General features: G+C 69.4%; 42 protein-coding genes. 21 read left to right on the top strand and 21 right to left on the bottom strand.

Translation table 11 applies throughout. From position 1 onward, the window contains the following. Positions 1-37 precede the first annotated feature (37 nt). Positions 38-1,075, bottom strand: a complete 1,038-nt coding sequence (locus AC3EO7_RS02215; RefSeq protein ID WP_435590311.1) for an LLM class F420-dependent oxidoreductase — start codon at positions 1,073-1,075, stop codon at positions 38-40. A gap of 131 nt (positions 1,076-1,206) precedes the next feature. Here AC3EO7_RS02215 and AC3EO7_RS02210 point away from each other — a divergent pair, with 131 nt between their 5' ends. The 4 genes from AC3EO7_RS02210 (at position 1,207) to AC3EO7_RS02195 (ending at position 4,764) form a co-directional block, all read left to right on the top strand. After that, positions 1,207-1,866 (top strand): cyclodeaminase/cyclohydrolase family protein, encoded by a 660-nt coding sequence (locus AC3EO7_RS02210; RefSeq protein ID WP_431968806.1) that lies wholly within the window; start codon positions 1,207-1,209, stop codon positions 1,864-1,866. A 148-nt stretch (positions 1,867-2,014) separates the two neighbouring features. Further along, positions 2,015-2,926 carry a GNAT family N-acetyltransferase gene (locus AC3EO7_RS02205; RefSeq protein ID WP_435590310.1) on the top strand — a complete coding sequence of 304 codons (912 nt, stop codon included), beginning with the start codon at positions 2,015-2,017 and terminating at the stop codon, positions 2,924-2,926. Between the two features lie 174 nt (positions 2,927-3,100). Then, entirely contained in the window at positions 3,101-3,853 is a 753-nt protein-coding gene (locus tag AC3EO7_RS02200) for a L,D-transpeptidase (RefSeq protein WP_435590309.1), read from the top strand. A gap of 152 nt (positions 3,854-4,005) precedes the next feature. After that, positions 4,006-4,764, top strand: coding sequence for a DUF8176 domain-containing protein (locus AC3EO7_RS02195; RefSeq protein WP_435590308.1), 759 nt, complete (start codon positions 4,006-4,008; stop codon positions 4,762-4,764). A gap of 104 nt (positions 4,765-4,868) precedes the next feature. Here the strand turns inward: AC3EO7_RS02195 and AC3EO7_RS02190 are convergent, their stop codons facing one another. Then, on the bottom strand, positions 4,869-5,720 hold the full coding sequence (locus AC3EO7_RS02190; RefSeq protein ID WP_435590307.1) for a bifunctional 5,10-methylenetetrahydrofolate dehydrogenase/5,10-methenyltetrahydrofolate cyclohydrolase: 852 nt from the start codon (positions 5,718-5,720) through the stop codon (positions 4,869-4,871). 250 nt (positions 5,721-5,970) lie between these two features. Here AC3EO7_RS02190 and AC3EO7_RS02185 point away from each other — a divergent pair, with 250 nt between their 5' ends. Continuing rightward, positions 5,971-6,843: a YdcF family protein gene (locus tag AC3EO7_RS02185; RefSeq protein WP_431968816.1), complete on the top strand. Its 873-nt coding sequence runs from the start codon at positions 5,971-5,973 to the stop codon at positions 6,841-6,843. A gap of 193 nt (positions 6,844-7,036) precedes the next feature. Next, positions 7,037-7,837, top strand: coding sequence for a putative protein N(5)-glutamine methyltransferase (locus tag AC3EO7_RS02180; RefSeq protein ID WP_431968818.1), 801 nt, complete (start codon positions 7,037-7,039; stop codon positions 7,835-7,837). Positions 7,838-7,882: 45 nt separating this feature from the next. Here AC3EO7_RS02180 and AC3EO7_RS02175 read toward each other — a convergent pair whose 3' ends face one another. Together AC3EO7_RS02175 and AC3EO7_RS02170 are read right to left on the bottom strand one after the other, a co-directional pair. Beyond that, a complete protein-coding gene (locus AC3EO7_RS02175; protein ID WP_431968820.1) occupies positions 7,883-8,713 on the bottom strand; it encodes an SDR family oxidoreductase in 831 nt (276 codons plus the stop codon). A gap of 27 nt (positions 8,714-8,740) precedes the next feature. Beyond that, entirely contained in the window at positions 8,741-10,315 is a 1,575-nt protein-coding gene (locus tag AC3EO7_RS02170; RefSeq protein ID WP_435590306.1) for a succinic semialdehyde dehydrogenase, read from the bottom strand. 147 nt (positions 10,316-10,462) lie between these two features. On the opposite strand from AC3EO7_RS02170, the gene AC3EO7_RS02165 reads away from it, so the two are divergent. Together AC3EO7_RS02165 and AC3EO7_RS02160 are read left to right on the top strand one after the other, a co-directional pair. Next, on the top strand, positions 10,463-11,158 hold the full coding sequence (locus AC3EO7_RS02165; protein ID WP_431968824.1) for a TetR/AcrR family transcriptional regulator: 696 nt from the start codon (positions 10,463-10,465) through the stop codon (positions 11,156-11,158). A 54-nt stretch (positions 11,159-11,212) separates the two neighbouring features. Beyond that, positions 11,213-11,872: a TetR/AcrR family transcriptional regulator gene (locus AC3EO7_RS02160; RefSeq protein ID WP_431968826.1), complete on the top strand. Its 660-nt coding sequence runs from the start codon at positions 11,213-11,215 to the stop codon at positions 11,870-11,872. Between the two features lie 89 nt (positions 11,873-11,961). On the opposite strand, the gene AC3EO7_RS02155 is transcribed toward AC3EO7_RS02160, so the two are convergent. Then, complete coding sequence (locus tag AC3EO7_RS02155; protein WP_435590305.1) at positions 11,962-13,455, bottom strand: flavin-containing monooxygenase; 1,494 nt, start codon at positions 13,453-13,455, stop codon at positions 11,962-11,964. Positions 13,456-14,130: 675 nt separating this feature from the next. Between AC3EO7_RS02155 and AC3EO7_RS02150 the strand changes: the two genes are divergently transcribed. The 10 genes from AC3EO7_RS02150 to AC3EO7_RS02105 all read left to right on the top strand — a co-directional run bounded on the left by AC3EO7_RS02150 (position 14,131) and on the right by AC3EO7_RS02105 (position 24,620). Continuing rightward, a complete protein-coding gene (locus tag AC3EO7_RS02150; RefSeq protein ID WP_431968830.1) occupies positions 14,131-15,180 on the top strand; it encodes a 3-oxoacyl-ACP synthase III family protein in 1,050 nt (349 codons plus the stop codon). Positions 15,181-15,190: 10 nt separating this feature from the next. Next, a complete protein-coding gene (locus AC3EO7_RS02145; protein ID WP_431968832.1) occupies positions 15,191-16,105 on the top strand; it encodes a hypothetical protein in 915 nt (304 codons plus the stop codon). Continuing rightward, a complete protein-coding gene (locus AC3EO7_RS02140) occupies positions 16,102-17,781 on the top strand; it encodes a fatty acid CoA ligase family protein (RefSeq protein ID WP_435590304.1) in 1,680 nt (559 codons plus the stop codon). Before AC3EO7_RS02145 ends, AC3EO7_RS02140 begins: the two co-directional genes overlap by 4 nt. Beyond that, positions 17,778-18,104: a hypothetical protein gene (locus AC3EO7_RS02135; protein ID WP_435590303.1), complete on the top strand. Its 327-nt coding sequence runs from the start codon at positions 17,778-17,780 to the stop codon at positions 18,102-18,104. The genes AC3EO7_RS02140 and AC3EO7_RS02135 overlap by 4 nt, the downstream gene beginning before the upstream one ends. Then, the gene (locus AC3EO7_RS02130; protein WP_435590302.1) at positions 18,101-19,144 is read left to right on the top strand and encodes an NAD-dependent epimerase/dehydratase family protein; all 1,044 of its coding nucleotides are present in this window, start codon (positions 18,101-18,103) and stop codon (positions 19,142-19,144) included. The genes AC3EO7_RS02135 and AC3EO7_RS02130 overlap by 4 nt, the downstream gene beginning before the upstream one ends. A 19-nt stretch (positions 19,145-19,163) precedes the next feature. Further along, entirely contained in the window at positions 19,164-20,357 is a 1,194-nt protein-coding gene (locus AC3EO7_RS02125) for a peptide synthetase (RefSeq protein ID WP_435590301.1), read from the top strand. Positions 20,358-20,449: 92 nt separating this feature from the next. Then, a complete protein-coding gene (locus tag AC3EO7_RS02120) occupies positions 20,450-22,576 on the top strand; it encodes an MMPL family transporter (protein ID WP_435590300.1) in 2,127 nt (708 codons plus the stop codon). A 150-nt stretch (positions 22,577-22,726) separates the two neighbouring features. Further along, positions 22,727-23,614: a universal stress protein gene (locus AC3EO7_RS02115; RefSeq protein WP_435590299.1), complete on the top strand. Its 888-nt coding sequence runs from the start codon at positions 22,727-22,729 to the stop codon at positions 23,612-23,614. Between the two features lie 150 nt (positions 23,615-23,764). Beyond that, the gene (locus tag AC3EO7_RS02110) at positions 23,765-24,154 is read left to right on the top strand and encodes a hypothetical protein (protein WP_431968846.1); all 390 of its coding nucleotides are present in this window, start codon (positions 23,765-23,767) and stop codon (positions 24,152-24,154) included. A 160-nt stretch (positions 24,155-24,314) separates the two neighbouring features. Next, positions 24,315-24,620 (top strand): hypothetical protein, encoded by a 306-nt coding sequence (locus AC3EO7_RS02105; protein WP_435590298.1) that lies wholly within the window; start codon positions 24,315-24,317, stop codon positions 24,618-24,620. 86 nt (positions 24,621-24,706) lie between these two features. On the opposite strand, the gene AC3EO7_RS02100 is transcribed toward AC3EO7_RS02105, so the two are convergent. The 5 genes from AC3EO7_RS02100 to AC3EO7_RS02080 form a co-directional block, all read right to left on the bottom strand. Then, positions 24,707-25,348 (bottom strand): NAD(P)-dependent oxidoreductase, encoded by a 642-nt coding sequence (locus AC3EO7_RS02100; protein ID WP_431968850.1) that lies wholly within the window; start codon positions 25,346-25,348, stop codon positions 24,707-24,709. Positions 25,349-25,551: 203 nt separating this feature from the next. After that, entirely contained in the window at positions 25,552-25,956 is a 405-nt protein-coding gene (locus AC3EO7_RS02095) for a hypothetical protein (RefSeq protein ID WP_435590297.1), read from the bottom strand. A gap of 10 nt (positions 25,957-25,966) precedes the next feature. Next, positions 25,967-26,956: a DUF6745 domain-containing protein gene (locus AC3EO7_RS02090; protein WP_435590296.1), complete on the bottom strand. Its 990-nt coding sequence runs from the start codon at positions 26,954-26,956 to the stop codon at positions 25,967-25,969. Between the two features lie 150 nt (positions 26,957-27,106). After that, the gene (msrA, locus tag AC3EO7_RS02085) at positions 27,107-27,616 is read right to left on the bottom strand and encodes a peptide-methionine (S)-S-oxide reductase MsrA (RefSeq protein WP_435590295.1); all 510 of its coding nucleotides are present in this window, start codon (positions 27,614-27,616) and stop codon (positions 27,107-27,109) included. Positions 27,617-28,057: 441 nt separating this feature from the next. Beyond that, complete coding sequence (locus AC3EO7_RS02080) at positions 28,058-28,885, bottom strand: hypothetical protein (RefSeq protein WP_431968858.1); 828 nt, start codon at positions 28,883-28,885, stop codon at positions 28,058-28,060. 432 nt (positions 28,886-29,317) lie between these two features. Between AC3EO7_RS02080 and AC3EO7_RS02075 the strand changes: the two genes are divergently transcribed. Next, positions 29,318-30,274: an alpha/beta fold hydrolase gene (locus tag AC3EO7_RS02075; RefSeq protein ID WP_431968860.1), complete on the top strand. Its 957-nt coding sequence runs from the start codon at positions 29,318-29,320 to the stop codon at positions 30,272-30,274. A gap of 102 nt (positions 30,275-30,376) precedes the next feature. Here AC3EO7_RS02075 and meaB read toward each other — a convergent pair whose 3' ends face one another. The 3 genes from meaB to AC3EO7_RS02060 are packed head-to-tail and all read right to left on the bottom strand — an operon-like array spanning position 30,377 to position 35,591. Further along, positions 30,377-31,426 carry a methylmalonyl Co-A mutase-associated GTPase MeaB gene (meaB, locus tag AC3EO7_RS02070; RefSeq protein WP_435590294.1) on the bottom strand — a complete coding sequence of 350 codons (1,050 nt, stop codon included), beginning with the start codon at positions 31,424-31,426 and terminating at the stop codon, positions 30,377-30,379. Further along, positions 31,423-33,702, bottom strand: coding sequence for a methylmalonyl-CoA mutase (scpA, locus tag AC3EO7_RS02065; protein ID WP_431968864.1), 2,280 nt, complete (start codon positions 33,700-33,702; stop codon positions 31,423-31,425). The genes meaB and scpA overlap by 4 nt, the downstream gene beginning before the upstream one ends. Continuing rightward, on the bottom strand, positions 33,702-35,591 hold the full coding sequence (locus AC3EO7_RS02060) for a methylmalonyl-CoA mutase family protein (RefSeq protein ID WP_435590293.1): 1,890 nt from the start codon (positions 35,589-35,591) through the stop codon (positions 33,702-33,704). Before AC3EO7_RS02060 ends, scpA begins: the two co-directional genes overlap by 1 nt. 182 nt (positions 35,592-35,773) lie before the next feature. Here AC3EO7_RS02060 and AC3EO7_RS02055 point away from each other — a divergent pair, with 182 nt between their 5' ends. Further along, positions 35,774-36,478, top strand: coding sequence for a TVP38/TMEM64 family protein (locus AC3EO7_RS02055; protein ID WP_435590292.1), 705 nt, complete (start codon positions 35,774-35,776; stop codon positions 36,476-36,478). Between the two features lie 108 nt (positions 36,479-36,586). Here the strand turns inward: AC3EO7_RS02055 and AC3EO7_RS02050 are convergent, their stop codons facing one another. The 3 genes from AC3EO7_RS02050 to AC3EO7_RS02040 all read right to left on the bottom strand — a co-directional run bounded on the left by AC3EO7_RS02050 (position 36,587) and on the right by AC3EO7_RS02040 (position 39,292). Continuing rightward, positions 36,587-37,519 (bottom strand): DUF4344 domain-containing metallopeptidase, encoded by a 933-nt coding sequence (locus AC3EO7_RS02050; protein WP_435590291.1) that lies wholly within the window; start codon positions 37,517-37,519, stop codon positions 36,587-36,589. Between the two features lie 328 nt (positions 37,520-37,847). After that, entirely contained in the window at positions 37,848-38,753 is a 906-nt protein-coding gene (locus AC3EO7_RS02045; protein WP_431969106.1) for a S1C family serine protease, read from the bottom strand. Between the two features lie 209 nt (positions 38,754-38,962). Then, positions 38,963-39,292, bottom strand: a complete 330-nt coding sequence (locus AC3EO7_RS02040) for a hypothetical protein (protein ID WP_488186252.1) — start codon at positions 39,290-39,292, stop codon at positions 38,963-38,965. Between the two features lie 42 nt (positions 39,293-39,334). Here AC3EO7_RS02040 and AC3EO7_RS02035 point away from each other — a divergent pair, with 42 nt between their 5' ends. Beyond that, positions 39,335-40,450, top strand: coding sequence for an alcohol dehydrogenase catalytic domain-containing protein (locus AC3EO7_RS02035; RefSeq protein WP_431968874.1), 1,116 nt, complete (start codon positions 39,335-39,337; stop codon positions 40,448-40,450). A gap of 40 nt (positions 40,451-40,490) precedes the next feature. Here the strand turns inward: AC3EO7_RS02035 and AC3EO7_RS02030 are convergent, their stop codons facing one another. The 5 genes from AC3EO7_RS02030 to AC3EO7_RS02010 form a co-directional block, all read right to left on the bottom strand. Next, on the bottom strand, positions 40,491-41,225 hold the full coding sequence (locus AC3EO7_RS02030) for a hypothetical protein (protein ID WP_435590290.1): 735 nt from the start codon (positions 41,223-41,225) through the stop codon (positions 40,491-40,493). A gap of 178 nt (positions 41,226-41,403) precedes the next feature. Next, the gene (locus tag AC3EO7_RS02025; RefSeq protein WP_435590289.1) at positions 41,404-43,080 is read right to left on the bottom strand and encodes an asparagine synthetase B family protein; all 1,677 of its coding nucleotides are present in this window, start codon (positions 43,078-43,080) and stop codon (positions 41,404-41,406) included. A 13-nt stretch (positions 43,081-43,093) separates the two neighbouring features. Next, the gene (locus tag AC3EO7_RS02020) at positions 43,094-44,404 is read right to left on the bottom strand and encodes a nucleotide sugar dehydrogenase (RefSeq protein ID WP_431968880.1); all 1,311 of its coding nucleotides are present in this window, start codon (positions 44,402-44,404) and stop codon (positions 43,094-43,096) included. Positions 44,405-44,407: 3 nt separating this feature from the next. Then, positions 44,408-46,189 carry an asparagine synthase (glutamine-hydrolyzing) gene (gene asnB, locus AC3EO7_RS02015; protein WP_435590288.1) on the bottom strand — a complete coding sequence of 594 codons (1,782 nt, stop codon included), beginning with the start codon at positions 46,187-46,189 and terminating at the stop codon, positions 44,408-44,410. Between the two features lie 119 nt (positions 46,190-46,308). Beyond that, positions 46,309-47,130: a CorA family divalent cation transporter gene (locus AC3EO7_RS02010; RefSeq protein WP_431968884.1), complete on the bottom strand. Its 822-nt coding sequence runs from the start codon at positions 47,128-47,130 to the stop codon at positions 46,309-46,311. Positions 47,131-47,339: the final 209 nt, after the last annotated feature.

Raw genomic sequence — 47,339 nt, 5'->3', positions numbered from 1 at the left:
CCCCCGCCCCCCCCCCCCCTACCCCCCGTCGCGTTCGTCAGACCAGCTCGCGCAGCTGCTCGATCAGCTTGACCCGCTCGGCGGGCGTGGCGGCCATCGGCACCACGTTCAGGACGGTGACGCCCGCCTCGCGGAAGGCGGCGATACGTTCCTTGACGAAACCGGCCGGTCCGACCAGCGAGATGTCGCGGACCAGATCGTCCGGCACCACCTTGGCCGCCTCTTCCTTGCGCCCGGCCAGGTACAGCTCCTGGATGCGGTCCGCCTCGGCGCCGTAGCCGTACTTGGTGGCGAGGGTGTGGTAGAAGTTCTTGCCCTTGGCGCCCATGCCGCCGATGTAGAGGGCCAGGTGCGGCTTGACGAACTCCAGCAGCGGCGTCACGTTCTCGCCGATGGCCAGCGCCGGACCGGCAAACACGTCCAGCTTGCCGAGGGCGGGGTCGCGCTTGGCCAGGCCCGCGTCCAGCGACGCGCCCCAGACCTCCTTGGCCCGCTCGGGCAGGAAGAAGATCGGCTGCCAGCCTTCGGCGATCTCGGCGGCCAGCTCCACGTTCTTCGGGCCGAGCGCCGCGAGCAGCACCGGAATGCGTTCGCGCACCGGGTGATTGATCAGCTTCAGCGGCTTGCCGAGGCCGGTGCCCTCGCCCTCGGGCAGCGGGATCCGGTAGTGCTTGCCCTGGTATTCGAGCCGTTCCCGGCGCCACACCTTGCGGCAGATCTCCACCAGTTCCCTGGTGCGCCCGATCGGCGCGTCGTAGGGCACGCCGTGGAAACCCTCGATCACCTGCGGGCCCGACGCGCCGAGGCCGAGCAGGAACCGGCCCTCGGAGACGAAATCGAGGCCAGCGGCGGTCATCGCCGTCAAGCTGGGGGTACGGGTGTAAATCTGCAGGATGCCGGAGGCCAGCTGCAGTCGCTCGGTCTTCGCGGCGAGGTAGCCGAGCGCGCTGACCGCGTCGAAGGAGTACACCTCGGGCACGAAGACGGTGTCGAGTCCGGCCCGTTCGAGGTCGGCCACTTCGGCGGCCGCTTCCTTGAAGCCGCCCGAATAGTTGATGCCCAATCCGATCCGCATGTGCTCAACATAACCCCAGGTTTGCGCCGACTGCGCACCGGCCGTCCGACGCGGTGGTCGGGCAGGGTGCGCACGGCCGCAGGCGGTAGCGTGATCATTAATTCACGCCGCCGGAGAACGAAAGGCAACCCGTGTCGCAGCCGAGCACGTCGTCCCAGGAAACTGCGTCTTCCTTCGGTGAGGTCACCCTCGCGCAGTACCTGTCCGATCTGGCCGCCAAGATCCCCGCACCCGGCGGCGGTGCGGTGGCCGCGCTGCACGCGGCGCAGGGCGCGGCACTGATCGGCATGGTCGCCCGCTACACGACCCGGGCCAAGGACGCCGAGCACCGGCCGATCGTGGACCGCATCATCGAGGCCGCCGACGCGGCCCGCGCACGCGCGCTGGCCCTGGCGGATGCCGACGCGGCCGCGTTCACCGCGGTGGGCGCCGCGTACAAGCTCCCGAAAGCCACCGGCGAGGAGACCGCGGCCCGCACCGAGGCGATCAACGCCGCCCTGGTGGAGGCGGCACGCGTGCCCGCGGCGGTGGTCGACGAGGCCGACGAGGTGCTGTCGCTGGCCGCTGAGCTGCTGCCGATCGGCAACCCGAACGTCGTCACCGACATCGGCGCCGCGGCCGACGCGGCACGCGCCGCCGCCACGAGCTCGCGGCTCAACATCGAGATCAACCTGGCCTCGCTGCCCGCAGCGCTGGGCGACAAGTTCGCGCCCGCGTTGCTGCGCATCGAGGAGATCACCGCGCGCGCCGACAGCCTGCACGCCGAGGTCGTGCACGCCGTACGCAGCTAGCACGACCCATGGGCGACACGCCGATACGGAAACACGCCGCCATCTTCCTCGGCAGGAGCGGCCTGACCAGGGCGCGTCGGGCGGTTCGCGCGGCGATGTATCGGCAAGCCTCCCCAGGTGACCATGTCCGGATCTACGGTTGATGGTCATGAGTGACGATCCCCCGTCCTCCGAGATACCCGGCTCCGATCCGGCGCTCCAGGTCCGCGCGCGGCGCGCGCAAGCCTGGAGCAACTACCATGCCGCGCGCATCGCGCTCGCCGACCTGCGCATCCGCACCAACTTGCAGGGCAGGCCCGCTTGGCTCGGCCGCTTGCCCGGCGGCGCGTACGAGCGCGCGGAACGGCGTCTCGACAAGCTGCGGCGCGAACTGGGCAGGCACGGGGTCGGGGCCGACGAGCACTCCTGGGGATTGCTCTCCGGCGGCGAGACCACCACGTTGGCCGGTGTGGTCGGCATCGAGACCACCATCGCGGTCGTCACGTCGCGTTTCGCGGTGAGCGCGCCGCAGTGGGCGCGCCAGCTGCGCGCCATCGCCCGCGACTGCCCCTTCGTGCGCGAACAGGCCGCCGAAGGCGACCGCCGGTGCGTCGACGAGCTCACCAACCGGCTGCTGGAGAGCGTCCGGCTGGCCCCTTCCGAGGTGGCGCGGCAGCGGCTGATCGATCATCTTCCCGGCGAACTGCGCCCGATCCCCTCCGACATCGCGCAGTTGCGCAGACGCGGACCGGGCCCGATCGAGATCGGCTTCGAGATCCACACCAGCACAATCGAACTCGAGGGCATCACGGTCACGCCCGCGCTGCGCGGAATGGGCCTCGGCAGTGCGGGACTCGCGCACCTGTGCCGGACGGCGGACGCACATCGCCTGCACATCGTCGGCCAGCTGCTGCCCACCTTCCGCGACGACGAGGCCGCGATCCCGGCGCTGGCGAGCTGGTGCCGCGGGCACGGGTTCACGGTGCACGAACGGCTCGGCGGGCGCATCGCCCGCCGGCCCGCGACACCCAAGCCGGAATCGCGATCCGTGCGGGGGCTCGGCGGAGCGCCGACGACGTAATCGGACCCCGTGGCTGGATGAGAGGCGCGCTACTCTTCGAAGGCTTAGAGAAAACCGACCGGTCTCATGGTTGATCCCCGGGAAATCCTGTCCTGGATGTTCGGCAAGCCGGGTTGATCATGAAGGCGTAGACTGGTTTTTCGCGTACGACACCATCTCGAAAGGGGTGGAGCCATGAGGAGCGTACTTCGCCACCTGTTCCTCGCGACCGTGGTCATCATGCTGACCGCGTTCGGCTCCGGTGCGGCGGGAGCGACACTGATCGTTCCTTCGTCCGCCGACAGGATCACGGCGATCACGCCGACCGCAGGACAGGAAGTCGGCATCGCGCATCCGATCACCATCCAGTTCGCCGCACCCGTCACGAATCGCGCTCGCGCCGAGCGTCTCGTGACAGTCGGCTCGGCAGGCCCGCTCGACGGCACGTTCGCCTGGACCACCGACCGCGAACTCACCTGGACGCCGACGGGCTTCCTGCCCGCACGCTCCGCCATCACCGTCCGAATCGGCAACGCCCGCACCGAATTCCGCACCAACGAAGGCGTGTACGCCGAGGCCGACATGTCCGCGCACACCTTCACCGTCAGCATCGGCGGCCAAGTCGTGCGGAGCATGCCCGCCTCCATGGGCAAGTCCGGATTCGAAACTCCCACAGGCACTTTCCCGGTGCTGGAGAAGTTTCGCTCGGTGGTCTTCGATTCCCGCACCATCGGCATCCCGCTGAGCTCGCCGGAGGGCTACCTGATCAACGGCGAGTACGCCGAACGCCTCACGTGGGGTGGCGTTTTCGTGCACTCGGCACCGTGGTCGGTGGATTCGCAGGGCTACGCCAACGTCAGCCACGGCTGCATCAATCTCGCACCCGACGACGCGGCCTGGTACTACCAGACGGTCGGCATCGGCGACCCGGTCAACGTGCACTGGTGAGCCCGGGTCCAGTGGTCCGCCTCTCCGCGCCACGCGCCCCGGACGTTTCGCAGAACGCGGTTCCCTGGCAGTATCGTGCCGGGGAGCTGGTTTCGATGTGGGACTACCCGACGGCGTGACCTGATGAAGGCGGGGAGATGGAACGACCGGACATGACGACACGACCCGGACAGAGCATGATGCCGCGGGCTGCCGCGCCCGGGTCGCCGCCGTGGCCCGGTGAATTGCGCTTTCGCGGCGACTGGCCGGTCCGGGAGTCGCAGCGGCCGTACGACTCTCACGAACCCGAGGGGGAACCCGACGCCGAATTCGCCCCGGAGCCAATGCACTTCCCCGAAGAGGACGTCTTCGCACGGATGATCGACCGATCCCCCAAACGCCCGCCGCTGCGCCGCTGGGCTCCCGCGCTGATCGGTTCCGTCGCCGCACTGGCGGTCACTGCCGCGGCTTTCCTGTACTTCCGCGGCGGTCCCGCGCCGCAGCCCACGGCCTCCAACAGTCCCGCCCCGACCACCGAGCCGCTGGTGGTTCCCGCGTCCCGCTGCCCCGCGGAGCGCATCGGCGACAAGATTCAGGGCAACGGCGACGGCGGCACGGATTCCGGTCCGGGGGCCATCTTCGCGTTCCAGTACGCGTACTACGTGACGCGCTCCGCCGAACAGGCGCGCACCGTGGTCGCGCCGAACGCCTCGGTGCCCACCGTGGACGCCATTCAGCACGGCATCGACAGCATCCCCGCGGGCACCACGCACTGCGTCGCGATCACCCCCGGCGCGTTCGCGGGCCAATATCGCGTCGTGATCACCGAGTCCCGGCCCGGCCGCGACCCGATGACCTACAACGCCCAGCTGGTCAGCGTGGCCCGCGCGGGCGACCGCACCCTCATCACGGGCATCGCCGCCGCGGGCTGAGCCGCACCGCCCGCCGATCTCGCGGACGATTCCCCGCCGCCCGGCCGCCGCCGGCTGAACCGCGCCGCTCGCCGATCTCGGCGACGGTTCCGCCACCGCAGCCGTCAGCCGCGCAGCTTCTCCGCCGCCGCGACCACGTGCCGCATGAGCAGCGCGGTGGTCACCGGGCCGACGCCGCCGGGGACGGGGCTGAGTCCGGCGGCCTTGCCGCGCACCGAATCCGCGTCCACGTCGCCGACGATGCCGCCGTCCGGCGCCTCGTTGGTGCCAACGTCGATGACGATCGCGCCCTCGCGCACGTGCTTGCCGGTGACCAGCCCGGCCCGGCCCGCCGCGGCCACCACCACATCGGCCGTCGAGGTCACGCCGGCCAGGTCGGCGGTGCGCGAATGGCACACGGTGACGGTGGCGTCCTCGGCGAGCAGCAGCTGCGCCAGCGGCTTGCCGACGATGTTCGAGCGCCCGACGACCGCGACCAGCTTGCCGCGCAACGGGATCTCGTGGTGCTTCAGCAACTCGACCACGGCCTCGGAGGTGGCGGGCACGAAACCGTCCAGACCGGCGGCGAGCAGGCCGAGCGAGAGCGGGCTGACGCCGTCGACGTCCTTGTCGGCGGCGATCGCCGAACTCACGTCGTCGAGCGAGACGCCCGCGGGCAGCGGGGTCTGCAGCATGATCGCGTCGAAGGAGGGGTCGGCGCTGCGCGCGTCGAGTTCCGCTCGGATCTGCTCCGCCGTGGCGTCGGCGCCCAGATCGATGCGATCGCACGCGATTCCGAGTCGCTCGGCGGCCTTGCGCAGCGAGTTGACGTACCAGGCGCTGGCGGGATCGTCGTTGGCCACGACCAGGGCCAGCCGCGGGGCGTGCGCGCCCGCGACGAACGCGGCGGCGCGTTCCTTGGTATCGGCGTTGATGGCGGCGGCGAGTTCCTTGCCGGTCAGCGAAAGGGTGTCCACGGGGTGACAGCTTAGTGGGCGCTGCCGGACGCATTCCGGCAGCAACCCGCGCACCCGAGCGGAGTCATCGTCTCCCGGCCCGTCATCGCGAGAAGTCGCGGCGCGATCGCGCGAAGTCACGGGGCGATTCGGCCCGCGAATTACCGGGTTCCGCCCGGTCGCGGTCGTATCGTGGACGGAGCTTTGCCACCGGCCAACTGTCAGCTGACGTACCGAAACCCGTTTCACGCGTGGAAAGGTGTCGACTGTAGTGAGAATCTCGAGGCATTGGAAATCCCTGGTCGCGGCGTCGTTCGCGGCCTTCACCCTCACCGGTCTGGTCGGCGCGCCCGCCCAGGCGTCCCCCGAAACCGACGCCCTCTACAACTCCGCCCAGCGCCACTTCACCGACGGCAACGAGGGCGCGGGCCTCGCCGACCTGCGCGCGCTGCTCGGCACCGATCCCGGTGACGCCGAAGCGCTCTCGTTGCAGGCCATCTGGTCGCACTACGCCAACGACCTGCCCGCACTGGCCGACGCCATGGGCCGGTTGCAGGCCACCGACCCGGTGATGGCCGCGGGCACCGGCCACGTGCTCAATGCCATCGGCGCCGCGGTCGGCACCCTGCCGAATCCGCTGCCCGCGCTGATCGGTCCGCAGACGGGCATCGTGGTGCTCGGCTACGGTCTGCTCCCCGACGGCGCGCTGCGCCCCGAGCTGGTGAACCGGTTGACCGCCGCCTGGATCCAGGCCGTCGCGGCACCGTTCTCGCCGATCGTGGTGACCGGCGGCAATCCGCAGAACGGGATCACCGAGGCCGATGCCATGCGCAACTGGCTGGTCGAGCGCGGCATCCCGGCCTCCCGAGTCCATGTCGAGAACCGGGCGAGTTCGACGGTGCAGAACGCGCTGTTCAGCAGTCGGCTGCTGCGCGATGTCGGCGCGACCAGCGCCGTCGTGGTGACCTCGCCCAATCACATTCGCCGCGCGGTCGCCGATTTCATCGTGGCGGGCACCCGCGTCGTCGGCGCCACCACGTCCCTCGAACAGCTGGTCTCCCAGCTGCCCCCACCCGCCCGCAACGCCCAGCGCGGCATCTACCTCGACGCCACCCGCACCTTCCAGCTGGACATGTCCCGATAGCCACGCGCGTCGCGGCCCGAGTGAGACGTCCTCGCTCGGGCCGCGACGCGTTCGGACCACCGGTTTGCTCGACGAACACACAGGCCACGGCGTTCGGTAGTCATCGACGAACCTGGTGGTGCGGCAGTCCCATCTCGCACCGGCACCGGATACCCGCTGGCAGACGCCGAGCCGACTCGTGCAGGATGGCCGGGTGTCAGGTGTGGAGGTCGCCGAGGTGGCGGCGCAGTTACGGGCGGCAGGGTGTGTGTTCGCCGAGGACGAGGCGCGGCTGTTGATCGGCGCGGCGGACGAGACCGGGAGCGATCTGAACAGCCTTGTCGCGCAACGGGTTTCCGGGACACCGCTGGAGCACCTGCTGGGGTGGGCGGAGTTCCGCGGGCTGCGGGTCGCGGTCGGGCCGGGGGTTTTCGTGCCGCGGCAACGCACGGTCTTCCTGGTCGAGGAGGCACTCGCGCTCGCGGGCGCGGTCGGGTCGGCGCCCACGGTGGTCGACCTGTGCTGCGGTTCGGGGGCGTTGGGGTTGGCGCTGGCCACCGCGCTCATCGCCGAGGGACGGACCGTCGAACTCGCCGCCGCCGATATCGAACCCGCCGCTGTCGCGTGCGCGCTCCGCAATCTCGATCCGCTCGGCGCGGCGGTCTACCAGGGCGACCTGTTCGAGCCGCTGCCCGGCGACCTGCGCGGCCGCGTCGACATTCTGCTCGCCAACACCCCGTACGTGCCGTCCGGCCACATCGCGGGCATGCCACCCGAAGCCCGCGACCACGAGCCGCGCACGGCGCTCGACGGCGGCGCCGACGGACTGGACGTCTTCCGCCGCGTCGCCGCCGAAGCGTCCGAGTGGCTTGCCCCCGGCGGGCACCTGCTGGTCGAATCGAGTCCCGAACAGTCGGTCGTCGCCATCGAGATCCTCGCGGCGCACGGTCTCACCGCGCGCGTCGCGGAGTCCGAGGAGTACTACGCCACCGTCGTCGTCGGCGCCCGCCCCTGACCACCGCGCAATCGAGGGCGGGCGCTGCAACGGCGCCGAGGCCGGTTACTTCTTGCGCCCGGTGAACTGGTCCATGGAGCGGTAGACACCGACCGTGTCGAGGAAGAGGTCGCGGAGCTTCAGCGGCAGGACGCCGGAGAGCGCCCGGTTGAGGCGGGAGGTCCACGGGAGGACGACCAGCGGGTTGCCCTGCTTCATCTCCTTCCACGAGGTGTCGACCACGTCGTCCTGCTCGAGGATCGGGGTGAGCCAGAAACCCTTGGCGCCGTCGAACATTCCGGTGTTGATGTAGGTCGGGCACACGGTGGTGACCTTGACGTGGTCGTGGCCCGCCTGCTCCAGTTCCAGGCGCACCGAGTCGGACCAGCCGAGCGCCGCCCACTTGGACGCGGCGTAGACCGACATGCGCGGGTTGGACACCAAGCCCGCGGACGAGGCGATGTTGAGCACCCGCCCCTCGCCGGCGCCGCGCACCATGGCGGGCAGGAATTCGAGCGTGATGTACATCGGCGCGAGCGAGTTGATCGCCATGGTCTTGTCGATGTCAGCGCGGTTCTCGGTTTCCCAGAAGTAGGTGTTGCCGCGCACGATGCCCGCGTTGTTCACCAAGATGTCGATGTCGCCGACCGCCTCGCGCACCGCGGCCGCCGTCTCGGCGATGGCGTCGCGGTCGGACACGTCCACCACGAACTCCTCGATCCGCGACCCGCGACCCGCGAGTTCGGCGGCGGTGCCCTTCAGCGCGATCTCGTTGACGTCCCACAGCACCACCGCCGCGGCGCCCTCGCGCACCGCGCGCTCGGCGAACAGCTTGCCCAAGCCCATGGCAGCGCCCGTGACCAGGACCTTCTTGCCCGCAACCGTGTCCAGCTTCATTCGTTCCCTATCCCTGCGTTCGTGTCTTTACTTCTGGCGCAGCGTCTTCATGACGGCGAAGTAGAGCGTCATGGTCTTGGCCCACAGCTCCTCCGACATCCCCGGCAGCGGCGCGATCGGCAGCACCCGCTGCACCGCGATGGTCTGGGTGTCGATGTACTTGAGCAGGCCCTCGGGGCCGTGCCGCCGCCCGGTGCCGGAGATGCCGAGACCGCCGGACGGCGCGTCGGCGCTGCCCCACGCGGCGATGAAGCCCTCGTTGACGTTCACCGAGCCCGCGTTGATGCGCGCGGCGACCTCCCGGCCGCGCTGCACGTTCTTGGTCCACACGCTGGCGTTGAGTCCGTAGGCGGTGTCGTTGGCGGCCTCGATCGCTTCCTCGTCGCTGCCGACGCGATAGATCGAGACCACGGGGCCGAAGGTCTCCTCGCGGTAGACCGTCATGCCCGGCCGCACACCGGCGAGCACCGTCGGCTCGTAGAAGAAGGGGCCGAGATCGGGGCGCGCGCGACCGCCCGCGAGCACCGTCGCGCCCTTGGCCACGGCGTCGTCGACATGCGCGCGCACGGTGTCCAGCTGGCGCTGGAAGGTCAGCGAGCCCATGTCGCTGCCGTAGTTCAGCTCCGCGCCCAGCTCGATCGCGCGCACGTTGGCGACGAATGCGGAGACGAAGCGGTCGTAGACCGCCTCGTGCACATAGATGCGCTCCATGGATTCGCACAGCTGCCCGGCCGAGGCGAAGCAGGCGCGGATGGCGATCCTGGCGGCGCGGGACACGTCGGCGTCGGCGAGCACCAGCAGCGGATTCTTGCCGCCCAGTTCCAGCGAGTAGCCGATCAGCAGTTCGCCGGCCTGCTGGGCGATGGTGCGGCCGGTGGCGCTGGAGCCGGTGTAGTCGACGTAGTCGGCGCGGCCGATGACCTCGCCGCCGATCACCGAACCGCGGCCGAGCACTGCCTGCCACAGTCCGCGCGGCAGCCCGGCGCGCACGGCGGCATCGATAGCCCACAGCGCGGTGAGCGCGGTCTGGTTGTCGGGCCGCGCGACCACGGCGTTGCCGGCGACGAGCGCGGGCAACGCGTCGGAGGCGGCCAGCGCGAGGGGGTAGTTCCACGGGGAGATCACCGCGACGACGCCCTTGGGCCGGTGGCGGACGTCGACCTGGGTGAGGACCGGCAGCACGCCGCGCGGCTTGCGGGTGGCGAGCAGCTTCTCGGCGACCGAGGCGTAGTACCTGGCGTTGACCGCCACGTCGCCGACCTCGTCGAAGGCGTGCGCACGGGACTTGCCGGTCTCGGTCTGCACGAGGTCGAGGATGGTGTCCTGCTCGGCGAGCACGATGTCGTGGAAGCGGCGCAGCACGGCGACGCGCTCGCGCACCGGGCGGCGCGCCCATTCGCGCTGCGCGGCCCGTGCCGTGGCGAAGGCCCGCTCGATGTCGCGGGTGGACGACTGGGGCAGTTCGGTGATCAGCCGCCCGGTGGCGGGCGCGAACACTTCGACCGCGGGCGCGCGGCCCGCGACGGCATGCTCGAGCAGCGGCCGGACCAGGTCGGCGGGCAGTGCGGCGGCTTCGGCGGGCAGCTTGGCGGCGGTCGTCATGGTCGGACCTCTCGGAGGGCGGTTCGGGTGCGCACGTCCAGACATTTACTGAACAGTGGTGTTAGATTAATCCTCGTGACGTGTCCCGTGTCAAGCTCTCCGTTGTGCAGCACAGACATGCCCGACATCCGGTTGTGAGGTCTCACCATGTCCACTGACGCGACGACGACGCGCCGCGGCCGCCCACCGCAGACCAGGGAGCAGGCCGAGGAGGTCAAGGCCAGGATCGTGCTGGCCACGGCGGAAGTGTTCACCCGCAACGGCTCTCGCGGACTGAGCGTCGCCCAGATCATCGAACAGGCCGGGCTGGCGCGGCCGACGTTCTACCGGTACTTCGGCAACGCCGCCGAACCGCTGCACGTGCTGCTCACCGCCTCCAACGAGGGCCTGGTCAGCGGCATCCGCGCCGCGCTCACCGGCACCGCCGAGCCCGTGGAACTCGGCATCCGGCTCATCGACGCCTACCTGGGCTGGGCGCGCGGCCACGGCGCGATGCTGCGCCCGCTGTTCGCCGAGCTGCACGATCCGGGCTCGCCCGTCTCCGCCTATCGCGAGCGCGCCCTCGACGACATCCGCGCGACCGTCCGCGAGACGTTCACCGAGCTGGACCGACCGATCCCCTCCCCGCTCGATCTGGACGCCGCGCTGCACGTCTGCGAGTACGTCGTCTACCGCATCTCCGCGGGCACCGCGCCCGGCGCCGAACCCGACGCCGAGACCGTCGACGCCGCGCGACTCACCATGATCCGGGTGCTGCTGACCACCCTCGGCACCCGCGCCGACGTCGAATACGCCCTCGACATCCCGAACCTCTTCCCCGAGGCACCCCCCGCGGCCGGCTGAACGCCGGGAACTCGGCCCCCGTCGTAGCCGATTCGGGCATGAGAGGATCGGGGGATGGTCGCAGATTCCGATGAATCCTTCGCCCGTATGCGCAACTGGCGTGGCCTCGCCCCCGCCGAGCGGATCGCCACGCGCCGAACACAACTCGTCGAGGCGGCGACCGAGCTGATGGCGACCGTCGGCGCCGCCGAGATCTCCATGCGCGGGGTGTGCAGGCAGGCCGGGCTGACCGAGCGCTATTTCTACGAGAGCTTCCCCAATCTGGAGGCGCTGCTGGTCACCGTGCTGGAAACCGTGGTCGTCGGGGCGCGCGACCACCTGCTCGACGCGCTGACCGAGGCGCCGATCGAACGCGAGGCGATGTTCCGCCACGTCGTGGCCGCCTTCACCGACTATCTGACCGAGGATCCGCGCCGGGGCCGGATCATGTTCGTCGAGTCGCAGGCCACCCCCGTGCTGTCGCAGCGCGGCGACGAGCTCATCGAGTTGTTCACCGCGCCCATCGCCATGACCATCGGCGCGGGCGACTACCGCGAACCCGGCCCCGACCACCTCGACAGCGTGCTCAACGCGAACGCGATCTTCGGCGCGCTGGCCTACCTGTACCGGCCGTGGCTGAACGGCGCGATGGACGTCCCGCGCGAACGGTTCGACGAGCATGCCGCCCGCCTGCTCACCGCCGTCGCGCTGGTCCGGTCCTCGGACGCGAAGTAAACGCATCTCCGCATTCGCTCCGGCCGTGCGCAGTTCACGGACGGACTCGTCCGGCAGCGCCTACCGAGCGCCCCTCCCGGAAGCGCTCGCTACGTCCCGGCGGGGATCCGGTCGCGGCGCGCGGCGCCCTCGAATCGCATGGCGCCGTCGGTGATCGCGCCGTGGCGCAACGTGATCAGATCGCGCACGTAGTTCATGTGCAGCGCCCACGGCGCGCGATCGCCCTGCATCGGGAACAGGGTGGCGGCGCGCAGCACGTAACCGGGCATGAAGTTGGTGAACAGCGGCGCCTTGCCGACCGAAGGGTCGCGCACCGGCATGCAGCGGGCGTAGCCGTGCGCGTCCATGTGCCGCAGCAGGCGCACTACGTATTCGCTGACCAGATCCGCTTTCAGCGTCCACGACGCGTTCGTGTAACCGATCACGAAGGCGAAGTTCGGCACCCCGGAGAGCATCATCGCCTTGTAGGCGAGGTGATCGGCCATCTCGACCGGCTTCCCGTCCACGACCAGTTTCATGCCGCCGAAGGCGAGCAGGTTCAAACCCGTTGCGGTGATGACGATGTCGGCGTCGAGGTGGCCGCCGGAGGCCAGCGCGAGACCGCGCTCGGTGAAGGTCTCGATGCGATCGGTGACGATGTCGAGCTCGCCCTTGCGAATAGCGCGGAAGAAGTCGCCGTTCGGCGCGAGGCACAGCCGCTGGTCCCACGGGTTGTACTTCGGCGTGAAGTGGGTGTCGATGTCGAAGCCCGGCGGCAGCCAGCGCTGCTGCCACCCGCGGATGCGTGCCCGCATGCGTTCCGGGTAGCGCTGGCTCAGCTGATAGATCGCGGTCGCGATGGCGACGTTCTTCGCGCGCGCCACCGCGTAGGCAGCCTTGGCGGGCAACCACTTTCGCGCCCGGTGGGCCAGATTGTCGCGTTCGGGCGCGGAGATGATGTAGCTGGGTGAGCGCTGCAGCATGGTGACGTGCGCACCCTGCGCGGTCAGCGCGGGCCCGAGCGTCACGGCGGTGGCGCCGCTGCCGACGAGCACCACGTGCTTGCCCGCGACGTCCAGCTCGTCCGGCCAGTGCTGCGGGTGGATGATCGGACCGGAGAAGCGCTCGGTGCCCGCGAAGTCCGGCGTGTAGCCCTCGTCGTACCGGTAGTAGCCGGAGCAGCACCACAGGAAATCGGTGGTCAGCGTGACCACGTCGCCCGTGTCGGTCCGTTCGGCGCGCACGGTCCACCGATTGTCGGACGAGGACCATTCGGCCCGCACCACGCGGTGGTGGTAGCGGATGTGTTCGGCGATCCCGTTCTCGCTCGCGGTGTCCCGCAGATAATCGAGGATCGTGTGACCGTCGGCGATCGCCTTCTCCCCCAGCCAGGGGCGGAAGCGGTAGCCGAGGGTGTACATGTCCGAGTCCGAGCGAAGTCCCGGGTAGCGGAACAGATCCCAGGTGCCGCCGAGGGCGGCGCGGCTCTCCAGAACCGCGAAACGACGTCCCGGGAAAGCCTGCCGCACGTGGTACGCCGCACCGATGCCGGACAATCCGGCCCCGACGATGAGTACATCGACGTGCTCGGTCTCGGTCGTCATGACACAGCTCCTCCGATTCTTCTGCGGACGGGTGCGGCGGTGCATCCGCGATAAGGGAAGCCTAATCGCGCCGCCTGCGACGTCTGTCGATGGCCTGTCCGGAGCCGGGCCGCAGGCGCGAGTACGCCCGGTCGCCCAATTCGATGTCCACTCGGCCGCCCATCCGGACCGGAGGCGAGCACGCGCGGGCCCGAAATCGGCGACGAACCGGTTCGCCTCCACCCCAACGCCATTGCCGAGATTCGGGGGCGACGAACCCGCTTTCGATACCGACCGGTTCGCAAGGCCTCGCAGGCGAGTGAGGTCACTCACAGGAAGCTCGGCGGTACCACTTCGTACATCCGCCTAGCTATTTCGAACCCTGGTTAGCCAATTGTTCGCGCTCACAACGCACCCGCATCGCGCCGCGGATCGCCTTCGTCGCCCAGCAAGCTCGCAAAACGAGTGTCAGGGCGGTGAAGTGCCCCCTACCGGCCACCATAGCGAGCGGCCATAGCCGAGCAGTATCCAGTTAGTGACACCGCACGAAACGTATACGTCGCCGCGCCGACTGTCTGAGAAGGAGGGTCGATTTCGAAACGTACCCATTTCTAGTTACTGTCCGGTAGTGTTCCGACGCACCGACGATCAGAGAAGATCCGGAACCGTATCTGTCAACGATTTCCAGGAGCTCACGTGTCGCATTCTCGCTTCGAATCCATCGGCGCATATCTGCCCTCGAACAGCGTCACCACCGAGGACTTGATCGCGCGGCTCAAGGTGCCGCCGTCGTTCGATCTCGAGCGAATCACAGGAATCAAGGAACGCCGGGTGCACGATACGCGTCCGGAAAGTTACGAGGATTCCTTCGCGCTCGCCATCAAGGCCGCCGAGGACTGCCTGTCCAGGTCACGGTACTCCGCCGCCGAACTCGACGTGATCATCTCCAGTTCGATCACGCGCAGCAAGCACGGCACCAGGGTGTATATGGAGCCCGCTTTCGCCTCGTCGATCGCCAAACACGTCGGCGCTCGAAAGGCGATCACTTTCGATATTTCGAATGCGTGCGCCGGAATGCTCTCCGGCACCTACATCCTCGATCGGATGATTCGCGCCGGCATCGTCCGAAACGGCATGGTGGTCAGCGGTGAAGCAATTACGCCGATCGCCGAAACCGCGGTGAACGAAATTTCCGAGAAATACGATCTGCAGTTCGCCTCGCTCTCGGTCGGTGATTCGGGATGCGCGATCGTGCTGGACGAGGCGGTCGACGACGCCGACAAGATCCACTACATCGAGATGATGACGGCCTCGGAGCACTCGCACCTGTGCCTCGGCATGCCCAGCGGCCGGACCCAGGGCGTCGCCCTGTACACCGACAACCGCAAGATGCACAACGAGGCCCGGTTCATGCTCTGGCCGAACACCCAGGGCAGCTACCTGGACGCGCAGGGCAAGACCTTCGCCGACGAGCAGTTCGACTACATCATCCACCACCAGTTCGGCGCCGCGGCGGTTCCCTACGCCAACGCGATCGCCGCACGCGAGTTCGGCTCGCCGATGCCGCCGGACCTCAACGTCATCCACAAGTACGGAAACACCTCCACCACTTCGCATTTCATCGTGCTGCACGATCAGCTCAGCGATCAGAACATCCCGGCGGGATCGAAACTGCTGATGATCCCGGCCGCTTCCGGCGTCGTGACCGGCTTCCTGTCCACCACCATCTCCTCCCTGAAGGTCTGAGGTAATCGACATGGGCGTGCGTATCAAGTCCACCGGAGTCAGCCGGGCGGGCGACACCCACAGCATCATCGCGCACAGCGGCCGCGCCGCACGGCGCGCGATGGACCGCGCGGGCATCGAGCCCGCGCAGGTCGGCGTGCTGATCAACGCGGGCGTGCACCGCGATTCGAACACCGTGGAACCCGCGGTATCCGCGCTGATCCAGAAGGCGGCGGGCATCGGCCTCGAGTACGAGAAGGACGATCCGACCTCGTTCTCGTTCGACCTGATGAACGGCGCGGTCGGCGTGCTCAACGCGGTGCAGGTGGCCATCTCGATCCTGGAGACCGGCAGCGCCGAGCACGTGCTGATCGTCTCCGGTGACACCCACCCGTCGCTGACCCGCGCGATTGCCGACGACGAATTCCCCTACGCCACAGCGGGTGCCGCATTGTTGCTGGAGCGCACCGACGAGCCCGAGGGCTTCGGCCGTGTGCACACCGCGACCGCCGAGGGCACGCCGGCCATCGAGGCCTACGTCGACACCGCCACCATGGGCACCGTCGGCCGCGGCCTGATGACCGTCGAGCGTGAGCCCGGCTTCGAGGACCGCCTCCTCGAGGTCGCGCTGGAGCCCGCCCGCGCGGCGCTCGCCGAGGCCGGTGACATCGATCTGGCCGCCACGGTGCTCATCGCCTCCACACCGAGCGCGGAATTCCCGCTGCGGCTGGCGGACGCGCTCGGCATCGCGCGTGATTCGGTGCGCACCCCCGACCTGTCCGACGGGGACCCGCACACCGCCGCGCTGCCACTGGCCTACGACCGCGCCGTGGCGCAGGATGCGTTCGGCCCGCACACGCAGGTGCTGTTCGTCGCGGCGGGCGCGGGTCCGTCGGCGGCGGCGGTGCTGTACCGGCTGCCTGCCCTCGTCGGGGCGCCCGCGTGACCGCAGGGACTTACTGGCAGGCCATCGACCGGTTCCGTGCGTTCGCGCGCACGGAGCCGGACCGCCAAGCGGTGATCTACCCCGAGGGGAAGAATCCCGATGGCCTGCCGGCCTACCGGCACCTCAGCTATCGCGAACTCGACGAATGGTCGGACGCGATCGCCGAGCGGCTGACGGCCTCCGGCGTCGGCACCGGCACCCGCACCATCGTGCTGGTCCTGCCGAGCCCCGAGCTCTACGCGATCCTGTTCGCGCTGTTGAAGATCGGGGCCGCGCCCGTGGTCATCGACCCGGGCATGGGTGTGCGCAAGATGTTGCGCTGCTTGCGCGCGGTGGACGCCGAGGCGTTCATCGGCATCCCGCAGGCGCACGCCTTGCGCGTTCTGTTCCCCCGCAGCTTCCGCGGCGTGCGCACCGCGGTCACCGTCGGCAAACAGTGGTTCTGGCGCGGTGAGCGGTTGCAGGACTGGGCCCGGCGCCCGCAGCGCCCGGCGCCGAATCGCGCACCCGCCGACCCGGGCAGTCTGCTGATCATCGCCTTCACCACCGGAAGCACCGGCCCGGCGAAGGCGGTTCAGCTCACCCACGGCAACCTCGCCGCCATGGTGGAGCAGGTCGACACCGCGCGCGGCCACGTCCCTCCGGACACCTCGCTGATCACCCTGCCGCTGGTCGGCGTGCTCGATCTGCTGCTCGGCGCGCGCTGCGTGCTGCCGCCGCTGATTCCCAGCCAGGTCGGCTCGACGGACCCGGCGCACGTGGTCGACGCCATCGGCAGATTCGGGGTGCGGACCATGTTCGCCTCCCCAGCGGTGCTGATTCCGCTGCTGCGCCACCTGGAGCAGCACCCGACGGATCTGCCCACCCTCGGCAGCATCTACTCCGGCGGTGCGCCGGTGCCGGACTGGTGCATCGCCGGGCTGCGCGACGTGCTGAACGAGGACGTGCAGATCTTCGCGGGCTACGGCTCCACCGAGGCGCTGCCCATGTCCACCATCGAATCCAGGGAACTACTCGGCGGCTTGGTGACCAAGGCGCATCAGGGCGAAGGCACCTGTATCGGGCGGCCGTCGGACCGGGTCGAAGCCCGGCTGGTGGCCATCACCGACGCGCCGATCCCGACCTGGGCGCGCGCCGAGGAGCTGGCGGGCGAACTGGAGAAGACCAGGGGCGTGGGCGAACTCGTCGTCTCGGGTCCGAACGTGAGCACCGCGTACTACTGGCCGCACGAGGCCAACCACCAGGGCAAAATCGTCGACGGCGACCGGATCTGGCACCGCACAGGCGATCTGGCCCGGATCGACGAACAGGGCCGAATCTGGTTCTGCGGGCGCAAGAGTCAGCGGGTGGTCACCGCGGACGGTCCGATGTTCACCGTGCAGCTCGAGCAGATCTTCAACACGGTGTCCGGCGTGGCGCGCACGGCGCTGGTCGGCGTCGGCGTGAAGGGCGCGCAGCGACCCGTGCTGTGCGTCGAGCTGAAGCCGGGTGTGGATCGCACCGCCGTCGAGATGAAGCTGCGCACCCGCGCCACCGAATACGAGCTCACCAAGCAGATCACCGATGTCCTGGTGCACCCCAAGTTCCCGGTGGACATCCGGCACAACGCCAAGATCGGCCGCGAACAGCTCGCGGTGTGGGCAGACAAGCAGCTGAAGGCCGAGGCGCGCCGATGAGAACGACAGCGCTGCGAGCGATTCCGGTCCTCGGCTGGCTCTACCTCGCGGCAGGCCTTGTCGCGGCGCTCGTCGAACGGGCGCCACGCAACCGCTGGCTGCGCGCCGTGTGGTGGATCGACGCGTTTCTCAGCGTGGTGGTGCACGCGGCCCAGATCCCGGTCGCGCTGCGCGCCACGCGCGGCACCGGGCATTCCCCGCTGAAAACCGCGGTGCTCACCCAAATCTTCGGCTTGACCTGGTACGGGGATCGGCTCGGCTCCGGCCGGGCCGACGCGACCGGCGACGGCACACCCACCGATCATCGAGAGGGCCAGCGATGAAGATTCTCGTTACCGGGGCCTCGGGCTTCCTCGGCGGCGCGCTCGTGCGCAGGCTGGTGGCCGACGGCGCGCACGACGTGCGAATCCTGGTGCGGCGCACCAGCAATCTGAGCGATCTGGGAGATGCGCGCGAGCGGGTCGAGATCGTCTACGGTGATCTCACCGACGCGCCGTCGCTGGTGGAGGCGACCGGCGGGATCGACGCCGTCGTGCACAGCGCCGCCCGCGTCGACGAACGCGGCACCCGCGAACAGTTCTGGGAGGAGAACGTCCGCGCCACCCAGCGGCTGCTCGACGCGGCCAAGCGGGGCGGCGCGTCGCGGTTCGTGTTCATCTCCAGCCCCAGCGCGATGATGGACTACCACGGCGGCGACCTGCTCGACGTCGACGAGTCCCTCCCCTATCCGCGCCGCTACCTGAACCTCTACTCCGAGACCAAGGCCGCCGCCGAGCGCGCCGTACTCGCCGCGAACGCACCGGGTTTCGCCACCTGCGCACTGCGGCCGAGGGCGATCTGGGGGGCGGGCGACCGGTCGGGCCCGATCGTGCGGCTGCTCGATCGCGTCGCCGAGGGCAAGCTGCCGGATCTGTCGTACGGGCGCGACGTGTACGCCTCGCTGTGCCACGTCGACAACATCGTCGAGGCGACGATACTGGCGCTCGCCTCCGAATCCGTCGGCGGCAAGCCGTATTTCATCGCCGACGCCGAGCAGACCAACGTGTGGAAGTTCCTCGGGCAGGTCGCCGCCGAGCTGGGTTATCAGCCGCCGACCAGGCAGCCGAATCGGCGGGTGCTCGACGCGGTGGTTGCCGTGATCGAGACGGTCTGGCGGATTCCCGCCGTGGCCACCCGCTGGTCGCCGCCGCTGTCACGGTATGCGGTGGCGCTGATGACCCGCTCGGCGACCTACGACACCGGCGCGGCGAGCCGCGATTTCGGCTACCTCCCGATCGTCGATCGGGAGGCCGGGCTGGCGAGCTTCCTCGCCTGGCTCGACACCCAGGGGGGCGTCCGCGAATTGACCAAAAACCTGCGCTGATCCCGACCCGGAGGCAATCATGAGCAGCGACACCACCTTTCGCCGTCCCATCACCCCGACCGAACGCCTGTACTTCGCCGCGCGTGAGCTCGCACCGCCGTTCCTGATGCAGGTGGCGGTGCACGGGCAGGGCGCGCTGGACCCCGCCGAACTCCAGCGCGCGGTCGACGTCGCCGCGGCGGCCATCCCCGGCTCCCGGCTCGTCCGGGACGGCGACGACTGGGTGGACAGCGGCGTCGCGGCCACCGTGCGCGTCGTCGACGGCCACACGCTGACCTACCCCGAGCTGGAGAACGACCCCGTCCTCAACAGCCCGATCGGCCCGACGCCGGACCGCACCTGCGAAATCCTGCTGCTCACCGCGGATCCGGTGACCATCGTCTTCCGCGCTTTCCACGGCGTCATGGACGGCATGGGCATGCGCATGTGGGTGGACGACGTGTTCCGCGCGCTGCGCGGCGTCGAACCGGTCGGCGCGCCCGACCCGGTCGCCGACGTCCAACTGGTCGCGCGCATCGGCGCGCCCGGCAAGCCCTCGCTGCTGATGCCGACCTTCTCGTCGGCGGCCGGTCGCGGCAAGCAGGATCCGGCCGCCTCGCGCTGGCTGCTGCGGCACCGCACGATCGAGGGCACCGGCAAGGGAATTCTCGCGCGGGTCGCCGCCGTGCTCGCCGAGGCGGCGCAGACCAAGTCCCGCTTCATGATTCCGGTCGACCTGCGCAGGCACGACCACACGCTGCGGTCCACCGCCAACCTGGCGCTGCCGCTGTTCCTCGACGTCGCCCCGGGCGACGACTGGAAGTCCGTGAACGACCAGTTGCGCGCGGGCCTCAAGGAGAACCGTGAGCTCAATCAGATGGACAACGGCGGCCTGACGGCCTTCCCGCCCGCGGTGGTCCGTGGAGTGATGCGCGTGGGCAACTGGGTCGGTGCGCGCCTCGGCCGGAACCTGGTCTCCGCCACGGTGACCCACGTGGGCGTCTTCGATCTGACGGACATGGCGGTGCCCGGCTACACCCCGACGTCCATCCGGGTGCTGCCGCAGCACAGCGGGATGATGCCGCTGCTGTTCGCCATCGTGCAATCGGGTGGGCGGCTGGAGATCACGGTGTCGTGCCGCAACGGCGCGGGGGTCGAGCGGCGACTGGAAGCGCTGCTGGATCGCCTCGTGGCCACCTTGGAACACGAACTCGCGGCGTCGCCGGCGCACTGACGCCGGACAGCTACAACCACTGCGGCACAGGAGTTTCCGATGAGCGACACCGATCCGTACATTCCGGGGGGCTACCGTCGGGCAGGTCGGCGATGATCGCCTGGGCCCGGTTCGTGATGGCGCGACCGCGCACCGTGCTCGGTGTCGCGGTGGTTGTGATGGGGTTGTGCGGCCTGTTCGGGGCGGGCGCCGCCAAGCAGCTCAGCGCGGGCGGCGTCATCGACCCGAACAGCGAATCCGCACTGGTCGACCGGCTCGTCACCGAGCATTTCGGCCCGCAGAATCCCGACGTGGTGGCGATCTACACGGCCCCGGAGGGCCAGACACTCGAGGACATCGGGCCACGGGTGCGCGCGGCGATCGCCGCCATCGATCCCGCGCTGCTGGCGCGGCCGATCGAAAGCTATTGGAACAGCGTCCCACCGCGCACGAACTTCCTGCGCTCCCCCGACCGGCGTCACGCGCTGGCGGTGGTGTTCACCGCGGGCGACGAGACGGAGCGCATCGCCGCCTACCCGAAACTCGAAGCAGCGCTGCGCGTTCCCGGCATCGACACCGAGCTGTCCGGCTACAGCGCGCTGTCCACCGAGATCACCGCCCAGTCGCAGCGGGATCTGCTGGTGGCGGAATCGATCTCGCTGCCCGTGACCCTCTTGCTGCTGGTGCTGGTGTTCGGCGGCGTCGCGGCGGCCTCGCTGCCGGTGGTGGTCGGCATGCTCGCCGTCGCGGGCGCGATGGGCGCCATCCGGGTGCTCAGCGAGATCACCGAGGTGAGCACCTTCGCGGTCAACATCGCCTCGCTGCTCGGTTTGGGCATGGCGATCGACTACGGCCTGTTCCTCGTCAACCGGTTCCGCGAGGAGATGGCCGATGGGCGCGACGTGCCGAGAGCGATCGAACGGACCTGCGCGACCGCGGGCCGCACCGTCGCCTTCTCGGCGCTGCTGCTGATCTGCGCGTTCGCCGGTACCTTCGTCTTCCCGCAGGCGGTGTTGCGCTCCTTGGGTTTCGGTGCCATCGCCGCCGTCGGGTTGGCCGCCGCGCTGTCGCTGACCGTGCTGCCCGCGATGCTCGCTCTGTTCGGGCCGCGCATCGGGCGCGCCACGCCGAACGAACGCACCGAACGGTTCTGGGGCCGCATCGTCGGCGCCGTGCTGCGCAGGCCGGGCACGGTCACGATCGCGGTGGGCGCGGTGCTGCTCGCGCTGGCCGCGCCGCTCGGCGGCATCCGGCTCGGCGACATCGATCACCGCGCGCTGCCCGCGGGCAACGCGATGCGCGAGACCGTCGACCGGCTCACCGCCGACTTCCCCGCCGCGAGCAGCGGCGTCACCGCGGTGCTGCGCGGGGTGGACGGCTCGGTGCCCAACGCGGCCGCGGTCGACCAGACGCTGCGCGCGCTCGGTTCCGTGTCCGGCGTCCGCTCGGTGCTGCAAGTCGGGCGGGCCGAGGACTTCGTGGTGGTGCACGTCTTCCTGACCGCCACCGATCGCAGCGACGCCGCCGCGGCCGCGGTGCGCGACATCCGGGCGCTCGAGCCGCCGCCCGACACCGTGATTCGGGTCGGCGGCGACACCGCGGCCACCCGGGACAGCGTCGACTCCATCGTGGCGAGGATGCCGCTGATGGTGCTGGCCATGGTGCTGGCCACCGTCGGCCTGCTGCTGGCCGCCTTCCGCTCGATCGTGCTGCCGCTCAAGGCCGTCGCGATGGCCTTCCTCAGCCTCGCCGCGACATTCGGCGTGCTCACCTGGATCTTCGCCGACGGGCACCTGGCGGGCGTGCTCGGCGTCAGCGTCGGGCCGATCGCCGCGGGCATGATGGTCCTGATCATCGCGGTGGTCTTCGGGCTCTCCACCGACTACGAGGTGTTCCTGCTCTCGCGCATGGTCGAGGCCCACAACGCGGGCGCGGACACCGCCGAGGCGGTGCGCGTCGGCACCGTGAAGACCGCGCGCGTCATCACGGCGGCGGCCGTCCTGCTCGTCCTGGTCACCGGCGCGTTCACGCTCTCGCCGCTGACGCCGATGCGGTTCCTCGGCATCGGCATGATCGTCGCCCTCGTCATCGACGCGACCCTGGTGCGGATGCTGCTCGTGCCCGCGCTCGTGCAGCTCATGGGCGGCGCCAACTGGTGGATGCCGTGGACGAAACGTCCGAGGCGGCATGTCGCCACCGTCCTGGAAAAGGCCGAGGAGCCCGCGGCCACCTCCTCCTGAACGAAGTCCGGCGATCGGCCCGCGGCGCCGTCGGTGCGACCTTCGGCGCCGGAAGACCGACGATCACACGGGGTATCGTCACGGGTGGTGGCCGTGTCCACCGGAACTTTCTCGAGGGCAGCTGGCGCGTGGCACACGAGAGGAGCGGTCATGGCGGTGAATCCGGCGTTCCTGGTCGGCGTGGACGGTTCCGCCGGCTCGACGGCGGCGGTGATCTGGGCGGCGCAGACGGCCGCGCGACACCGGGCGCCGGTGCACCTGCTCCACATCGTGGACGTGGTGGCCGACTACGGTCCCGGCGCCACGGAGCCGCTCACCAGCGCCGACCACGCGCGACTCACCGACCACGGTCGCAGGCTGCTCGACGCGGCGACCCAGCAGGCCGAGAAAGCGGCGGCGGAATTCGGCGGCGTCGAGGTCACCACCGAGCTCGCGCAGGCGGTGACCACCCCGAGCCTGCTCGATCACACCGCGGACGCCCGGATGATCGTGGTGGGGACCAGGGAACGCGGCACCCTGCGCCGGGCCCTGCTCGGTTCGGTGAGCTCGGCGCTGGCGCGGCGCGCGCACTGTCCCGTCGCGATCGTGCGCGAAGGCATCGACCTCTCGCCGGAAATGCGTTCGCGGCCGGTGATCGTCGGCGTGGACGGCACCCAGGTGAGCGAGCCCGCGGTCGGCATCGCGCTGGCCGAGGCGGCGGCGCGCGGGGTGGACGTCATCGCGTTGCACGTCTGGACCGGCGTCGAGCTGCCCGAGCGCTACGGATTCGAGCCGGACTCGATCGCCACCGAGATGGACTACGTGCTCGCCGAGAGCCTGGCGGGCTGGCAGGAGCGCTTCCCAGGCGTCCGCATCCACCGGGCGGTCGTCAAGGACCGGCCGGAACGCCTGCTGCGCGAACGGTCCGAGCAGGCGCAGCTGCTGGTGGTCGGGAGCCGGGGCCGGGGCGGCTTCAGCAGCATGGTGTTCGGCTCGACCAGCCAGTCCCTGCTTCTCTCTGCGAACTGCCCGCTCGTCATCGCCCGCGACGCGGGCTGACGAGCCGAGGGGCGCGGCTCCCGCGCGACGTGCTCGCCCAGCGGACGCCGGAAACCGGCGGCCCGCGGGGTGAATTCGTGTTTCGATGGAACCGGTTCCGGGGCTGGCGCGTCTGATTCATCGACGGAACCAGTGGAAGGGGCGACCGCCATGGCCGTGACGAACCCGTTCGGGGCATTCATCGAAGACGCGAAAGCCGGTGCGCTACAAGTGCGCCTCGAACCTCAGGTCTTCCTCGACCTGGACCGCGCGTGCCAGGACCTGATCACCGCGCTCGCGGCCGCGCAGCACGACGCGCGGGTGCTCGGCGACCTCGGCCACTGGGGGCTCGGCGAGGACGATCCACGGCTCCGGTCGGCGATCGAGTTGGTGAAGTTGTTCCGGGAGAAGGCGTTCGGCGGACCCAACAACGCCTACGACACGCTCGCCGAGTACATCGCGGTCGCCACCGAGATCCAAGCCCTCTTCGGCGCCATCCGCGAAGCCTTCGAGCGCACCGACGCCGAGTTCGCCGCGCGCATCAGGGAGATCACCGGGTGAGAAGCCGACCCGAGTCCGGCGTCACCGCCTGATCGGGTCCAGCGGCATCGTGCCGCGCATCTTCGGTGATGCCCGTCACATCTGCGCGCGCAAGGGAACCGAATGCGCCGCGAAACGTCCAATGCCATGACAGACAACCTCTTTCGAGACAGGACGACGCATGAGGCTTCGAGCGGCCACCCTCCTCGCTTCCGCCGCGATCGCGGCATTCGGCGCGATCACCGCGGGATCGGTCACGGCAGAACCCCTCACCCACATCCTGCCTGCGGCGCAGTTCGATCACGACCCGAGCCATCCCGGCAACGGCTGCCCGCCGCCCCCGCTGGGCCAGGACGGCAAGCCACTGCCTCCGCCGCTGGGCGCCGACGGCAAGCCGCTGCCCCCGCCGATCGGCGCCGACGGCAAGCCGTGCCCGCCGCCGCTCGGCCCCGACGGCAGGCCGGTACCGCCGCCGCCCGGACACTGAGCCACGCCACCCGATCGGGTGTGAATCCAGCGCCGAGGTCGGGAGCGAGCGCGTTCGCGCTCGCTTTCCGACCTCGGCGCCGGTTCTCACGCCGCCGCGACGGTGAACCTGACGCCGCGGTGCGCCGGGCGCTCCGCCTCGTCGAGCAGCGCGACCGCGAAGTCCTCCATCGAGATTCGGGAGACGCCGTCCGGATCACCGAGCAGTTCGTCGCCGCCGACGCGGTATGCGCCGGTACGCTCGCCGGGCGCCAGTTCCGCCGGTGGACTCAGGTAGGTCCAGTCCGCGACCGCATCGGCGCGGCACAGGGCGAGTTGGTCGGCGCAAGCCTGGGCGATCGCCCGCAACTCGACTGGGAAGTCCGGCATCTCGTGCAAGGTCGCACCCTCGGCGCCGGGGACGATCAGCGTCGCCGCACCGCCGACCAGCAAGAGCCGAACCCCGGAGCGGGCCGCTCCCGAGAGCAGGGCCGCGGTCATCCCCGACAGCTCGGCTTCCCGGCCGACGGCGGGGCGGGTCGCCGTGATCACCAGATCCTGTCCCGCACCGAGTGTTTCGACGTCTGCCGCGTTCGCGGCATCGCCCGTACGCACCGCTACGCCGACCGGCAGCCCCGCTGCCCTTTCGGGATTGCGCACGACCGCCGTCACCTCGTGCCCCCGCGCGAGCGCCTCGGCCACGACCCGGCGTCCCACCTCTCCCGCCGCTCCGAACACCGTGATCCGCATCGTCAGAACCTCCTCGCTCCGCTTTCGTTCAGCGTTAAGTAATTTATCTCAACGCTAAATTATTCCGGTACGGGGATACCGCTTTGTGGAACCACTTCGGAGGCACAACGGTAGCGCCTCGCCGCCACCCCGCGGATACTCCTCGAACCCCTCGGTGGCACCGCCTGATCGGCCGAGGCTCGCGAAACACCTTCCCGGACAACTCAGTCGGCCACGAGGCGGGCCCCGTAGTTGCTGTTCTCGCGTTGGCGACGGATGACGTAGGCGCCGGGAGCAGACCCGGTGGCGCCGTGTTCAGGATGCATGAGATAGGCGACGGCGTCGGCCACGAACATGCCCAGAGCCAGGGCCTCGGGGTCGTAGAGCTGCGTTGTCCATCGGCACGAGCCGGGTTCGGCGACGAGCGTGTGCGGGTTGCCGCCTGCCGCGCCGCGCAGCACCTCGATGCCGCCCGGCGGGACGAGGCGCCATTCCGCGTTCGGGAGTGGTGTCACCGAATCGAGCAGATGCGCGGGAATGACGAGGAGGTCGCCCTGCGCGTGCATGCCGTCGATGATCGGGATTCGAATCGTCTGCTCGAGCTGTTCGAGCACAAGGGAATCGGTCATGTGTCTCACCTCAGGTGCGATGGAGGAGTTGGGAGTACTGCGCGCGGCTCAGGCCGTAGGTCCAGGCGGCCGCGGCGAGGGGGTCGTCGAGATGTCCCGGCACGGTCAGGCCGTAGCGGCGGCGGGTGCCGTCGCGTTCGACCGATCCGTTCACCGCGACGAGGACGCGTTCGTTGCGGGGCAGGTCGTAGAGCAGCAGGTCGAAGCCGGGGTTTCCCGGATCGGGCGCGGTCGCCATGAGCCGCATCCCGGCCTGCTCGAGGTAGGCGGGCCACCCGAGATGCTCGATCGCACAACGCCGTACCTCGACATTGGATTCGCGATCTATAGCGGCTGCCGTCGGGTCGGTGATCACCCACTCGGGCACCCGCGTGCCGTGCCAGAAGTACAGCTCCCAGCCGTCGCGGAAGCGCACGGCGGGGCCGTCGGCACAGTGCGGCCGCATCTCGTCGTGGTCGCCCGCCGTCTCCATGAGGAGCGTCTCCGGCGGGTCCGAAACGATGCACAGCCGTTCGTCCGGCCACCACCATGGGCCACATGCGCTGACGGTCGCGGCCAGCGCATCCCATAGCCGCATCGAACGGGGATGACGCCCGTATCGAACATCGGACCAAGCCGGAATCCAGCCGATCCCGAATCGAGTGTTCCACTGCAGCAATGGGCTGCGCCGACCGTGCGCCGCATCGAGAATCGGCTGCACGTAGTTGCTCCACGACGACAGCAGTGGCGTGGCAACCCACATCTCGAACAATCGACCCGGCATCTGGGCCGCACGCGGCAGATCGGCGGCGACGTCCGACCAAAGAGCCTGCGGCACAGTGCCATCGAGGCCGCGCCACCGCTGCCCCAGTTGATCGGACAGCCCCGGTTCACCGGTCGTCAACGCGATCAACGGCGAGGAGACCCACCGGAATCGGGGCGGACTCAGTCCCGCCGATTCGTAGAGTAAGGAGATCGCCGCTTCGGCGGCTGGACGGTCGGCGGGTGTGGTGGACAGCATCCGGCCCGACCATTTTCGACGGATTTCTGCAGCTTCTCGCTGCGTGAGACCACTCACCGGACGACGGTGGTGTCGTCCTTTCCACTGATCATGACAACAAGAGTGACAGACCGACCGCGCTTCGGCAACGGTCGGTCTTCGGCGAAACCCTTACGCGGTCTGCCGCTTCGGCAGTTTCCACCCGGGCCGCGGGAAGTGGCAGGTGTACCCGTCCGGGTAGCGCTCCAGGTAATCCTGGTGCTCCGGCTCGGCCTCCCAGAACTCGCTCGCCGGTGTCACCTCGGTGACCACCTTGCCCGGCCACAGCCCGGAGTCTTCGACATCGAGGATGGTCTCCAGCGCGGCCCGCTTCTGATCCTCGTCGAGGTAGAAGATGCCCGAGCGGTAGCTGGTCCCGATGTCGTTGCCCTGCCGATCCTTCGTGCTCGGATCGTGGATCTGGAAGAAGAACTCCAGCAGCGCGCGGTAGTCCGTCTCCGCCGGGTCGTACACGATCTCCACGGCCTCCGCATGGCCCGGATGATTCCGGTACGTGGGGTGATCGTTGCGCCCACCGGTGTACCCGACCCGCGTGGACAGCACCCCCGGCTGCTTACGAATCAAGTCCTGCATTCCCCAGAAGCATCCGCCGGCCAGAATCGCCTTCCGCGTGTCGGTCACGCGTCCTCCTTCGCAGAGCGAGCTGATGTAGTTCCCGACATCCATTATCGGCCCCACGTACAACCGAGGACCCGACGCGAAAAGTCCCGACCCTGTCGACACACGCACGGCGGGACGCGGCGCGATCACCGGTCTGCATGCCGCCTTCGCGCAGCTCGGCGAGCTCGAGGATCACGCGCTCGACACCGGGGACCTCGACGCCGAGGTCAGGCGTCTGCTCGGCTCGGGCGCCTCACGCTTGACATAACGGGCGCGGTCACCATCGGTGAGCCGGACCAGCGGGTATTCCCGGTCGGACTCTCGCTGGCACTCCTCGAAGCGAGGCTGGGCGCGGCGAGGCACCGCCATGAGTCCGATCGCCCGTGTCACCACGCGCGACAGACCCCGCCGTCGCTGTGGCAACGGCGGGGTCTCGTCCGGCTCTTCGCTACGAACGGGTGATCAGGCGAACTGCGAACCCACCGCGCCGCCGATGAGGCCGCCGACCGCGGCGGCGGGAAGACCGACCGCGGCCGCGCCGACCGCGGCGCCGATCGCGGCGCCTGCCACCGTCGCGCCACCGGCGACAGGGACGGCGGCGACCAGTGCCGCTCCGAGAGCGGGCACCGCACCTGCGCCGCAGGTGGGAACACCTGCCGCGGCGGCCGCGATGACGCCGCCCGCCGCCGTCCCCGCGACGCCGACCCCGAATCCGACGCCTGCCCCGATCAGCCCGCCGCCGACCCCGCCGATCACCGCGGCGGGCACACCCGCGACAGCCGCGCCGATCAGCGCGCCGCCGACGATGTTGCCCGCTCGATGCGAGTCGATGCCGACGCCGACGCCTTGCGATGCCGCCGTCACCTGGGCTTGGAACTCGGCGATACCGTGATTCACGCCGGCCAGCACGTCGCCGGGCACTTCCTGGGGCATGGGTGCGCTGAAGTCACCGACACGCAGGGTGTGCGGCGCGACCTCGGGCAGCTGCGGCTCCTGGTGGACTTCCGGCTCGACCGGCGCGCTCTGCGGAACCGGCTGCGGTTCCGGAGTCGCCGGTTCGACGCGCTCGAGTCCGGGGTCGACCTTCGGTTCGGGCACCTGGACAGGGTCGGACGGGCCCGGCTCGGCCGGCCGGATCGGCTCGGTGGTGACACCGGGCTGGCGGGGCGTCGTCGGCGTCACCGCAGGCTGCACCGGCTGCTCGGGCTGGGTGATGCCTGGCGTCGCGGGAGCGACGGTCGGGTCAGCGGTCGCCGTGCCCGCGCAGACCACGACTAGCGCGATCGGCACCGCACCTACCATGGGCCGGACGGCATTACGTGCCCCGGAGTTGGTTACCCGACGATGCCGACCTGCCACGGCAAACACTCCCACTGCGTAGGTGAAACACATTCGGAGAACAGGACGTCGATCGCTGCCGCGACGAACCCTGTTCCCGGCCAGTAAGTTACAGCACAATAGCCCGGGTGGGCACATCGTGGAAGGCGCGCGGTGATCCGTCACAGCATCGCGAGGTAAAAGCTCAGCTCACCGCCGTCTCGGTGCGTTCGGCCGCCCGCAACAGACCTTCGATCGCCGCGCCGGACCCGCCGAGCCGGACCTCACCTAGGTGGTGATTCCGCTCCACCTCTGGGGGACCGGCCTCAGCACTCGGGGGCCTGCTATCGGCGGCCGTGATGGCGGACAGTAGGACAAGCCACCATCAGCGAACCGGAGCACGCCATGTCGAACGTCAGCAGCATCGCCACCAAGGCGCGACGACGTCTCACGGTCCGGACCGGGGACGGTGTAAAACTCGCCGTGCGCGAATACGGCCCCCGCGACGCGGACCTCACGGTCGTGCTGTTGCACGGGCATTGCCTGCACACCGGATCGTGGGCCTACGTCCGAGACGCGCTGTTGCGTCGCTACGAGTGCGCCAGGGTCGTCTGCTACGACCACCGCGGCCACGGCGTCTCGGACGCGGCGTCGCATCGGACCTACAACATCGAGCAGCTCGGCGACGACCTGCGCCACGTCCTCGACGTGGTCGCCCCCACCGGACCGGTCGTCCTCGTCGGCCACTCGATGGGCGGCATGACCGCGCTGACCTACGCGGCCCGGTACCCGCACCAGATCGGCACACGCATCGTCGGCGTCGCACTGATCGCGACCGCCGCGGGCGGGGTCGCCGACGCCGGCTTCGGCCGCCTCCTGCGCAATCCGGCCCTCTCCCTGTTCCAGGCCGCGGTCCGGCGCGCTCCGAACACGATGCATCACGCGAAGCTCGTGGCGAGCAAGGTCTTCGCGCCGCTCATCCGCACCGCCGAATTCGGCGATCGCCGGGTCAGCCCCAGGGTTCTCGCCCTCGCGGGCGCGATGCACAACCAGACGTCGATCGTGACGATGGCGAGCTTCCTCAGCTCCTTCGCCGCCTTCGACCAGACCGAGGCGCTCGCCGTGCTGTCGAAGATCCCCACCTTGGTGCTGTGCGGGTCTGCCGACCTGATCACGCCGCCGTCGCATTCCGTCGCGATGGCCGCCGCCGTCGAGTACTCGGATCTGGTGCTGCTCGACGGCGCCGGTCACTCCGTGATCCTCGAGCAGCCCCGGCCGGTCGCCGACGCCATCGACCGCCTCCTCACCCGCGCGGAAGGCGCCTGCCGGAGCGAGGCCCCGCACCTCGAGCTGGTCTCGTAGCCCACTCGAACGGTCGCGCCGCGCCATCCGTCTGCCCGAAGCCCTCGGGGTCGGCCACCGGAGACGCTTCGCCGCGTCTCGGCCATCGCACCGCGCGGACGGTCAGTCGCTCGCGTTGTCGAAGGCGTCGAGGATTTCCTCGGCGGCGAGCGCCGCGGTCAGCGTGCCCTCGCGCACCTGCTTTTCCACCTGCGCGCGAATCGCTTTCACGTTCGGGTTGTCGGCGAGCCTGCGCAGCAGCTGGTCGTGCACCATCGTCCAGGTCCAGTCGACCTGCTGGCGGCGGCGCTTCTCGTCGAACTCCCCCGCGTCGGTGAGCACCCGGCGGTGCTGGAGCACCGTGTCCCAGAACTTGTCCAGGCCGACGCCTTCCAGACCGCTCATCGTCAGCACCGGCGGACGCCACAGCGCGTCGTGCGGGTGGATGAGGCGCAGCGCGCCGGCCAGCTCGCGCGCGGCCGCCTTGGCCTCCACCTCGTGCTTGCCGTCGGCCTTGTTCACCGCCACCAGATCGGCGAGCTCGAGCACGCCCTTCTTGATGCCCTGCAACTGATCTCCGGTGCGAGCCAGGGTCAGGAAGCAGAACACGTCGACCATGTTCGCGACCGTCACCTCGGACTGGCCGACGCCGACGGTCTCCACCAGGATCACGTCGTAGCCCGCCGCTTCCAGCAGCACGATGGTCTCGCGGGTCGCCTTGGCCACGCCGCCCAGCGTGCCCGCCGTCGGCGAGGGCCGGATATAGGCGTCGCGCTCCACCGAGAGCCGCGCCATCCGCGTCTTGTCGCCGAGGATGGAGCCGCCGGTGCGGGTCGAGGACGGGTCGACGGCGAGCACCGCCACCCGATGCCCCTTCCTGATCAGGTACATGCCGAGCGCGTCGATGAACGTCGACTTGCCGACGCCGGGAACACCGGTGATGCCGACCCGATTCGACAGGACCGCGCTCGCGGAACCGTGTGTCTCGGGGGTCAGCTTCAGCAGCAGCTGCTGTGCCAAAGCCCGGTGATCGGCCCTGGTCGACTCGACCAGGGTGATGGCCCGCGCCAAGGCGGCCCGCTCGTTGTTGCGGACCGCCGTGGCGAGTGCGTCGACGTCGATGGTGCGGCGCGCCGCTCCCCCGCGTGGTGGAGCGGAGTCTGCGTCGGTCATTCGGCGGCGGCGGATTCCGCGGCGCCGCTGCCGATGTCGTGACCGAGCTCGGCCGCGAGCTTCTTCAGCAGATCGATCGCCGCTTCGGCGATGACGGTGCCGGGCGGGAAGATCGCGGCGGCGCCCGCTTGGTAGAGCTCGTCGAAGTCACCGGGCGGGATGACGCCGCCGACGATGACCATGATGTCGGGCCGCCCGACATCGGCCAGTGCCTGCCGCAGGGCGGGCACCAGCGTGAGGTGGCCTGCCGCCAGCGAGGACACACCGACGACGTGCACGTCGTTGTCGGCCGCCTGCTGCGCCACCTCTTCCGGGGTCTGGAACAGCGGGCCCACATCGACGTCGAAGCCGAGATCGGCGAAGGCGGTGGCGATCACCTTCTGTCCTCGGTCGTGTCCGTCCTGACCCATCTTGGCGACGAGGATGCGCGGCCGCCGTCCTTCGGCCTCCGCGAATTCCTCGACGAGTTCGCTCGCCGTGGTGATGTTGGTGACCTTCCCTGCCTCGTCGCGGTACACGCCGGAGAGTGTGCGGATCTCGGCCTGGTGGCGGCCGTACACCTTCTCCAGCGCGTCGGAGATCTCGCCGACGGTGGCCTTGGCGCGCGCCGCGTCGATGGCCAGCGCGAGCAGGTTGTTCGCCATACCGCCTTCCGAAGAGGAAGCGGCGCGGGTCAATTCGTTCAGCGCCCGCTCGACGGCCACGGGATCGCGGTCGGCGCGCAGCTGCCGCAGCTTCTCGATCTGCTCGGCGCGCACCCGCGAGTTCTCGACCTTGAGGACCTCGACCTCGTGGTCCTCCTCCACCTGGTACTTGTTGACGCCGATCACCGGCTGCTGGCCGGTATCGATCCGCGCCTGGGTCCGGGCGGCGGCTTCCTCGATGCGCAGCTTCGGGATGCCCTCCGAAATCGCCTGCGCCATACCGCCGTGCGCCTCCACCTCGGCGATGTGCGCGCGGGCGCGGTTGGCAAGCTGGTGGGTCAGCCATTCGACGTAGTAGGAGCCGCCCCACGGGTCGATCGGCCGGGTGGTGTTGGACTCCTGCTGGATCAGCAGCTGGGTGTTGCGGGCGATGCGCGCGGAGAAGTCCGTGGGCAGCGCCAGCGCCTCGTCGAGCGCGTTGGTGTGCAGCGACTGGGTGTGGCCCTGGGTCGCGGCCATCGCCTCGATACAGGTGCGCGCCACGTTGTTGTAGGCGTCCTGCGCGGTCAGCGACCAGCCGGAGGTCTGGGAATGGGTGCGCAGCGACAGCGATTTCGCGCTCTTCGGCTCGAACTTCGCGACCAGCTCGCTCCAGAGCAGCCGTCCCGCACGGAGTTTGGCGACCTCCATGAAGAAGTTCATGCCGATGGCCCAGAAGAACGACAGCCGCGGCGCGAACTTGTCGACCTCCATGCCCGCGTCGATGCCCGCGCGGATGTACTCCACGCCGTCGGCGAGGGTGTAGGCCAGCTCCAGATCGGCCGTGGCTCCGGCCTCCTGGATGTGGTAGCCGGAGATGGAGATCGAGTTGAACTTCGGCATCTTCGCGCTGGTGTAGGCGAAGATGTCGGAGATGATCCGCATCGAGGGCTTGGGCGGGTAGATGTAGGTGTTGCGGACCATGAACTCCTTCAGAATGTCGTTCTGAATGGTTCCGGCCAGCTGTTCGGGCGCGACGCCCTGTTCCTCCGCCGCGACGACGTAGAGCGCCAGGATCGGCAGCACCGCGCCGTTCATCGTCATCGACACGCTTACCTGGTCCAGGGGAATGTGGTCGAAGAGCTGGCGCATGTCGAGGATGGAGTCGATGGCGACGCCCGCCATGCCGACGTCACCCTGCACGCGCGGGTGATCGGAGTCGTAGCCGCGGTGCGTCGCGAGGTCGAACGCCACCGACAGGCCCTTCTGACCGGCCTGCAGGTTGCGGCGGTAGAAGGCGTTGGAGTCGGCCGCGGTGGAGAAGCCCGCGTACTGGCGGATGGTCCACGGCTGGTTGACGTACATGGTCGGGTACGGACCGCGCAGGAACGGCGCCACACCCGGCACGCTGTCGAGCGGATAGCCCTCGGCCGCGACGGCGTCGCGATCGGCCTTGGTGAACACCGGCGGCACGTCGATGCCTTCGGGGGTCGACCACACCACTTGCTCGGGGGTGTAGTTGTTGGCCGCCGCCGCGCCCTGCATGTAGGCCTCGACCTGGGCGGCGTCGACCGCGGCAGGTTCGGGCGCGTGCTCGTCGAGCGGCACCTCGGCGAAATTGCCGATCACGTGCTTGATCTCACGCGTAGTCATCAGGCTCCCACCTTCTCCAGCAGGCCGGACAGCGCCGCCACCGCGTCGATCTTCGCGGCGAGGAATCCGTCCGGGCGCTGCGTGCCGCTCAGCTCGGCGACGGCCTTCGCCGCACCCGCCAGCAGCACCGTTGTCACACCGGCGGCGCGCAGCGCATCGACCGCCGCGCCCGCCTCCGCGCCGTAGCGCGCGTCCGAACCGCAGAGTACCGCGATCGGGGCACCGGCTTCCGTTGCGGCGGAGGCGATTCCGGGCACGTCCAGCGGGCCCGGGTTGATCGACTCGATACCGCCGGAAGCCAGCAGGTTCGCGATGAAGGTGACCCGCACGTTGTGCTCGGCCACCGTGCCGAGCGGCACGAGCAGCGCCTTCGGCCGGGTTCCGTTGGCCGCCAGGTACACATCGGACCGGTCACGCAGCGCTTCGAAGGCCGCGCCGTAGCGGGCGACCCGGCTCGGCGTGCGGGCCGCCGCCGAGAGCGGCTGCTCGGCCAGGTTCGGGAATTCGTTGACGCCGGTCACCGCGGTCTTGCGGTGCGCGACATCGGAATCGCGGGCGGCCTTGGTGGCGGCGACGCGCTCGGCGAGCAGACCCGAGTCCAGCGCGGCCAGATAGCCGCCCGCGGCCTCCAGCTCCTGCATGAATTCCCAGGCCTTGGCGGCCAATTCGGCGGTGAGCTCCTCGACGTACCAGGAGCCCGCGCCCGGATCCTGGACGTGGCCGAGATGCGATTCCTCCAGCAGCAGCAACTGGGTGTTGCGCGCCATGCGGTCCGCGAACGATTTGGATACGTTCAGTTCACCCGCGGGCAGCGCGGAGTCGAAGGGCAGCACGGTCACGGTGTCCGCGCCGCCCACGCCCGCGCCGAACGCGGCGAGCGTGGTGCGCAGCATGTTCACCCAGGGATCGCGCTGGCTCATCATGGCCGCGGAGGTCACCGCGTGCTGCGGTGCGCCGCCGAAGTCCGGCGCGCCGCACGCGTGCGCGACGCGGGCCCAGAGCTTGCGCGCGGCACGGAATTTCGCGATCGTCGCGAACTGGTCGTCGGTGGCGGCGAACCGGAATTCCAGCTGGCCGAGCGCGTCCGCGATGTCCTGGCCCTCGGTGAGCGCACGCAGATACTCCAGGCCCGCGGCCACCGCGGCGCCGAGTTCCTGCGCGTCGGAGGCGCCCGCGTCGTGGAAGACGGTGCCGTCCACGGTGATCGCGCGCGCCGACTCCGGCCGCGCGATCGCCTCGGCGGCCAGCGCGACGGTCTCCGCGAGATCCGCGTCCGCGACGCCGGCGAAGCGGCTGGTGAGCGGCGCCGCGCCGAGCGAGATCCGGATATCGGCCCGCTGCGGCGCCTCGTAGCCGTCCAGCGCCGCGAAAAGCGCTGCGGCGGCGGACGATACGTGCTCGCCCGCGTCCAGGGTCAGCGGCGCCAGCTCGAAGAGCAGACCGTCCAGCGCCGCGGACAGCTCGGTGACCGGGACGCCGCGCTCGCCGACGCCGAGCCAGATCGCGCTGATGCCGTTCTCCAGTCCGGCCAGGATCTCCCGCTTGGCGGCGGCTCCGTCGCCCGCGCCGACGAAGGCGCTGACGTACCAGCCGCGGTGCACGTCGCGCGTGGCGTCGCGGCCGCGCACGAAGGGGAAGGCGCCGGGCAGCGGCAGTTCGGGCCGCTCGTCGCGCCGGGTGTACAGCGGTGCGACGGTCAGCCCGTCGTAGGTGGTCTGCGCGAGCAGCTGCTCCGGCTCGTCCGGCAACTCGGCGACCTCGACCCTGCGCGCCTTGGCGAGCACACCCGCGACACCCTTACGCCAGGCGCCGTACTGGGGAACCGGATCCGCGCCCTCGGGTGGCTCCACGAGCTCCGCGCCCGGAGACGGATCTGAAGCAATCGGCATAGCTGCTGTTCCTCTTCCACTCGACCACGGGGCGCACCCGGGGTGCGCGCCCAAACCGTCGCATTCGCCCAGCTCAGCGAGTACTTCGGTTAACGAGCATTCGTCCCGTTTCCCTCGATGCTAGCGGCAGCGGCAGCATCGGTTGACCCTGGCCGCCACTACCAACCGGTAACCTGTCGCGGGTGACCAGGCTGTTCCGTAACCCGCGTATCCTCGCCTCGCTCGCCGGCGTGGGTGCGCTGTTCGTCGCGGTGCTGCTGGTCCCGCTACCCGGTCCGACGCAGATCCAGCAGTGGGCAGGCTCGGTCGGTCCGTGGTTCCCGCTGGTGTTCTTCGGGGTCTATTCGATTCTGGCAGTGGCGCCGCTGCCGCGCACGGTACTGACCGTCAGCTGCGGTGTGCTTTTCGGAGCATTGCCCGGCACCGCGGTCGCGCTCTCGGCCACGGTGGTCGCCGCCGGTCTGGCGCTCCTCTCGGTGCGCGCGCTGGACCGCACCAAAGTGGCGTCCCGGCTCACGCATCCCGCCGTACGGGCCATCGACGAACGGCTGGAGCGGCGCGGCTGGCTGGCCGTCGGTTCGCTGCGGCTCATCTCCTTCGCGCCGTTCTCGGTGGTCAACTACTGCTGCGGACTCTCCTCGATCCGCTTCTGGCCGTACCTCGCCGCCACCTTCGTCGGCTCGGCCCCCGGCACCATCGCCACCGTCATCCTGGCCGACGCCCTGACCGGCGGCTCCCATCCCGCCATGGTGGTGGTCTCGGGCGTGTGCCTTGCCATCGGACTGCTCGGGCTGGTGGTCGACGCCCGCTGGCAGCCCGAAGCGCTACCGTCCGAAGCCCTACCATCCGAGGATCTGCTCGCCGAACCGCTGGCCGTCCGCGACTGACCGGATCACACGGCTCGCGTCCGGTTCGGCCACTGCACTCGATCGCATTCCGGCGACGCGGCGGGCGCACAGGGGCAAACCCCGAATCGAGGGGATGACCGGCCAGCTCTACCGGGTCGTTGTCGTGGCGGGTGCCGCACCCGTGGTCGTGGCGCCGGTGGCGTCGGAAACGCCGAGGTTCACCTTGATATAAGGCTTCAGCAGGGTCTCCCACGAACCGCGCATCTTCTTGTACTCGTCGACGCAGCTGATGGCACGCTCCAACGGCAGGCGCCCCTTCTGATCCGGCTCACCCGGCATGGTCACCAGAACGCCGAGCACGTCGGGTAGCGCGCCGTAGTCCCAGCACAGCAGGTTGTAGGCACGTACCTGGGAGAGGGAGTGTTCGTCGGCGAAGGAGTGCGCGTCGAAGGTGCCCGGATCGTCGGAGATGTCGAACCAGAAGTCGGCCGCCGCGGCCACGCTGCCGACCCCGGTGGGGCCGGGGGTGGTCAACTCGAGCAGGGCGGCGAGCTGGTCCGCGGAGTCCTCTTCGCGTCCCGTCGTGGGCAGTGAATACAGATCGATCGCCATGTGTCCGGACTCGTGGAAGGTGATCATGCGTGTCACGCCGTCGAAGTACAGGTTGAAATAGTCAGGGCGTCCCTCGGACTGCGCCCTCGCATACTTCTCGGCCTCCCCGAACATCTCGTAGCAGAGGACGATCGATTGCTTCTCGGGGTCCCAATAGGCGTTGAACCCGCCGCATTCCATGCCGACGACCGGAACATCCTTCGGCAGCCGGTACATCGCACCCAACGCCTCGGCCAGGTCTTCGATGACGTGGTTGTCCTGAGCGACGCTCTTACCGTCCTTCGCCAGCTCCGAAAGCATCGCACGGTCGTACTTGGGCACGAATTTCCCGGTGTCCGGCGCCTGGCCCGCGGTCGCGGTGGTCGTCGCCGCCGACGCAGGCTTCTCCCCGTCGTCCGCCGTACACGCCGCTGTCGCCGCGACCACCATCGCCGCGGTCCCGGCCCATCGACACCAATTGGGAACCATCGAAATCCGCCTTTCCATACCGCAGGACCCCAACACTCGATGATTGCCACATGGTAGCAACGCCGCGTACTCGACACCGTGGGTTTCCCTCGTATCGCCGAGGCCTCACGTCACACCATGACGTTCACCGATACACCGGCCAATCCGAGGATCGCCTGCCAGAAGGCCGCCCCGAACTGAACAAGATGGCATTTTCCAGGCAGATTCGAACAGTCCCCGAGAGGACGGTTTCGGCAAGGTGCGTCGATGTCGCGTACCAGCGGTTGGCCGTCGGCAGCCCGGATTCGCCAGGCCGCATCGCAGACAAACCGCCGTTGCTATCGAGTAGCTAGTCGACGGTCAGTTCGCTCGGTACGGCGATCACGTCGACCATCGCGCCGTTGCGCAGCACGGTGACCGGGGTGGGTCGGCCGATGGCGTCGGCGAAGAGCTGACGCTGGATGCCCTGGGCGTCGCGGACTTCCGACCGCCCGACGCTGAGCACCAGGTCGCCGCGGTACAGCCCGGCGGTGTCGGCGGGCGCGCCGCGCACCACCTCGACGATGCGCACCCCTGCCTGTTGTCCGGTCCGCTCGGCCACGTCGGACGGCAACGGGGCCGGGACACCGACCAGTCCGAGGTAGGCGCGGCGGACACGGCCCTCGGAATGCAGGGTGGCGATGATGCGTCGGGTGGTGGCGTTGATCGGAATGGCAAGTCCCAGGCCGATTCCCGCGACGGCGGTGTTGATGCCGACCACCCGACCCGCCGAATCCGACAGCGCTCCACCGGAATTGCCGGGATTCAGCGCGGCGTCGGTCTGGATGACGTCCTCGATGACCCGTCCGGCGCGGCGCGAGGCGACCGGCACCGCCCGCCCGAGCGCGCTGACCACGCCCGCGGTGACCGAACCCGCCAGACCCAGCGGACTGCCCACCGCGACGACCAACTGACCGACCACGAGCTTGTCGGCGTCGCCGAGCACCGCCGCGCCGGGCCCGCCACCGCCCCGCACGCGCAGCACGGCCAGGTCCGAGAGCGGGTCGATGCCGACCACCTCGAAGCGGGATTCGACGCCGTCGGCGAACACCACCTCGCCGCGCGTGGCCGCGCCGATGACGTGGGCGTTGGTGAGCAGGAATCCGTCGTCGGTGAACACCACGGCAGAACCGCTCCCCCGCCGGGTTCGCAGGCTCGCCACGTGTGGCGTGACCGATTGGGCCACCGCGATCACCGTTCGCGAGTACGCGTCCATCGCATCGTCCACACCGACCACCCTCTCGCCATCGAAACCAGGCACCTCCCAGGATGCCCCCGCCCGCAGCGCCGCGCACCGTCTTTTGCACCGAGCGAAAACCGCCGGGCGCGGCGGGCGAAAGTTCAGTTGTCCAATCGAATTCCTCGTCGCGGAACGTCACATGACGCCCTTGTCATCGATGCGCCGCGTCAAGACCGCTGAACATGTCAAGCCGCCCGGCGCCGCCGCCGCGGGCGATCCACGCCGCATTCGGCGACCGAGGTCGTTCGGCGGACAATTTCCAGCACGATCGCCTGTTCACCGGCACCACCGATCCCGATCGAACAAACGGCGAAATGGCCGCGAAGGTGGCCTCGAGTCAGTTTTCGTCCGCGAAACCGAGGTGAATTCAGGATGTTACGGCGTTCATGTCGAAGACCGCCGGGTACCGCCACCATGAAGCAGTGGCGAATCACGATCATCGATCCGCCGACGATCGGGTCCGTTAAACTCCCCGTGTGGCGGAATGCGCCCATCAAGCCGAATCCCGCACACATCGATCATCTGCTTCACCGACGATTCCGAACAAGGAGTGCGAAGTGGATTATGCCGGAACATCCGAGGATCGGATAATACGCGCGCGTTGCCTCGTCGTACCGCCCGATTCCACGGGCGCGCCGCGCGAGGTGATCAGAACGATGGATGCCATCGATCCGCGCGGCCCCTTGATTCGCACCCTGGAGGTGGGCGTCTGCGGGACCGACATCCAAATCGTCGCGGGGACAGAGGGACAGCTACCCGCGTCGGCGGACGAAATGGTGCTCGGCCACGAGGTCCTCGGGCGGGTGGTGCACAGTTCGACGCCCGGAATCGAAACCGGTCAGTTGGTCACCTGCGTGGTCCGCGATCCCGATCCGGTGCCGTGTAGCCAATGCCGCCGGGGCCGACCCGACCTGTGCAGCAACGGATCGTGGAAAGAGCGCGGCATTCGCGAACTCGACGGCTTCATGGCCGAGTACTGGCGCGCGCCTGCCGACAAACTCGTCCCCGTTCCGGAGGAGCTGATCCACCTCGGCGTGCTGATCGAGCCCGCATCCATCGTGGTCAAGGCGCTGGACACGCTGCGAACGATGGACCAGCGGCTGGGCATGTCGGATCCGTCCGGCCATACGCTGGTGATCGGCTGCGGCATCATCGGCCTGCTCACCACCGCCTTCCTGCGATTCGCGGGACACAAGGTGACCGTGGTGGATCCCGCGCCGCCGGGTTCGCTCGCGGCCCAGGCGGCGACCTCTTTCGGCGCGGAATACCAATCCCACCAACTGGTTCCCGGCGACATGGTGACCGAGCAGACGATCGCGGCCCACCGCAGCATCATCGACGCGGCGGGCGTGGCGTTCCTGCCGCGGTTGCTGGCGACACACGGCGCGGAGAACGCGTCCTGCTGCGTCGTCGGCCTGCCGAGCGGGCAGCACGCCGAGGTGGACGGCGGTGCGCTGCTCGGCACCATGGTCAAGCGCAATCAGGTGCTGTTCGGCGTCGTCAACTCCTCGCGGGTGCATTTCGAGGACGCGATCGATCTCTTGCGCGAGGTCGATGCCACCTGGCCCGGCGTCATCGGCTCGACGACGACGCGCATTCCCTTCGATCGTTTCCGGGAAGCGTTTCTCCCGCACGCGCGGGCGGGCGCGAAAGAAATTCTCGTCTTCCGATAATTCTCTGCGGAAAAATGTAGCGGCGGCACTCGAACCGCCGCTACATCTCTTCGTATCCGATTATTCGAATGTTGCTGTATTCGAGCCCGTCCAATTCACAATGCACGGCCACGAGAAAATCCTTTTTGTCGCGGATGAGATTCCAGACATCGGTGCCCCTGGCCACCCGCTCGAGCAGTGCGATGGTGGCGATCAGCGTGCCGAAGGCCCAGACGCCGAACAGCGCGACGCACCGTTTCCCGGACGGCGTGCGGCTGACCGCGATGAATCCGTAGTCCTCGAGCAGCGAGCCGTTCTCGTCCGCGGTCACGTCGTAACTCATCGAACCGTAGGACGCCACGTGCTCGGGATAGCGAATCTGGAACTTCGGAAAGCACCGCTTGAGAAGATTCCCGGTCAACCTGTTGACGCTCGGGCCGCCGATGAGAATCGTCAGACCGTGAGTGTCCTGGTAGGCGTCCTGGGTGCTGATACTGATCCGATTCCGATTCCCGAGCCCGCGCCAGGCCAGCACGGCCTCGGCGATCGCGCCGCCCTCCGCCATCGGCATCACCCGGACATTCGGCGGCATCTCCGCCTTCTGATCGGTGCCGTAGATCGAGAGCCAGCCGGCATGGAAATCGGGGATCACTATCTGAATGTCCTGGCCTTCGGCCAGGACATTCAGGTGTCCGAATTTACGCCGGACCCGCGTCGCGTCGTAGAACCGCGTCACCCCGAACGTGGTGGTCGCGACGATCAGTCCCGACACGATACTGAGTAGCCAGGTAACCATCGAGCGTCGAATCCTGTCTTCGAGAAATGGTCAAAGGCCATCCGATCACTCTGCGAGCGGTACTCGTGACGGGCTCGGCAGCGAAGAGGGCCGCCATTCGGATAGTGCCAGTTTCGGCTTGCGGTGTCCCGGGATTCGCGGACTCGCGCCGAAGTCGTCCGCACCGCAGCGTAATCCACTATCGTGCGGCGGGCTCCGTCGTACCGCCGGGCACGGTCCCGTCCGAGCTCCGCGGCGGCAACGCGCTCAGCCACGCGTCGAGGAACCACAGCGCCCACAGGATTCCGCTCTTGTCGTCGAGCCCGCGGTCGTGCGAGTCGATCAGTGCCCGAACTCGTTTCTCGCCCAACAGCTCCGTGGCCACCGTGCCGTGCGGCAGCGCGTCGTGCAGGTGGGCGCGCAGTGGGCCGCGGAACCACTCGGCGAACGGGATCCAGAACTTGTGCTTCCTGCGCTTCAGTATGCGATCGGGCAGGTGCGCCGCGATACCCGCCCGCAGCATGGCCTTGCCGTCCAAGGCCCGGTAGCGCTGATCGGCGGGCATCCCCGCGACGAACGACAGCACGCGCGGATCGGCGAACGGCAAGACGCTGGTCATCCCGGCGCCGCCGAAGGTGTGGTGGTCTTTGCGATACACGCCCTCGGTCAACCAGGTCTTCCACTGGCCGAACAGCAAACGGTCCAGCGCGGTGTGCGCTCGATGCTCCTCGTACAGACCGGCCAGAACGCCGAGCGCGAGGTCCTCGCCCCCGCCGAGCGCGTCGTACATCAGCGCGCGATCCTCCGGACTGCCCAGCCCGATCTGCCCCAGGTAGTACCGCGCCAGGTCCGTCGATTCCGCGGGGAGAGGCACGAGGTGGATGTCGTCGTGCGGCGACATCGGGAAACCCATCACCTCGTCGCCGCCTTCGCCCGTGACGATGTGCGAGCATCCCAACTGCGCGGCGCGCTCGGCGATCGCTTGCGTGGCGACGATCGCCTGGTCGGCGTTCGGACTGTCGAAGGCGCGCACCATGTTCGGCAGGCGCTCGACGATCTCGGGCCCGACCGGCACCACGACGTGGTCGAATCCGAACCGTTCCGCGACGATCGCGGCGTATTCGGTTTCGTCGTACCCGGCCTCGCGGAACGACGCGGTGAACGCGGTCGGTCCGATCCCCAACCGGGTGGCGAGCACGGTGGCGTTGGTGCTGGTGTCGATGCCGCCGCTCAGCATCATGCCCACGCGCTCCGCGGGCGCGATGCGGCGGGCGAGCGAATCGGTGAGCAGGTCGAGCACCTCGGCCGCCAGCTGCTCGGGCGCGATCGCGTCACCCGCCGACGGCTCCGCAGGCCGCGGGAGCGAGGCGTGGTGACGCACGTGGCAGCCGCCGCCCCGCCGGGTCACCACGGCGCCCGGAGGCAGCCGCCGCACCCCGTCGAAGATCGAAAACGGCGCGGGGACATATTGAAACGTCAGATACAGGGCGAGACCTTCGCGCGACACCGTGCCGGTCCCGACGTCGCAGGGCCGCGACCCGAACGCGAACGCCGAGCCGGAGTCGCGATAGCACGCGTGCCCGAATCCGCCGGGGTCGCTCACCAGGTGCGTCTGCCCGCGGGAACGATCGTGCACGACGGCGACGTAGTGCCCCTCCTGCGCGGCTACGGCCGACATCCCCTGCTTGCGATAGAGCGCGAGCAGCTCCGCCGCGCCGCCGCCGGAGCAGAGCCAACCGTCGAGAACGCAGACCGCGTCGTCGGTCTCCTCGACGCTGTACTGCGCGCCGTCGGCCGAGACGACGATGTCGTCCACCGCGCGCCGCCAGCCGCCGTAACCGCCACCTTCGGCACGCGGCCGGACCAGAATCCCCATGGCGACATCCCTTCTACTTCGCGTCGACGTCCTGTTCCGCGGCGCCGGGGTCGCCGGCGCCGCCCGCCCGTCCGACCCCTCGATAGCGCAGCCCCGCCGCCTCGACATCGGACCGCGCGAGGGCGTTCTTGGCGTCCACGACAAGGCAATCCGGCCGCGCCAGTTGCGCCAGCGCGGTCCAGTCGAGGGCGAGCACGTCCGGGAACTCGGTCAGCACGAGGACGACGGAGGCATCGAGGACGGCCTCCTTGATCCCCGCCGTGCGCCGGACACCGGGGAACAGGTCGGCGAAAACCTCTTGGCTCAGTACCGGATCCCAGACCCGGACGTCGGCGGCGATCGCCGCGAGCTCGGGCACCACCGTCCGGCTCGGCGCCGCTCGCATGTCGTCGCTGCCCGGTTCGTAGAGCAATCCCAGCACGGCGACCTCCGGCGGTGCGCCCGGCGCCGTTTCGTGCGCGACGATCTCGACCGGGAATCGCAGCTGGCGGTCGTTCAGCTCGGCGACCGATTCGAGCATTCGCATCGGTCGTCCACGACGACGGGCGGACCGGGTCAACGCGGTGACGTCCTTGCCGAGGCAGGAGTCGCCGTATCCGATGCCGGGGCGCCAGAATCCCTGCCCCATACGGGGATCCAGCGCCACACCGTCGAGCACGGCGTCCACGTCGATGCCGTGGTCGCCGCAGAAGTTCGCGATCTCGTTCGCGAAGCTGATCTTGGTGGCCAGGAAGGCGTTGCTGGCGTACTTCACCGCTTCGGCCTCGGTCGGACCGACCACCAGCCGCGGCGCGGTCATATCGTGGTACAGCGCACCGAGCAGCGGCAGCAGCTCACGGTTCCACAGCCCGAGGACGATGCGGTCCGGCGCTCGCCAATCCGCAAGGGCGCGGCCCTGATTCAAGAATTCCGGATTGTGCGCGTAGACACGCCGGAGCGCGGGGAACCGCGCCGCCCACTCTTCGCTGGTACCCGGCGGGATCGTGCTTTTCACTACGACGAGATCCGGAAGCGATCCGGCCGAGAGCAGCTCCGCGAGCACGGACTGCACGTTGCCCAGGTCGACGGCGCCGGTCGCGTCGAGCGGCGCGGAGACCGCGATGATCACCGCCCGGACCGGAACGTCGAGCGTCCGCTGGAACGTCACCGTGGTGGTGAGCAGCGCCTCCGCGACGTCCGGCTCGTGGAACGGGCAGCACCGCTCGCGCAACAGGGCGACGCGGCGCTCGTCGTGATCGATGCCGAGGACGTCGTGGCCCGACGCCGCGAGTCCGAGCGCCGCCGTGAGGCCGACATACCCCATGCCGATCACTGCCACCTGCATCGATCATCTCCTCGCACGAGCGACATTGCGCCGACACCACATTTCGAGCATCAGGGCTTTGAACGAGAAGGGCGAGCCCGCCCCGTCCGGGAAGTCGGCGACCGAAAGCCGCCGGGCGGCGAATTCGGTGAGAATGCCGCGGCGCACCAGCTCGCCGCCGGGCAGCAGGTCGCCGTAGGCCCGCAGGAAGGCGGCATGCCACGCGCGCAACGGCGGCGAGAAGCTCTGCTTGGGCCGGTCGGCGATCCGCGCGGGAAGGAGCGCGTAGGCCGCCTCCCTGAGCCGCTGTTTCGGCGGGTCACGGTGATCCGGCCGAGTCTTGCGCGTACCGACCACGGCCTCGACCAGGCGGTGATCGACGAACGGCGCACGCAGTTCGACGGAGTTGGCCATGCCGAGCCGATCGCACTGGGCGATGCCGTTCTCGCGCAGATAGGTTCCGGCGATCAACCCGGTCAGGTCGATATCGGGGCGAGCGCCGGAGGGCTCGAACTCGGTCCGCGCCGCATCGCGCATCGCTTCGCCGAAATAGCCCGGCCCGTCCCGGTCGGCCTCTCGGAAGTCCGGATCCAGCTGGTAGAACACCAGTTTCCCGCGCGCTTCGCTCAGCGCGACGGCCCGCCGCACCCACGGGTAGCCCCAGAAGAGCTCGTCGGCGCCCTGACCTTGCAGCATCACCCGCACGCCCGCCTCGGCCGCCGCGCGCATGACCGCGTGGTAGCAGATACCCGCGAAGTCGGCGACCGGATCGTCCTGCGCCGCGACGACGACGGGCAGATCCGCGGTGGCGCGCGCGGTGTCGATCTCGATCTCGTGGAACGGCATGCCGAGCGAGGTCGCCAGCTGCCGCGCATGGTGTCGTTCGTCGTTGGCCGGTCGGCCCGCGTAGCCCACCGAGAAGGCCCGCACCGGTGCGGCGCAGAACTTGGCCGCGAGCGCCGCCACCACGCTCGAATCGAGTCCGCCGCTGAGCGAAATGCCCAGCGGCCGATCGGTTCTGGTGACCAGCGGACCGAGTCCGGTGAGAATCTCGCCGACGAGCTCGGCGCACGAACCGTCGATCGGCTCGACGTCCTCGAGACGCCAGTAGGGTCGTGACCGTACCCGCCACGGCCGGATGTCCACCGTCACGACGTGTCCGGCCGGAACTTTGCGCACATCGCGCAGGATGCTGCGCGGCTCGGGCACGTATTCGAGGTGGAAGAAGTCGGCCACGCCGTCCGGATCGAGTTCGACCGGGACGCCCGCGGCCGTCAGCGCTTTCGCTTCGGAGGCGAACAACAGCCCGTCCGGTCGTTCCGTGTAGTAGAGCGGTTTCTCCCCCATCCGATCGCGCGCCAGCGTCAGCCGACCCCTGCGCCGGTCCCACAGGGCGAACGCGAACATGCCGCGCAGGTGATCGACGGCGCGTTCGCCGTGCTCCTCGTACAGATGCAGGATCACTTCGCAATCGCCGTCGGTGGTGAAGACGTGGCCGCGCCGTCGCAGCCCCTCACGCAGTTCGGCGAAGTTGTAGATCTCGGCGTTCGCGACGAGGACCAGCTCACCGCCGGCGCACGATCCGCCGTCGACACTGCGCAGGGGCTGCGATGAGCCGGAGACGTCGATGATGGCCAACCTGGTGCACCCGAGGGCGAGCGATGGGTCCGCGAACACCGCCGCGGCATCGGGTCCGCGATGGCTCAACGCTGCGGTCATCCGCTCGACGAGATCGATACGCGACGGAAAGCCCGATCTGGCGACGTGGCCACTGATTCCACACAAGGCCCGCTCCGTTCTTCCCACCCGCGGGTCTGTCGAATACTACCCGGCGGCGCGGCGCGGAACGGCCGGATCGCGAGGACGAGTTCGGCTGGGAGACTGGGATTTTCAGCGCGGGTTTCGGTAGCGGTACGGCTGCCGGATCAGCCGAGGACCACCAGGTAACACAGGGCGAGGATGCCGAGGGAGACCAACGCGGCCGACAAGGCCAGGATCTTGACGATTCTGGCGTGCTGTATCTCGACGCGCAGCAGCAGCGCGTGCTGCAAGTAGCGGATGCGATCGTGTTCGGCGTCCGCTCGCCCGTGCACGTCGGCGATGTCGGCGAGCAGGTCGCCGATCGCGCCGTCCAGATCCGCGGTGCGGCCGCCGTGCTCGGCGAGCAGGCGGCGTCCGGCGCGGACCAGGTCGCGCTGGGTGTCCCGCACCCGGGTGACGGCGCCTTCCACGGCGTCCATCCGGGCCAGGGCGGCACGCAGATCGGCGATCTCGCCGGTCCGGTCGCTCCCGTCGACGGCGGCGTCCATGTCGCGAGCCAACGCGTCCGATTCCTCCCGCGCGTGCCCGAGCACCCCCTCGGCGGCCTCGTTCAGCGAGCGCAGCAGGGCGTAGAGCACGCCGTGCGGGGAACCGGCGAGGGCGGGCCTGCGCCCCATCTCGGCGACGGCGCGGTCGAATGGGTCGAACGGTTCCGCCGAATACACGGTGACCACGAAATCGCCGCCGAGCGCGAACACGATCGTCTCGCGCCGCGCGGCGTCGCCGCGCAGATAGGTCGCGGTGACCGGGAGGTAGACGAAATCGCCGGTTTCCCAGATGCGGTCGTGGGTGCGGGAGAAATCGATGCCGAGGCGTTCGCGCAACACCGCGGCGGTGTCCTCGTCGGATGCGGTCAGCGGAATCCAATGCAGCCCGAGCACTTCGGTGTCGAAACGATCGGTGGGCGTGCTGAGCGCGCTGGTCATCTCGGACTCCGAGTCGGCGTTCCGATGGTTGTATCCGGCATCCGCCGCTCACCCCGCTTCGCTCGTCAGGCTGCTGTGTGGCGCGATACGCGCCACCGTCCATTAGTAACCGGCGTCTCCGGCCGCGTCAATCGAGGCGGATGTGCGGTTCCCCACGCTCGCGTTCTCGTATTCGCCGTGGCCGCAGCGAGTTCCACGCCCGCCGTATC

The sequence above is a fragment of the Nocardia sp. bgisy118 genome (assembly GCF_057708605.1).
This window is presented reverse-complemented; position numbering and strand designations above follow the sequence as displayed.

Coding starts and splice junctions, on each gene's coding strand:
- AC3EO7_RS02215 (WP_435590311.1), bottom strand. CDS start 1,075: ATGCGGATCGGATTGGGCATCAACTATTCGGGCGGCTTCAAGGAAGCG.
- AC3EO7_RS02205 (WP_435590310.1), top strand. CDS start 2,015: ATGAGTGACGATCCCCCGTCCTCCGAGATACCCGGCTCCGATCCGGCG.
- AC3EO7_RS02200 (WP_435590309.1), top strand. CDS start 3,101: ATGAGGAGCGTACTTCGCCACCTGTTCCTCGCGACCGTGGTCATCATG.
- AC3EO7_RS02195 (WP_435590308.1), top strand. CDS start 4,006: ATGACGACACGACCCGGACAGAGCATGATGCCGCGGGCTGCCGCGCCC.
- AC3EO7_RS02175 (WP_431968820.1), bottom strand. CDS start 8,713: ATGAAGCTGGACACGGTTGCGGGCAAGAAGGTCCTGGTCACGGGCGCT.
- AC3EO7_RS02170 (WP_435590306.1), bottom strand. CDS start 10,315: ATGACGACCGCCGCCAAGCTGCCCGCCGAAGCCGCCGCACTGCCCGCC.
- AC3EO7_RS02165 (WP_431968824.1), top strand. CDS start 10,463: ATGTCCACTGACGCGACGACGACGCGCCGCGGCCGCCCACCGCAGACC.
- AC3EO7_RS02160 (WP_431968826.1), top strand. CDS start 11,213: ATGGTCGCAGATTCCGATGAATCCTTCGCCCGTATGCGCAACTGGCGT.
- AC3EO7_RS02155 (WP_435590305.1), bottom strand. CDS start 13,455: ATGACGACCGAGACCGAGCACGTCGATGTACTCATCGTCGGGGCCGGA.
- AC3EO7_RS02145 (WP_431968832.1), top strand. CDS start 15,191: ATGGGCGTGCGTATCAAGTCCACCGGAGTCAGCCGGGCGGGCGACACC.
- AC3EO7_RS02135 (WP_435590303.1), top strand. CDS start 17,778: ATGAGAACGACAGCGCTGCGAGCGATTCCGGTCCTCGGCTGGCTCTAC.
- AC3EO7_RS02130 (WP_435590302.1), top strand. CDS start 18,101: ATGAAGATTCTCGTTACCGGGGCCTCGGGCTTCCTCGGCGGCGCGCTC.
- AC3EO7_RS02125 (WP_435590301.1), top strand. CDS start 19,164: ATGAGCAGCGACACCACCTTTCGCCGTCCCATCACCCCGACCGAACGC.
- AC3EO7_RS02120 (WP_435590300.1), top strand. CDS start 20,450: ATGATCGCCTGGGCCCGGTTCGTGATGGCGCGACCGCGCACCGTGCTC.
- AC3EO7_RS02115 (WP_435590299.1), top strand. CDS start 22,727: ATGGCGGTGAATCCGGCGTTCCTGGTCGGCGTGGACGGTTCCGCCGGC.
- AC3EO7_RS02110 (WP_431968846.1), top strand. CDS start 23,765: ATGGCCGTGACGAACCCGTTCGGGGCATTCATCGAAGACGCGAAAGCC.
- AC3EO7_RS02105 (WP_435590298.1), top strand. CDS start 24,315: ATGAGGCTTCGAGCGGCCACCCTCCTCGCTTCCGCCGCGATCGCGGCA.
- AC3EO7_RS02100 (WP_431968850.1), bottom strand. CDS start 25,348: ATGCGGATCACGGTGTTCGGAGCGGCGGGAGAGGTGGGACGCCGGGTC.
- AC3EO7_RS02095 (WP_435590297.1), bottom strand. CDS start 25,956: ATGACCGATTCCCTTGTGCTCGAACAGCTCGAGCAGACGATTCGAATC.
- AC3EO7_RS02090 (WP_435590296.1), bottom strand. CDS start 26,956: ATGCTGTCCACCACACCCGCCGACCGTCCAGCCGCCGAAGCGGCGATC.
- AC3EO7_RS02075 (WP_431968860.1), top strand. CDS start 29,318: ATGTCGAACGTCAGCAGCATCGCCACCAAGGCGCGACGACGTCTCACG.
- meaB (WP_435590294.1), bottom strand. CDS start 31,426: ATGACCGACGCAGACTCCGCTCCACCACGCGGGGGAGCGGCGCGCCGC.
- scpA (WP_431968864.1), bottom strand. CDS start 33,702: ATGACTACGCGTGAGATCAAGCACGTGATCGGCAATTTCGCCGAGGTG.
- AC3EO7_RS02060 (WP_435590293.1), bottom strand. CDS start 35,591: ATGCCGATTGCTTCAGATCCGTCTCCGGGCGCGGAGCTCGTGGAGCCA.
- AC3EO7_RS02050 (WP_435590291.1), bottom strand. CDS start 37,519: ATGGTTCCCAATTGGTGTCGATGGGCCGGGACCGCGGCGATGGTGGTC.
- AC3EO7_RS02045 (WP_431969106.1), bottom strand. CDS start 38,753: ATGGACGCGTACTCGCGAACGGTGATCGCGGTGGCCCAATCGGTCACG.
- AC3EO7_RS02040 (WP_488186252.1), bottom strand. CDS start 39,292: ATGTGTGCGGGATTCGGCTTGATGGGCGCATTCCGCCACACGGGGAGT.
- AC3EO7_RS02030 (WP_435590290.1), bottom strand. CDS start 41,225: ATGGTTACCTGGCTACTCAGTATCGTGTCGGGACTGATCGTCGCGACC.
- AC3EO7_RS02025 (WP_435590289.1), bottom strand. CDS start 43,080: ATGGGGATTCTGGTCCGGCCGCGTGCCGAAGGTGGCGGTTACGGCGGC.
- AC3EO7_RS02020 (WP_431968880.1), bottom strand. CDS start 44,404: ATGCAGGTGGCAGTGATCGGCATGGGGTATGTCGGCCTCACGGCGGCG.
- AC3EO7_RS02010 (WP_431968884.1), bottom strand. CDS start 47,130: ATGACCAGCGCGCTCAGCACGCCCACCGATCGTTTCGACACCGAAGTG.